This is a genomic window from Amycolatopsis sp. NPDC041971 (assembly GCF_055588925.1).
This window is the reverse complement of sequence record NZ_JBVJCE010000006.1, coordinates 221726-279210: the sequence shown is the minus strand read 5'-3', so window position 1 is coordinate 279210 and position 57485 is coordinate 221726. Positions and strand designations below refer to the sequence as shown.

General features: G+C 67.7%; 49 protein-coding genes and 1 pseudogene (1 of these 50 cut by a window edge). 33 read left to right on the top strand and 17 right to left on the bottom strand.

The window, feature by feature from the left end:
- Positions 1-1572, top strand: partial view of a Na+/H+ antiporter gene (locus ACZ6DT_RS15685; RefSeq protein ID WP_465594646.1) — the 3' portion only. Its footprint begins 57 nt before the window's first position; the window shows 1572 of its 1629 coding nt (coding positions 58-1629); its start codon lies beyond the left edge, outside the window; its stop codon occupies positions 1570-1572.
- 21 nt (positions 1573-1593) lie between these two features.
- Positions 1594-2277, top strand: a complete 684-nt coding sequence (locus ACZ6DT_RS15680) for a class I SAM-dependent methyltransferase (protein WP_465594643.1) — start codon at positions 1594-1596, stop codon at positions 2275-2277.
- A 13-nt stretch (positions 2278-2290) separates the two neighbouring features.
- On the opposite strand, the gene ACZ6DT_RS15675 is transcribed toward ACZ6DT_RS15680, so the two are convergent.
- Positions 2291-2752, bottom strand: a complete 462-nt coding sequence (locus ACZ6DT_RS15675) for a nuclear transport factor 2 family protein (RefSeq protein WP_465594640.1) — start codon at positions 2750-2752, stop codon at positions 2291-2293.
- An 88-nt stretch (positions 2753-2840) separates the two neighbouring features.
- Here ACZ6DT_RS15675 and ACZ6DT_RS15670 point away from each other — a divergent pair, with 88 nt between their 5' ends.
- Positions 2841-3407 carry a TetR/AcrR family transcriptional regulator gene (locus ACZ6DT_RS15670; protein WP_465594637.1) on the top strand — a complete coding sequence of 189 codons (567 nt, stop codon included), beginning with the start codon at positions 2841-2843 and terminating at the stop codon, positions 3405-3407.
- Between the two features lie 7 nt (positions 3408-3414).
- Here the strand turns inward: ACZ6DT_RS15670 and ACZ6DT_RS15665 are convergent, their stop codons facing one another.
- Together ACZ6DT_RS15665 and aztA are read right to left on the bottom strand one after the other, a co-directional pair.
- Positions 3415-4008 carry an SMI1/KNR4 family protein gene (locus tag ACZ6DT_RS15665; RefSeq protein ID WP_465594634.1) on the bottom strand — a complete coding sequence of 198 codons (594 nt, stop codon included), beginning with the start codon at positions 4006-4008 and terminating at the stop codon, positions 3415-3417.
- A 28-nt stretch (positions 4009-4036) separates the two neighbouring features.
- Entirely contained in the window at positions 4037-4786 is a 750-nt protein-coding gene (aztA, locus tag ACZ6DT_RS15660) for a zinc ABC transporter ATP-binding protein AztA (RefSeq protein ID WP_465594630.1), read from the bottom strand.
- 48 nt (positions 4787-4834) lie between these two features.
- On the opposite strand from aztA, the gene aztB reads away from it, so the two are divergent.
- Genes aztB through aztD form a run of 4 tightly spaced genes read left to right on the top strand, consistent with a single transcriptional unit; the run spans position 4835 to position 8974 of the window.
- Complete coding sequence (gene aztB, locus ACZ6DT_RS15655; protein WP_465594627.1) at positions 4835-5686, top strand: zinc ABC transporter permease AztB; 852 nt, start codon at positions 4835-4837, stop codon at positions 5684-5686.
- Entirely contained in the window at positions 5683-6879 is a 1197-nt protein-coding gene (locus tag ACZ6DT_RS15650) for a hypothetical protein (protein WP_465594624.1), read from the top strand. Before aztB ends, ACZ6DT_RS15650 begins: the two co-directional genes overlap by 4 nt.
- Positions 6876-7775, top strand: a complete 900-nt coding sequence (gene aztC, locus ACZ6DT_RS15645) for a zinc ABC transporter substrate-binding protein AztC (RefSeq protein ID WP_465594621.1) — start codon at positions 6876-6878, stop codon at positions 7773-7775. The genes ACZ6DT_RS15650 and aztC overlap by 4 nt, the downstream gene beginning before the upstream one ends.
- Positions 7776-7801: 26 nt before the next feature.
- The gene (gene aztD / locus ACZ6DT_RS15640; protein WP_465594618.1) at positions 7802-8974 is read left to right on the top strand and encodes a zinc metallochaperone AztD; all 1173 of its coding nucleotides are present in this window, start codon (positions 7802-7804) and stop codon (positions 8972-8974) included.
- Positions 8975-9321: 347 nt separating this feature from the next.
- Here aztD and ACZ6DT_RS15635 read toward each other — a convergent pair whose 3' ends face one another.
- Positions 9322-9957, bottom strand: a complete 636-nt coding sequence (locus ACZ6DT_RS15635) for a response regulator (protein ID WP_465594615.1) — start codon at positions 9955-9957, stop codon at positions 9322-9324.
- Positions 9954-10223, bottom strand: coding sequence for an ATP-binding protein (locus tag ACZ6DT_RS15630; protein WP_465594878.1), 270 nt, complete (start codon positions 10221-10223; stop codon positions 9954-9956). The genes ACZ6DT_RS15635 and ACZ6DT_RS15630 overlap by 4 nt, the downstream gene beginning before the upstream one ends.
- Positions 10224-10585: 362 nt before the next feature.
- Here ACZ6DT_RS15630 and ACZ6DT_RS15625 point away from each other — a divergent pair, with 362 nt between their 5' ends.
- From ACZ6DT_RS15625 to ACZ6DT_RS15595, 7 genes are all read left to right on the top strand, one after another.
- On the top strand, positions 10586-11851 hold the full coding sequence (locus ACZ6DT_RS15625; protein ID WP_465594612.1) for an aspartate kinase: 1266 nt from the start codon (positions 10586-10588) through the stop codon (positions 11849-11851).
- Positions 11848-15912 (top strand): Pls/PosA family non-ribosomal peptide synthetase, encoded by a 4065-nt coding sequence (locus ACZ6DT_RS15620; protein WP_465594609.1) that lies wholly within the window; start codon positions 11848-11850, stop codon positions 15910-15912. Before ACZ6DT_RS15625 ends, ACZ6DT_RS15620 begins: the two co-directional genes overlap by 4 nt.
- Entirely contained in the window at positions 15909-17294 is a 1386-nt protein-coding gene (locus ACZ6DT_RS15615; protein ID WP_465594606.1) for an aspartate aminotransferase family protein, read from the top strand. The genes ACZ6DT_RS15620 and ACZ6DT_RS15615 overlap by 4 nt, the downstream gene beginning before the upstream one ends.
- Before the next feature lie 253 nt (positions 17295-17547).
- Entirely contained in the window at positions 17548-18366 is an 819-nt protein-coding gene (gene map, locus ACZ6DT_RS15610; protein WP_465594603.1) for a type I methionyl aminopeptidase, read from the top strand.
- A 156-nt stretch (positions 18367-18522) separates the two neighbouring features.
- Entirely contained in the window at positions 18523-18873 is a 351-nt protein-coding gene (locus ACZ6DT_RS15605) for a beta/gamma crystallin domain-containing protein (RefSeq protein ID WP_465594600.1), read from the top strand.
- A gap of 56 nt (positions 18874-18929) precedes the next feature.
- On the top strand, positions 18930-23774 hold the full coding sequence (locus ACZ6DT_RS15600) for a DUF6531 domain-containing protein (RefSeq protein ID WP_465594597.1): 4845 nt from the start codon (positions 18930-18932) through the stop codon (positions 23772-23774).
- A 195-nt stretch (positions 23775-23969) separates the two neighbouring features.
- A complete protein-coding gene (locus ACZ6DT_RS15595; protein WP_465594593.1) occupies positions 23970-24119 on the top strand; it encodes a hypothetical protein in 150 nt (49 codons plus the stop codon).
- Positions 24120-24137: 18 nt separating this feature from the next.
- Here the strand turns inward: ACZ6DT_RS15595 and ACZ6DT_RS15590 are convergent, their stop codons facing one another.
- From ACZ6DT_RS15590 to ACZ6DT_RS15575, 4 genes are all read right to left on the bottom strand, one after another.
- On the bottom strand, positions 24138-24305 hold the full coding sequence (locus ACZ6DT_RS15590) for a hypothetical protein (RefSeq protein WP_465594590.1): 168 nt from the start codon (positions 24303-24305) through the stop codon (positions 24138-24140).
- The gene (locus ACZ6DT_RS15585) at positions 24287-24418 is read right to left on the bottom strand and encodes a hypothetical protein (protein ID WP_465594587.1); all 132 of its coding nucleotides are present in this window, start codon (positions 24416-24418) and stop codon (positions 24287-24289) included. The genes ACZ6DT_RS15590 and ACZ6DT_RS15585 overlap by 19 nt, the downstream gene beginning before the upstream one ends.
- A gap of 253 nt (positions 24419-24671) precedes the next feature.
- Positions 24672-24917, bottom strand: a complete 246-nt coding sequence (locus ACZ6DT_RS15580) for a hypothetical protein (protein ID WP_465594584.1) — start codon at positions 24915-24917, stop codon at positions 24672-24674.
- A 129-nt stretch (positions 24918-25046) separates the two neighbouring features.
- Positions 25047-26030, bottom strand: coding sequence for a helix-turn-helix domain-containing protein (locus ACZ6DT_RS15575; RefSeq protein ID WP_465594581.1), 984 nt, complete (start codon positions 26028-26030; stop codon positions 25047-25049).
- A gap of 120 nt (positions 26031-26150) precedes the next feature.
- Here ACZ6DT_RS15575 and ACZ6DT_RS15570 point away from each other — a divergent pair, with 120 nt between their 5' ends.
- The 11 genes from ACZ6DT_RS15570 (at position 26151) to ACZ6DT_RS15520 (ending at position 39736) form a co-directional block, all read left to right on the top strand.
- Positions 26151-26741: an isochorismatase family protein gene (locus tag ACZ6DT_RS15570; protein ID WP_465594578.1), complete on the top strand. Its 591-nt coding sequence runs from the start codon at positions 26151-26153 to the stop codon at positions 26739-26741.
- 71 nt (positions 26742-26812) lie between these two features.
- On the top strand, positions 26813-28552 hold the full coding sequence (locus ACZ6DT_RS15565) for a pyruvate dehydrogenase (RefSeq protein WP_465594575.1): 1740 nt from the start codon (positions 26813-26815) through the stop codon (positions 28550-28552).
- Positions 28553-29361: 809 nt separating this feature from the next.
- Positions 29362-29952, top strand: coding sequence for a cysteine hydrolase family protein (locus ACZ6DT_RS15560; RefSeq protein WP_465594572.1), 591 nt, complete (start codon positions 29362-29364; stop codon positions 29950-29952).
- A gap of 52 nt (positions 29953-30004) precedes the next feature.
- Positions 30005-31030: a hydrogenase expression/formation protein HypE gene (hypE, locus tag ACZ6DT_RS15555; protein WP_465594569.1), complete on the top strand. Its 1026-nt coding sequence runs from the start codon at positions 30005-30007 to the stop codon at positions 31028-31030.
- 16 nt (positions 31031-31046) lie between these two features.
- Positions 31047-33380 carry a carbamoyltransferase HypF gene (hypF, locus tag ACZ6DT_RS15550; RefSeq protein ID WP_465594566.1) on the top strand — a complete coding sequence of 778 codons (2334 nt, stop codon included), beginning with the start codon at positions 31047-31049 and terminating at the stop codon, positions 33378-33380.
- A complete protein-coding gene (locus ACZ6DT_RS15545) occupies positions 33377-34366 on the top strand; it encodes an NAD-dependent epimerase/dehydratase family protein (RefSeq protein WP_465594563.1) in 990 nt (329 codons plus the stop codon). The genes hypF and ACZ6DT_RS15545 overlap by 4 nt, the downstream gene beginning before the upstream one ends.
- A gap of 38 nt (positions 34367-34404) precedes the next feature.
- Positions 34405-35577 (top strand): DegT/DnrJ/EryC1/StrS family aminotransferase, encoded by a 1173-nt coding sequence (locus tag ACZ6DT_RS15540; RefSeq protein ID WP_465594560.1) that lies wholly within the window; start codon positions 34405-34407, stop codon positions 35575-35577.
- On the top strand, positions 35574-36032 hold the full coding sequence (locus ACZ6DT_RS15535; protein WP_465594557.1) for an NUDIX hydrolase: 459 nt from the start codon (positions 35574-35576) through the stop codon (positions 36030-36032). Before ACZ6DT_RS15540 ends, ACZ6DT_RS15535 begins: the two co-directional genes overlap by 4 nt.
- Positions 36029-36844 (top strand): inositol monophosphatase family protein, encoded by an 816-nt coding sequence (locus ACZ6DT_RS15530; protein WP_465594554.1) that lies wholly within the window; start codon positions 36029-36031, stop codon positions 36842-36844. Before ACZ6DT_RS15535 ends, ACZ6DT_RS15530 begins: the two co-directional genes overlap by 4 nt.
- Positions 36841-38145, top strand: coding sequence for an MFS transporter (locus ACZ6DT_RS15525; RefSeq protein ID WP_465594551.1), 1305 nt, complete (start codon positions 36841-36843; stop codon positions 38143-38145). Before ACZ6DT_RS15530 ends, ACZ6DT_RS15525 begins: the two co-directional genes overlap by 4 nt.
- A complete protein-coding gene (locus ACZ6DT_RS15520; RefSeq protein ID WP_465594548.1) occupies positions 38129-39736 on the top strand; it encodes a carbamoyl phosphate synthase preATP-grasp domain-containing protein in 1608 nt (535 codons plus the stop codon). The genes ACZ6DT_RS15525 and ACZ6DT_RS15520 overlap by 17 nt, the downstream gene beginning before the upstream one ends.
- A gap of 93 nt (positions 39737-39829) precedes the next feature.
- Here ACZ6DT_RS15520 and ACZ6DT_RS15515 read toward each other — a convergent pair whose 3' ends face one another.
- Positions 39830-40405 (bottom strand): TetR/AcrR family transcriptional regulator, encoded by a 576-nt coding sequence (locus tag ACZ6DT_RS15515; RefSeq protein WP_465594545.1) that lies wholly within the window; start codon positions 40403-40405, stop codon positions 39830-39832.
- A gap of 222 nt (positions 40406-40627) precedes the next feature.
- Here ACZ6DT_RS15515 and ACZ6DT_RS15510 point away from each other — a divergent pair, with 222 nt between their 5' ends.
- From ACZ6DT_RS15510 to ACZ6DT_RS15500, 3 genes are read left to right on the top strand one after another with little or no spacing between them, the layout of a single operon-like run.
- Positions 40628-41080, top strand: coding sequence for a (2Fe-2S)-binding protein (locus ACZ6DT_RS15510; protein WP_465594542.1), 453 nt, complete (start codon positions 40628-40630; stop codon positions 41078-41080).
- Positions 41067-42026 carry an FAD binding domain-containing protein gene (locus ACZ6DT_RS15505; protein WP_465594539.1) on the top strand — a complete coding sequence of 320 codons (960 nt, stop codon included), beginning with the start codon at positions 41067-41069 and terminating at the stop codon, positions 42024-42026. The genes ACZ6DT_RS15510 and ACZ6DT_RS15505 overlap by 14 nt, the downstream gene beginning before the upstream one ends.
- Positions 42026-44203 carry a xanthine dehydrogenase family protein molybdopterin-binding subunit gene (locus ACZ6DT_RS15500; RefSeq protein ID WP_465594536.1) on the top strand — a complete coding sequence of 726 codons (2178 nt, stop codon included), beginning with the start codon at positions 42026-42028 and terminating at the stop codon, positions 44201-44203. The genes ACZ6DT_RS15505 and ACZ6DT_RS15500 overlap by 1 nt, the downstream gene beginning before the upstream one ends.
- Positions 44204-44272: 69 nt before the next feature.
- On the opposite strand, the gene ACZ6DT_RS15495 is transcribed toward ACZ6DT_RS15500, so the two are convergent.
- The 6 genes and pseudogenes from ACZ6DT_RS15495 to ACZ6DT_RS15470 form a co-directional block, all read right to left on the bottom strand.
- A complete protein-coding gene (locus ACZ6DT_RS15495; protein ID WP_465594533.1) occupies positions 44273-45205 on the bottom strand; it encodes an ornithine cyclodeaminase family protein in 933 nt (310 codons plus the stop codon).
- A gap of 204 nt (positions 45206-45409) precedes the next feature.
- A pseudogene (locus ACZ6DT_RS15490) lies at positions 45410-46468 on the bottom strand (DUF222 domain-containing protein); the annotation flags it as partial.
- A 157-nt stretch (positions 46469-46625) separates the two neighbouring features.
- Positions 46626-47069, bottom strand: a complete 444-nt coding sequence (locus tag ACZ6DT_RS15485; protein WP_465594530.1) for a GreA/GreB family elongation factor — start codon at positions 47067-47069, stop codon at positions 46626-46628.
- Positions 47070-47142: 73 nt separating this feature from the next.
- Complete coding sequence (locus ACZ6DT_RS15480) at positions 47143-47319, bottom strand: transposase (RefSeq protein WP_465594527.1); 177 nt, start codon at positions 47317-47319, stop codon at positions 47143-47145.
- 6 nt (positions 47320-47325) lie between these two features.
- The gene (locus tag ACZ6DT_RS15475; protein WP_465594523.1) at positions 47326-48588 is read right to left on the bottom strand and encodes an NAD(P)/FAD-dependent oxidoreductase; all 1263 of its coding nucleotides are present in this window, start codon (positions 48586-48588) and stop codon (positions 47326-47328) included.
- A 109-nt stretch (positions 48589-48697) separates the two neighbouring features.
- The gene (locus ACZ6DT_RS15470; RefSeq protein WP_465594520.1) at positions 48698-50236 is read right to left on the bottom strand and encodes a PucR family transcriptional regulator; all 1539 of its coding nucleotides are present in this window, start codon (positions 50234-50236) and stop codon (positions 48698-48700) included.
- A gap of 181 nt (positions 50237-50417) precedes the next feature.
- Here ACZ6DT_RS15470 and ACZ6DT_RS15465 point away from each other — a divergent pair, with 181 nt between their 5' ends.
- The 4 genes from ACZ6DT_RS15465 (at position 50418) to ACZ6DT_RS15450 (ending at position 55807) form a co-directional block, all read left to right on the top strand.
- The gene (locus ACZ6DT_RS15465) at positions 50418-51986 is read left to right on the top strand and encodes a discoidin domain-containing protein (RefSeq protein WP_465594517.1); all 1569 of its coding nucleotides are present in this window, start codon (positions 50418-50420) and stop codon (positions 51984-51986) included.
- Between the two features lie 87 nt (positions 51987-52073).
- Entirely contained in the window at positions 52074-53633 is a 1560-nt protein-coding gene (locus ACZ6DT_RS15460; RefSeq protein WP_465594514.1) for a discoidin domain-containing protein, read from the top strand.
- A gap of 17 nt (positions 53634-53650) precedes the next feature.
- Complete coding sequence (locus ACZ6DT_RS15455) at positions 53651-54682, top strand: TolB-like translocation protein (protein WP_465594511.1); 1032 nt, start codon at positions 53651-53653, stop codon at positions 54680-54682.
- A 165-nt stretch (positions 54683-54847) separates the two neighbouring features.
- Entirely contained in the window at positions 54848-55807 is a 960-nt protein-coding gene (locus tag ACZ6DT_RS15450) for a universal stress protein (RefSeq protein WP_465594508.1), read from the top strand.
- Positions 55808-55834: 27 nt separating this feature from the next.
- Here the strand turns inward: ACZ6DT_RS15450 and ACZ6DT_RS15445 are convergent, their stop codons facing one another.
- A complete protein-coding gene (locus ACZ6DT_RS15445) occupies positions 55835-56224 on the bottom strand; it encodes a hypothetical protein (RefSeq protein ID WP_465594505.1) in 390 nt (129 codons plus the stop codon).
- Between the two features lie 191 nt (positions 56225-56415).
- Between ACZ6DT_RS15445 and ACZ6DT_RS15440 the strand changes: the two genes are divergently transcribed.
- A complete protein-coding gene (locus tag ACZ6DT_RS15440) occupies positions 56416-57357 on the top strand; it encodes a glycoside hydrolase family 43 protein (protein ID WP_465594501.1) in 942 nt (313 codons plus the stop codon).
- Positions 57358-57485 lie beyond the last annotated feature (128 nt).

Below are 57485 nucleotides of genomic sequence, written 5' to 3'. Positions count from 1 at the left end.
GCGATCAGCCACCGGATCGGCTTGCCGGATCCGGTGCTGCTGACCGTCGTCGGGCTCGTCTATGCCCTGCTCCCCGGGCCGAATCTGCATTTGGAGCCCGAGTTCGTCCTTGACGTCATCCTTCCGCCGTTGCTGTACAACGCCGCGCTCGGTTCGAGCCTGCTGGCGATCCGCAGCAGGTTGCGTTCGGTCGTCAGTCTCTCGGTCCTGCTGGTGCTGGCGACGGCCTTCGTGGTCGGCGGGTTGCTCACATGGCTCGTTCCGGTGATTCCGCTCGCGGCCGCGATCGCGCTCGGTGCGGCGGTCGCGCCGCCGGATCCGGTGGCGGCGCTGGCCGTCGGCCGCCGGGTCGGGCTGCCCGCGAAGCTGTCGACCCTGATCGAGGGCGAGGGGCTGCTCAACGACGCCACGGCGCTGACGATCTACAAGATGGCGCTCGCCGTCGCGGTCGGCGGCAGTTTCTCGTTCGGGCTCGCGACCGGTGAATTCGCCCTGGCCACGATCGGTGGCCTGCTGGTCGGTGTGGTCGTGGCGTTCCTGGTGCGGTTGTCCCGCCGTGTCCTGGCGGATCCCCTGTCGGCGAACGCGGTTTCGTTGGCGACGCCGTTCACCGCGTACGTGCTCGGCGAGACCATCCACGGTTCGGGTGTCCTGGCCGTCGTGGTGGCCGGGTTGATCGTCGGGCATCAGACGCCCCGGCTCCAGACGGGAGCGAGCAGGTTGCAGACGAGCGCGGTGTGGAGCCTCGTCAATTACCTGCTCGAAGGATTCGTCTTCCTGCTCATCGGCCAGCAACTGCCCGCCGTCATCGCCGGGCTCGGTGGCTACCCGGTCGGCTCGGTGGTCTTGACCGCGGTGGTCACCGTGGGGGCCGTCCTGCTGGTCCGGCCGCTGTGGCTGGTACTGACGCAGCTCTTCCCGCGACGGCTGCACGCCCGGCTCGGCAGCGCTGACGAAACGGGGGAGGCGGCGGAGCGGGCACTGACGGGTAAGGAGATCGCGGGGCTCAGCTGGGCGGGCACCCGAGGGGTGATCACGCTCGCGGCGGCGTTCGCGATCCCGGTCGTGACCGCGGACGGGAGTCCGTTCCCCGCGCGCGATCTGCTGCTGTTCTCGGCGTTCCTGGTGGTCTTGGTGACGCTCGTGGGCCAAGGGGTGACTTTCGGGCCGCTCCTGAAACGGCTCGGCCTGCGCGCCGACGTCCAGGACCAGGCCCGGCTGCGCAACCAGGCACGCAGCGCCGCCGTGGACGCGGCGCTCGCCCGACTGGACCAGCTCGTCGAAGAGGACGACGTGCCGAACGAAGCGGTGGCGGCGCTGCGCAAGAATCTCCAAGGCCGTCAGCGACGCTACCGGGCGCGGCTGGCTTACCTTGAGGACAACCCACTCACGCCCCGTGCTCCGGGATACGAGGCGGCCGTCCGCGCCCGGCACAGCATCATCGAGGCGCAGCGGGAAGAACTCCTTCGCTGGCGTGACGCCGGCCGTTTGCCCGACGCCAGCCTGAGGATCCTGCAAACCGAACTCGACCACGAGGAGAACGCGTTGTCGCCGTCTTCCGGCAACTCGTGAGAATCGATCTACCATGCGGGGGTGGACGAACGACCGATCACCACGGCGCAGCGCAACTTCCGGCGGGTCGCCGAAGAGCTCGAAAGCATGGGGACCCAGGATCGTTTCACCTACATCTTCCGATCCCGGTTGTGGAGTTCCTCATCGGTCTCCGGGCCCGGTTCCGAGTCGGTCCAGACGCGGGAACTGAGCGACCGGTTGCCCGGCCTCCTCGATCGCTTCGGGGTGCGCACCCTGCTCGACCTGCCGTGCGGGGACTACGGCTGGCTCAGTGAGGTCGACCTGGACCTCGACCGATACATCGGCGCCGACATCGTCCCCGACCTGATCGAGGTGAACACCGCACGGTTCCGCGACGATCCGGTCCACGAGTTCCGGGTGCTCGATCTGATCGGCGATCCACTGCCGTCGGCCGACCTCGTCCTGTGCCGGGATTGCTTGGTACACCTGAGCTTCGCCGACATCAAGCGGGCCCTGCGGAACCTCGAACGAAGCGGCTCCCGATACTTGTTGACGACGACCTTCACCGAACTCGGCACCAACACCGACATCGTGACGGGCGACTGGCGGCCGTTGAACCTGTGCCGGGAACCGTTCGGGTTCCCGGAGCCGCTGGCCGTGCTGGTCGAAGGGTGCACCGAAGAGGGCGGGGCCTACGCCGACAAGTCCTTGGGGTTGTGGGAGATCGTCGCGATCGTGGACTGATCGGCGAAGTGCCTCACCGCAGTGGGAAGTCGGTTCCGTGTTCCTTCTCCGGGCGCGGGCCGCGGATACGCCGCTCGTTCTCGGGGATGGGCACGTCGTTGATGCTCGCCTCACGACGGCTCATGAGGCCACGCTCGTCGAACTCCCACAGTTCGTTGCCGTAGCTGCGCCACCACTGACCGGCTCGGTCGTGCCATTCGTACTGGAACCGGACGGCGATCCGATCGTCGGTGAACGCCCAGAGGTTCTTGCGCAGCGCGTAGTCCAGTTCCCGCTCCCATTTCGCGGTCAGGAACGCGACGATCTCCTCGCGGCCATGGACGAACGTTTCCCGATTCCGCCAGACGGAGTCCGGCGTGTACGCCGACGCCACCCGGCGGGGATCGCGGGTGTTCCAGCCGTCCTCCGCCGCTTGTACCTTGCGTAGCGCCGTCTCTCGCGTGAACGGTGGACAGGGCGGGCGATCTTCCGACATCTTCGACCTCCTCAGGTTGAGAACGTACGTTCTCCGCGTCTGTCGCCTACGATAGAGAACGATCGTTCTCAACGTCAAGGGAGTCCCGATGCCGGCCGCCGTCACCGACGAGCAGAACCGCTTGGACCGCGAAGCCCTGCTCGACGCCGCCGAAAAACTCTTCTACGAGAACGGCATCCAGGCGGTCGGCATGGACCGGATCCGCGCTGCGTCCGGCCTCTCGCTGAAGCGGATCTACCGGTTCTTCGAAGCCAAGGACGACCTCGTGGTGGCGATGCTCAAACGTCGTGATCAGCGGTGGCGGGGCAGCTTGGCCACTCACGTGGAACAGGTCCAGGACCCCCGAGAGCGGGTGCTGTCGATCTTCGACTGGCTTGCCGGCTGGTTCGCCGAACCCGGTTTCCGCGGTTGCGCGTGGATCAACGCCCACGGCGAAATCGGACCCAGCTCCGAAGCGGTTCTGGCCGAGGTGCGAGCACACAAACAGGCCTTTCACGAGCAGATCGAGACCTGGGTGCGGGCCGCGGGATCGGCGGCGACCGAGGCGGTGTACCTGCTCGCCGAAGGGGCGATCGTGACGGCGGGCATCGGCGGTGACCCGGCTCCGGCCCGGCAGGCGCGGAAGGCCGTCGCGGCATTGCTCGGGAACCTCTGACTGTCCGTCAAGGCCAGCTGAGCTCGCCTTCGCTGATGACGGGATGCCGTTCCCGATAAGGCAGGTCACGGTCGTGGACGTAGTTGTCGAGCCGCTCGGCGATCTCGTCGAGGATCTCGGTCACGCTCGCCCAGTTGGACCGGTGAATTCCGTCACTGGCGTACCACTCCATGACGCAACCGTGGCGCTCGCCCGGCCGGAGATCGGCGCACAGCAGGCCTCCGTCGATGGCCCGGCCGATGGGGAGAATCGCTGTGCAGAACGGGAATCCGTCCTGTCCGGCCTGTTTGTGGTGCGCTCCTTCGGCGGTGCAGCAGTCCGGGTCGGGGTACTGCGACTGCCTGGCGTACTCGTCCTCGGCTCGCGCCACCGATAAAGGCAGGTAGCCTTTCGGGATCAGATATCCAGCTCCGCGGACGCGCTGGTCGTCGACGCCGTCCATGACGGCCCACCAGGCGAGCAGCTCGGGTGGGAGTTCGAGACCGACGCGGTCGCGCAGGCGTTCGACCTGCGCGGCCGGCGCCGGGGGCCGGATCTCCCGCGCGGTGACCGGTGCGTGTTCGGACAACAGGGCCATGATGCGCCGCCAGGTCTCTTCCACCGGTGCCCCCTTCGCTCGGCGGACCACCCTAGCGAGGATCGGCGACCTTCGGCGCGAAAGCGGGCGACTGGATGCGGGCAGGCAGGCCCCACGCTTCCGCCACGCGCTCCGGGGTCAGCACCGACGCCGGAGCGCCTTCGCCGACGAGGCGGCCGTCCTGCAGCAACAGGCAGTGATCGGCTCGGCCCGCCACTTCGAGATCGTGCGTGACCCGCAGGACTGTCGTGCCCTCGGCGAGTGTGGCGCGCAGGGCTTCGTCGATCAAGCCGCGGGCGTGCAGATCGAGACCGGCCGATGGCTCGTCGAGCAGCAGCAGTCCGGCTTGCTGGGCCAGCCCTTGCGCCACCAGTGCCCGTTGGCGCTGCCCGCCGGAGAGGGTGCCGATCAAGCGGTCCGCGATCGACGTGATCTCCAACCGCTCCAGGCATTCTCCCACGATCTGCCGGTCCACCTTGGACAGTCGTCGCCAATGACCGCGGTGCGCCCAGCGGCCCATCGTGACGGTGGCGCGCACGGTGATCGGCAGCGATCGTGACACCTCGCTTTGCTGGGTCACGTAGGCGACGCGCCCCGGATCCCGGCGGGTCACCGAACCGGTGGTCGGCGGCAGGACGCCCGCGACGAGGTTGAGCAGCGACGACTTGCCCGCGCCGTTCGCGCCGGCGACCGCGGTGAGCCGTGCCGACGGCACCTGGGCGGTGATCCCGCGCAGTACCTCCCGGGGCCCGTAGTGCGCGTGCGCGCGGTCGATCGTGAGTGCCGTTGTGTCCGGGGTCATCCCACCCTCTTTCAGATAATGACAATCATTACCACTATAGTGTGACGCGTGGAGTGGTTGTTGATCCCCTTCGAGGTGTCGTTCGTGCAGCGTGCGCTGGTGGCGGGAGTGCTCGTTTCAGCGGTGTGCGCCGTCGTGGGCACCTGGGTGGTGTTGCGCGGCATGGCCTTCATCGGCGACGCGATGTCGCACGGCATGTTGCCCGGCGTGGCGATCGCCTCGCTGACCGGCGTGAACCTGCTGATCGGTGCCGCGATCAGCGCCGGGGTGATGGCACTCGGCGTCACGGCGCTCGGGCGTTCGCGGCGGCTGTCCGAGGACACCACCATCGGGCTGCTCTTCGTCGGCATGCTCGCGAGCGGGGTGATCATCGTGTCGCACTCGCGGTCGTTCGCGGTGGATCTCACCGGATTCCTGTTCGGCGACGTGCTCGCCGTCGGATCCGGCGACCTGGTGGGCCTCGCGATCACCCTGCTCGTCGTGGGGGTGGTGGCATTGGCGGGGCACCGCTCGTTCACGGCGCTCACCTTCGATGTCCGCAAAGCGCACACGCTGGGGCTTCGGCCGCGGCTGGCCAACGCGGTGCTGCTCGGGCTGGTCACGTTGACGATCGTCGCGTCGTTCCGCGTCGTGGGGACGCTGCTGGTGTTCGGTTTGCTCATCGCACCGGCCGCGGCGGCGCTCTTCTGGTCGCGGCGGATCACGACGATCATGCTCATCGCGGCGTTGCTCGGCGTCGCCGCCACGGTCGGCGGCCTGCTCGTGTCCTGGCATTGGGGCACCGCGGCGGGCGCGACCATCGCCGCCAGCGCGGTCTGCCTGTTCTTTCTTTCCGCGTTCCTGTCCTTCGTACGACAGCGATTCCGTTCCCTGACACCGGAGATCGAGTGCTCACGATGAAACTGAAAGCAGTGACGACGGTCGTCGCGGCGCTGACCCTGGCGGCGTGCGGCACGGAGCAGCCGAAAGAGGTGACCGCGGAAGTCCCGCACGGCTACGTCGAAGGCGCCGAAGAAGCAGCCGAGGCGCAGTCACGGCTGATCGTCGCCGACGCGGACACCGGAGCCGTCCGCGTTGTGGACCTCATCACCGAGGAGGTGCACGAAGTCGGACGAGTCGACGGTGTGCGGGCCGTGACCGGTGATGGTCGCTTCGGTTACCTGACCGCTCGCGACGGCACGATCCGGGTGATCGACAGCGGTTCCTGGATGGTCGACCACGGTGACCACGTCCACTACTACCGGACGAAGGCCCGGGACGTCGGCGTGGCACCGGGCAAACAGCTTTTGGCGGCCTACAGCGATCCCGTCGTTTCCGCGCTGTCCTATTCGGACGGTACGACGACGTTGCTCGACCGGGCCGCGCTCGACAAGGGGTCCGTGACCGAGCTGGGAAAGATCACGCGCGAACCACACGCCGGGGTCGCGATCCCTCATGGCGAGCACGTCATCGCCACGGTGGCCGACGCCGGAAAGCCGCTCGCTCGCGGAGTGCGCGTCCATGACCGTCAGGGCAAGGCCGTGGCGGAGATCGATCAGCCGTGCCCTGACCTGCAAGGGCAGGCGGTGACCCGGCGCGGTGTCGTCTTCGGTTGCGCGGACGGCGCTTTGCTCGTGACCGAAAAGGACGGTGCGTTCGCCGGGGTGAAGATTCCGTACCCGCGCAATGTCACGGCGCAGGAACGCGCCACCGCCTTCTTCCACCGGCCCGGGGGATCCACGCTCGCGGCGCGGGCGGGGGAGTCCGCCGTGTGGTCGCTGGACGTCGGCCGTCGCAGCTGGCAGCACGTCGAGACCGGACCGGTCGTCGCGGTGAACGCCGTCGGTGAGGGCGGCCCGCTGCTGGTGCTGTCCCGTGACGGAAAGCTGCGTTCCTTCGACGGCACCGGAAAGGAACAGGCGGCGATCCCGCTGCTGACCCCGGAAGCGACCGCCGCCGACGTTCCCGCGATCCAGGTCGATTCGACCCGCGCCTATCTCAACAACCCGCTTTCGGCCGAGGTGTACGAGATCGACTACAACGACAACCTCCGTCGCGCCAGGACCCTGAAGGTCGGCGGCAAGGCGGGTCATATCGTGGAGACCGGCCGATGAGGCGCCGGACGCTCGCCCTGTTCGTGGTGGCGTTTCTGGCGACGGCCGGATGCTCCGGCAGCGGCGGAGGCGGCAAGTCGGTCGTCGTCACGACGAACATCCTCGGTGACATCACGCGCGCCATCGTCGGTGATCAGGCCGAAGTGACCGTGTTGATGAAGCCGAACGCCGATCCGCATTCCTTCGGTATCTCCGCGCAGCAGGCGGCCCAGGTCGAGCGCGCCGGCCTGATCGTCTACAACGGACTCGGACTCGAAGAGGGCATGCTGCGCACCGTGCGCACGGCCGAGGAAAACGGTGTGCCGTCGCTGCCCGCCGGGGAGCGGGCGAATCCGATCAGCTACGCCGACAACAAGCCGGACCCCCATTTCTGGACGGATCCCGCACGGGTGCGCGACACGGTGAAGACGATCGCCGACGAGGTCGTCGCCCATGTCGACGGGGTCGACGAAGCGGTGATCCGCGCCAACGCCGAGCGCTATGGCGGGGAAATCGAGGCGCTCGACACCATGATGGCCGAAAAGTTCGGCGGGATCCCGCGCGAACGCCGGAAGCTGGTCACGAATCACCACGTGTTCGGGTACCTGGCTCAGCGGTTCGGGTTCGACGTCGTGGGCGCGGTGATCCCCGGCGGGACCACGCTCGCTTCCCCCAGTTCCTCGGATTTGAAGGCACTCGCCGACACCGTTCGCGCGGCCGGGGTCCCGGTGATCTTCGCCGATTCCTCGCAACCGGACCGGCTCGCGCGCGTGCTGGCCGAGCAGGCCGGGCTGCACGTCCAGGTGTCCCCGTTGTTCTCGGAGTCGCTCAGTGAACCAGGCCAGGGCGCGGCCACCTATCTGGAAATGATGCGCGCCAACACCCAATCGATCACCACCGGTTTGACCCGTTCCTGATCGGAACAGACGAAAGGCACAGTGAAATGGCACGGAAAACCCGATATCTCGCGCTGATGGCGACGACGGCGAGCACGCTCGCGCTCGCCGCCTGCGGAACCGAACAGCCGGCGGCGGAGGCCGGAAAGGACGCGGCTCCGGCACCGGTCGTCGCCGATCCGGTGGCTGTCACCTATAACGGTGGCATCGTCCTGCTCGACGGAAAGACCTTGAAGGAGGCCAAAAACCTCCCGCTGGAGGGCTTCAACCGGCTCAACCCCGCCGGGAACGACCGGCACCTCCTGGTCTCGACGGCCACCGGCTTCCGGGTCCTGGACGCCGTCGGTGCCGTGCTGACGGACAACGAAGTGAAGGCGGCCAAGCCGGGACACGTCGTCCGGCACGCGGGCAAGACGGTGCTGTTCGCCGACGGGACCGGTGAGGTGACGGTCTTCGACCCGAAGACGATCGGCACCGCGGCGTTGCCCGCGCCGAAGCACAAGACGCCGGAAGCGCATCACGGCGTGGCCGTCGAACTCGCGAACGGCGAACTGGTCACCACCGTCGGGAACGAGGACAAGCGGTCCGGAATCGTGGTGCTGGACAAGGACAAGAAGGAGATCGCGCGCAACGAGCAGTGCCCCGGTGTGCACGGTGAAGCCGCCGCGCGCGGCGAAGCGGTCGTGGTCGGCTGCCAGACCGGTGTGCTGATCTACCGCGACGGCGTCATCACCAAGGTGACCAGCCCGGATCCCTACGGCCGCATCGGGAACCAGGCGGGCTCGGAGGTCTCCCCGATCACCTTGGGCGACTACAAGGTCGACGAAGCGGCCGAGCTCGAACGCCCGACCCGGATTTCCCTGATCGACACCGAGAAGGCCACGCTCAAGCACGTCGACATCGGGACCAGCTACACCTTCCGGTCGCTGGCCCGAGGCCCGCAGGGTGAGGCCCTGGTGCTGGGAACTGACGGTCAGATCCACGTGATCGACCCGGTGAGCGGTGCGGTGACACGGAAGATCGCCGTCCTCGGTACCTGGCAGGAACCGATCGAGTGGCAGCAGCCGCGTCCGGCGATCTTCGTCCGTGGTGGAACGGCGTACGTCACCGACCCCGGCAAGAAGGAGATCCACTCGATCGACCTCGCCTCGGGAGCGAAGACCGCGACCGGCACGATTCCGGGAACGCCGAACGAGGTGAGCGGCGTCCTCGGGCACTGACCTCCTGACGTTTGTCAGGCAATCGAGGCTGGGTCGGTACAGCGGGTCGTGAGTGGCGATTCGTGCTCTAGCGAGTACCTACTGCGTGACCCGCGGCCTGATGTCGGGTGAGGTACATGATGGCCCCCTTCCTGTACCTAGGCGCAAGGAAGGGGGCCTTCATGTACTGGGAAAGGGACCTACCGGGCGCTGCCATGGCTGGTGGTGCCACTGAGGCTCAAGGCGGCGTTCCGGACCCACCCGCAGCAGGTACTTGAAACCCTCTTGGCTCTAGCCCGAATCGCCACTCACGACCAGCGCGACCAGCCCGGTACTTCCACCCTCAGCTCAAACCGCTCGCGAGACGTTCAGCGGCGGATGAGACCGAGGTCGGTCGCGGTGGCGACGGCGGCGGTGCGCGAGTCCACGCCGAGTTTGGCGTAGCTGCGGGCCAGGTGGGATTTCACGGTGCCTTCGGTCAGGTGGAGGCGCTCGGCGATGGCCCGGTTGGACAGACCGTCGGCGACCAGGACCAGTACTTCGATCTCGCGCAGCGTCAGCGCGGTCGAGCGCGTCCGCATCCGGTTGATCAACCGATCGGCCACGGTCGGGGAGAGCGTGGTGCGTCCGGCGGCGGCGGTGCGCACGGCGGTCGCCAGATCTTCGGGCGGGGCGTCCTTGAGGAGATAGCCGGTGGCGCCCGCTTCGATGGCGGGCAGCGTGTCGGCGTCGGTGTCGTAGGTGGTGACGATCAGGACGCGGGGCGCGCCCGGCCGCGCGGTGATCACCGCGGTGGCTTCGGCCCCGGTCATACCAGGGCCGAAGCGCAGGTCCATCAGCACGACGTCGATGTCGCCTTCGGCGGCGCGGGTCACCGCTTCCTCCGCGGTCGCGGCTTCGGTCGTGACGACGAGACCGGGTTCGGTTTCCAGCAAGGCACGCAGTCCCGCCCGGACGATGGGGTGGTCGTCGGCGAGGAGGAGCCGGATCGGGGGTTCGGTCACGCGTGTTCCTCGAGTTCGACGGGCAGCCGCACGGACAAGGTCGTGCCGTGGCCGGGGGAGGACTCGATGGTGAGCGTTCCGTCCAGTGCTTCGGTCCGCGTGCGCATCGCGGTGAGTCCGAAGCCGCTGTGCTGAGGGTGGAAACCGATGCCGTCGTCGACGACCTCGAGGGTGGCGTGTTCCCCGACGTAGCTCAAGGCGACCTCGGCGGTGGACGCTTCGGCGTGCCGGACGGTGTTCGCGAGGGCCGCCTGGCCGATGCGCAGTAGCGCGACCTCGTGCGCGGTCGGCAGCGGAACGGGAGCCCCGGCGAACAGGAAAATCCGTTCCTTCCCACGGTCACTTTTTCGAATTTCGAAGGAAATGGAAATGCGTCATTCTTCCGGACCTACTCTGTCGAACTCGGCTGTTCGCAGCTATAACACTACGCGATGTCGCCGGGTTATGACGTGGGAAAAATGGACGACGGGTTTTTCGTACTTACGGAGGTACCAGTTCAAAGTTTCTCGCACTACTTTCCAATCCTGTCAGCCCGTCCGCGCAGGACTGAGCCTTGGAAGACCATTCGCCGCGGGCTGATTGTCCGAATTCGAACCCCGGCCGTCGCGGTGATCCATTAAGGAAACTGGTGAATTCTTCTCCGGACCTCGAGCTCAGCTTGGACCTGCCATTACGAAAGACGCGAAACGAAGCACCGGTCATACGAAAATACGGCGGTTCCTCGCTGGCAACGCCGGGAATGGTGAGCGATGTGGCCGCCGAAGTGGCCGCGATCGCCGAAGCGGGGAACCGGGTGGTCCTGGTCGTATCGGCGATGGGAGACACCACCGACAACCTGATCGCCTTGGCCGGGCAGTTCGCCGAGGCGCCGGATCCCCGGGAGCTCGACCAAGTGATGGCGACAGGCGAACAGGTCTCCGCGTCGGTGCTCGCCATGGCGCTGGCCGAACGCGGGGTCCGGGCCGTGTCTGTGTCCGGTGACCAGGCGGGGATCGAGGTGACCGGCGAACCCGGGGCGGGGGTCATCGTGCGGGTCGACCCCGGCAAGATCCTCGCGCGGCTGCGTGACGCGCAGGTCGTCGTGGTCGCCGGTTTCCAGGGGCGGAACGCCGACGGCGACCTGCTGACCCTGGGCAGGGGCGGTTCCGACACCACCGCGGTGGCGCTCGCGGCCGCTCTCGGTGGTTCCGAATGCGAGATCCGCACCGACGTCCACGGCGTTCGCACGGCCGACCCCCGGATCGTCCCGGACACGCGTCCCGTCCGGACGATCTCCTACGACACCATGGTCGAACTCGCCGGGCTCGGGGCCCGCGTGCTGCATCCCAGATCCGTCGAGCTCGCACGCCGTCACGAGGTGGCCGTGCGGGTGACGCATTCCTCGGATCCCGGTCCCTCCACCGTCGTCACGGCGGGGGAATCGTCGTTGGAAGGCGCCCCCAGGGTCATCGGCATCGCGCACGAACGCGACGTGCGACTGGTCAGGGTCGAGGTTTCCGCCGACGGCCCGGATCAGTACGCCCGCGTGCTCACGATGCTCGCGAGGTGCGGAGTGAGACCGGACAACCTGAGCTGGCCCGATCCCGGCGAACTCCGGTTCACCGTCCGGGGTCCGGAGCCACCCCTCCTGCCGATCGCCGAACTCGCGACGGAGCTGGACGCCCGCTCCACGGTTTTCGACGAGCTCGGCTCGGTCTCCGTGGTCGGTACCGCGCTGCTCGACCCGCCCGGATTCCTACCCGAGTTGCTGCGGGTCCTCGCCGACCACCGGGTCACGGTGCCGGCGTTGACGACTTCCCAGTCACGTCTCACCGCGGTGATCCCGGCCGACGTCGTCGACACGACCGTCCGTGCCTTGCACGACGCGTTCGGCTTGGCGGAGGACAGGACATGAGCCCGTACGGACAGCCGTCGGGCCTGTTCACCACCGACGGCCTGGTCCTGACCTGCGACGGCCACGAACAGCGGATTCGATGGCAGGTCGGCGATCGGCTCGAGCAGTTGTACGAGCGGCTTTGCGACCGGCTGCGCGCCGAGGGCCTCGGCGACCGCCTCGCAGTGGACGCCGAGGACACGAAGCTCACCTTCTCCGGACTGGACGGGCGGGCCAATCGTCTCGCCCGGTACTTGCGGGCGCGCGGGGTGCGGCCCGGCGATCGGATCGGGCTGCTGTTCGACGAACCGGTTCATCCCTACGTCGCGATGCTGGCCGTGCTCAAGGTCAACGCGGCGTATGTACCGTTGGACGCGGGTTTCCCGGACGACCGCCTGGCGTACATCGTCCGCGACGCCGGTGTCCGGTTGGTGGTGTCGCTTTCCGGTCTGCGCGACCGGTTCGAGCCGGGCAGCGTCGAACTGGTCTGCCTCGACGAAGACGCGGACCGGATCGCCGTGCTGCCGGGTGAGCGGCTCAGCGCGGCCGAGAAGGGCGCTCCGGCGGACGAACTCTGTTACGTCGTCTACACCTCCGGCTCGACCGGGCGGCCGAAAGGCGTGACGATCGACCACGCCTCGATCTGCAACTTCGTGAGCGTCGCCGCCGATGTCTACGGCATCCAGGGCACCGACCGGATGTACCAGGGCATGACGATCGCGTTCGACTTCTCGGTCGAGGAGATCTGGGTGCCGTTGCTGTGCGGCGCGACGCTCGTGCCGAAACCCGGCGGCGCGGCCCTCGTCGGCCACGACCTCCTCGAATTCCTGCGGGAGAATCGGATCACCGCGTTGGCCTGCGTTCCGACCCTGTTGGCCAGCCTCGACGAGGACCTGCCGCGGCTACGGTTTCTTCTGGTGTCCGGTGAAGCGTGCCCCGAAGACCTCGTGCGCCGCTGGTACCGAGCGGACAGGCGATTCCTCAACGTCTACGGCCCGACAGAGGCCACGGTCACCGCGACATGGTCGGTGCTGAGACCGGATCGGCCGGTGACCATCGGGGTGCCGCTGCCCACGTATTCGGTCGTCATCCTCGATCCGGACGAGCCGAGGGCGCTGGCCGCGGGCGAACTGGGGGAGATCGGCATCGCCGGGATCGGCCTCGCCGGGGGATACCTGAACCGTCCCGACCTGACCGAGCGGGCGTTCATCCCGGACTTCCTCGGCATCGGGCACAACCCGTCCCGCCGCATCTACCGCACCGGCGACCTCGGCCGGATCACCCCGGACGGGGAGATCGAATACCACGGGCGTGCCGATACCCAGGTGAAGATCCGCGGCTACCGCGTCGAGCTCACCGAGATCGAATCGGTCCTGCTCCAGATCCCCGGGATCGCCCAGGCGGTGGTCGAGACCCACCATCCGGACGCCGGTACGACCGAACTGGTCGCCTACTACAGCCTGCGACACGACAGAGCGGACATCGATCCCGGGGAACTACGCCGTCGCTTGGCGGAACTACTACCGGGCTACATGGTGCCCGCCTATCTCGAACAGCTCGACCACATCCCGCTGACACCGGCGGGCAAAGCCGACCGCAAAAATCTTCCTGCACCCGGCAGCCCGCGAAGAGCGGCGAACGACGTCGGGTACGTGGCACCGGCCACCGAGACCGAGCTCCACCTGGCGGAGGCCTTGGGCCGGGTCCTCGGGATCGAGCGGATCTCGGCGACGGGGCATTTCTTCGACGACTACGGCGCCGACTCCCTGCTGCTGGCCAAGTTCTGCGCCCTGGTCCGGGAACGCGGCGACGTCGCGCCGTTGTCGGCGAAGGACGTGTACCTCAACCCCACCGTTCGCGGTCTCGCGGAGTCGGTTCCGCCGTCGGCCCAGGTCACGGTCGCCCGTGCCGAGGAGCCGCGTCGGGCGTCCACGACGTCGTATGTCCTCTGTGGAGTGTTCCAGCTACTGGCCTTCCTCGCCTACGCCGCCGGTTCAGGCTGGATCCTGGACACGGGATTCGCCTGGCTCTCCGGCGCGACCGGATTCGTCGACGGCTACGCACGGGCCGTCGGGCTCGGACTCGTCGTGTTCGTCGTCCTCTCCGCGGTGCCGATCCTGGCGAAGTGGGCGCTCGTCGGACGGTGGCAGCCGGGGGAGATCCCGCTGTGGAGTCCCGGCCATCTGCGCTTCTGGACGGTCAAGACCCTCATCAGGTTCAGCCCGCTGATGCTGTTCACCGGCACGCCGTTGTACTCCTGGTACCTGCGGGCGCTCGGCGCGGACATCGGCAAGAGCGTCGTGATCCTGTCCCGGAACCCGCCGGTCTGCACCGATCTGCTCAGCATCGGTGACCGGGCCGTCATCCGGAAGGACGCCTACTTCTCGTGCTACCGCGCGAGGGCGGGCAGGATCCAGACCGGCCGGGTCACCCTCGGCGACAACGCCTTCGTCGGTGAGATGACCGTGCTCGACATCGGCACGGCACTGGGCGACGACGCGCAGCTGGGCCACTCGTCGTCCTTGAACGCCGGACAGACCGTCCCCGGCGGCGAGAGTTGGCACGGATCGCCCGCCCGCCCCTCCACCGTGGACTACCGGGCGCTGCCGACCGTCACCCGTGGCAGACTCAGACCGTTCGTCTACTGCGCGTCCAGTCTGCTGCTCCTGCTTCTGGTGACGCTTCCCGTGACACTCGGCGGCGCGGACGTGCTCGCTGACCGGTTGTTCACGACGACCGTGGACCTCACGAGCTGGGACTTCTACCGCGGCCAGGTCGCCGGCTCGGCGCTGGTGTACTTCGGGGCGCTGTTCGCCGGGCTGGCCGCCGTCCTCACGATCCCGCGTCTGCTCGGCCTGTTCCTCCGGCCGGATCGGGTCTACCCGCTCTACGGCGGGCATTTCGCGATCCAGCGGGTGATCGCGCGGCTGACCAACCTGCGCGCGTTCACCTACCTGTTCGGCGACAGCAGCTACATCGTGCACTACCTGCGCGCGCTGGGGTACGACCTGTCGAAGGTCCAGCAGACCGGATCCAACTTCGGAGTCGAGGTCAAACACGAGACGCCGTTCCTCAGCACGGTCGGCACCGGGACGATGGTCTCGGACGGCCTTTCGCTGCTCAACGCGGACTTCTCCGCCTCGTCGTTCCGGCTGCGGAGAACTTCCATCGCGCCACAGGCGTTCCTGGGCAACGAGATCGCCTACCCGCCGGACGCGCGGATCGGCCGGAACTGCCTGCTGGCCACCAAGGTCCTCGTCCCACTGGACGGGCCGATCAGGGAGAACGTCGGCCTGCTGGGGTCACCCGCGTTCGAGATCCCCCGGACCGTCCGCCGCGACACCGGGTTCGATCACCTCAGCACCGGGGACGGCCTGCATCGGGGCCTGAGAGCGAAGAACCGGCACAACACCGTCACCATCTTCGTTTACCTGATGGTGCATTGGCTTCACCTACTCGGAGTCCTGCTGATCGGCGCGGCGGCAGGTGTCCTGCACGAGCGGCTCGGTCCGCTCTCCATCGGCGCCGGCATCGTGGCGACACTGGTGTTCTCGGTGTCGTTCCTCATGCTGGCGGAACTCGGCGTGCAGGGCTTCCGGACGATGCGGCCGCGATTCTGCTCGATCTACGATCCGGCCTTCTGGCGGCACGAACGGTTTTGGAAGCTCAGCCCCGCCCGCTACCTCGCGTTGTTCGACGGGACACCGTTCAAACCCTTCCTTCTGCGCTGCCTCGGCGTCCGGATCGGCCACCGTGTCTTCGACGACGGATGCGCGATCCCGGAACGCTCCTTGGTGAGCATCGGCGACGACTGCGTGCTCAACCTGCACACCGTCGTCCAAGGGCATTCGCTCGAAGACGGCCTGTTCAAATCCGACTACATCACCATCGGCGCGGGCTGCACGATCAGCACCGGTGCGTTCGTCCACTATGGAGTGACGATGGCGGAGGGGGCGATCGCCGAAACGGACGCGTTCCTGATGAAGGGCACCGCGGTCCCGGCACGAACCCGCTGGCACGCCAATCCGGCGGTCGAACTCGACACGGCGGAAGAGCTCACCGCGGCAAGGAGGCTGCCATGACGCACACCCCCACGGCGAGGCAGGCGCCTCGTGTCGAAGGCACCCTGCCCGGCCCGCGCTCGGCCGAGTTCCTCGAACACCAGCGACAGTGGGAATCCAGCGCACGGGCGTATCCACGCCATCTGCCGATCGCGATCGCGGGCGGAGAGGGCAGTTACCTGTGGGACGTGGACGGCAATGTCTTCCTCGACTTCCTGGCGGGCGCGGGTGTGCTCTCCCTCGGCCACAACCATCCCGAGCTGGTGCACGCGGCCACCGAACAACTGCGCGTACTCACCCATGCCCTGGACTTCCCGACGCCGGCCAAACGGGACTTCATCGACGCCCAGCTGTCCATGCTGCCCGCCGGATTGCGCTCACGGATGCGAATGCACTTTTGCGGTCCCGGTGGGGCCAATGCCGTGGACGCCGCGATCAAGCTCTGCAAGACCGCGACCGGACGGGGTGAGCTGGTCTCCTTCCAGGGCGGTTTCCACGGCTCGAGCCACGCGGCGATGGCGTTGACCGGTCTCATCGCCCAGAAACGGCCGATCGCCAACGGTGTTCCCGGTGTGCACTTCTTTCCGTACTCCTATTGCGCCCGGTGCCCGGTGGGCCTTTCGCCGGACACCTGCGAAACCAACTGCGTCGGCTTGCTGGAGCGGTCCCTGCGCGATCCCAACGGCGGGATTCCCCTTCCCGCCGCGGTGATCCTGGAAATGGTGCAGGGCGAGGGCGGGATCATCCCGGCGGACCGCGACTTCGTGCGGCGTGTCCGCGCGCTGACCACGGAGCTGGACATCCCGCTCGTCGTCGACGAGGTGCAGACCGGCTGCGGCCGCACCGGAACGTGGTTCGCGTTCGAGCACTACGACATCGAGCCCGACGTGATCATCGCCTCGAAAGCCCTGAGCGGAATGGGACTGCCGGTGGCGGTGATCTTCTACGACCAACGCCTCGACGGCTGGGCGCCGGGCGCCCACACGGGCACCTTCCGGGGTAACCAGGCCGCGTTCGCCGCCGGTGCCGCCGCCGTCGAGATCGTCCGGCGCGACGACGTGCTGGGCAATGTCCGGGACCGAGGGCAGCAGCTGGAGCTACGCCTTGGCCCCCTGCGCGGTCACCTCTGGGTCCGTGAGGTTCGCGGCCTCGGCCTTATGCGGGGGATCGAGCTGGCCGATCCGCGCGACGGCCGCCCCGCAGGCGGCTACGCCCGCGCCGTGCAGGCGTACGCGCTGCGTCAAGGACTGATCGTCGAACTCGGCGGCCGTGACGACAGCGTGATCCGGCTGATGCCTCCGCTCACCGTGACCGCCGAGGAGGTCGACCTCGCCTGCGCCATCCTCATCGAGGCGATCGAGCGCTGCGGTCCGACGTCCCCGATGTCCCATCAGGGACACTGAGTGTTTCCAGTGCGACATCGGGGACGTGACCAGGCGCAAATCCCGTGCCACGACATCGCCGCCGGTACCGGAAAGCTCCGCTGGGTGGCCGACACGCGACGGAATCCGGTCGCGGGCGTCGTGATGTCCGTCCAATCACGCGTGTTGTCCGCTCCGACACAGGGATCGGCCACAGCTCGACCTGGTTGGTATTATTATACCGGCAAATGCTAGGGTGCCGGTATAATAATACCATCGGCTACGCGAGGACCCCATGATCGAACTGAAGACGCCCGCCGAGATCGACCGCATGCACGTGACCGGACGTTTCGTCGCCGAGGTGCTCACCGAGGTCGGCAGGCTCGCCGACGTCGGCGTCAACCTGATGGACCTGGAACACCACGTGCGCGGCATGATCGAGCGGCGCGGGGCGGAGTCGTGCTACTGGGACTACGCGCCGTCCTTCGGCAAGGGTCCCTTCCGCAACGTCATCTGCCTGGCGGTCAACGATGCCGTCCTGCACGGCCTGCCCCACGACTACATCCTGCGCGACGGAGACGTGCTCACCGCGGATCTGGCGGTGAAGATCAACGGCTGGGCGGCCGACTCGGCGCGCACGATCATCGTCGGGACGCCCGCCGAGGAGGACCTCCGGATCATCCGCGCCACCGAGGAGGCGTTGGAGGCGGCGATCGAGGTGGCGCGTCCCGGCAACCGGCTGGGTGACATCTCCGCGGCCATCTGGGCGGTCGCTCGCGACCACGGCTATCCGGTGAACACCGAGTTCGGCGGCCACGGCATCGGCCGCACCATGCACGAGGACCTTCACATCCCCAACAAGGGCAAAGCGGGTCGCGGCCTGAAGCTCCAGCCGGGATTGACCGTCGCGCTCGAACCCTGGTTCGCCCGCACCACCGACAAGATCATCTTCGACGACGACGGCTGGACCATTCGTTCCGCCGACGGCTCACGCGCGGCCCACTCCGAGCACACGGTGGCCATCACCGAAGACGCGCCCTTGGTACTCACCCGGCGCGAGCACGAGACGTCCACCGCCTTCGTGTCTACAAAGGACTCCGAGCACGCCGAGTGATCTTCGGCACGCGCTTGCCTTTTCGGACAGCGTCGATGTGGCGCGACAGGCAGCGTCGCGATCTTTCCTTCCTCGCCACCCCAGCGTGGATACGCTCGCCCGTGCCCAGCGCGGAAACCGGGCGACCATTCCTGCGAGGAAGGAAATCCTGCCACCATGCGAAAGAGTCTCAAGAGGCTTTCGGTCGTCGGCACGGCCGCCCTCGGCCTGCTCGTCGCGATTCCGGCCAGCCCCGCCTTCGCCATCGGCGAGGTCGCCTGTGGCAACAGGGACGACTTCCTGAAACTGGACATCTCGTTCGGAAACGGGATGGGTACCGACCGGTGTTCCGCCAACGGCGGCGTCACGGGCACGAACATCGGTGGCGTCTACAACATCTACTCGGGCAACAACAAGGCGACCGTCAACTGCGAGCGTAACGGCCGCTACGAGTCGACCACTCTCGGATATTGGCAGGGTGTCGGCTTCCCCGGCATCGTGCGGGTGTACGAGGTGCGCATCTGGTGACGATCACCTGAACCGGGGTCGGCCGCGGCCGTTTCGGCCCATGCTTGAATCAAGGCATGAGCAATCCGTTGGTCGCGCCGGTCAAGGACTCGACGACGGCGGTGTCGGGCGTGCCGTTGCTGGAAGGCGCGCTCGACCTCAAGTCGGCGATCGAGAGTGGCGACTGGGCTTCGGTCGCGATGGGCGCGGTGGGCACCGCGCTGGACGCGCTGACGGCCGCGATGGACCCGTTCGGCGCGGTTTTCGCCGCCGGCGTGGGCTGGTTGATCGAGCATGTGGGCCCGCTGAAGGAGGCCCTCAACGCTCTCACCGGCAACGCGGACGAGATCGCGGCGCAGGCGGAGACCTGGACGAACATCGCCAAGGAACTCGGGACCGTTTCGGTCGAGCTGGTGGATCTGGTCGACAAGGATCTCGGCGGCTGGACAGGGCAAGCGGCCGACGCCTACCGTGAACAGGCCAAAAACACCTCCACGCTCATCGAAAGCGCCCAGAAGGGGAGCGAGGGCGCGGGCAGCGGAGTGAAGACGGCGGGAGAGGTCGTCGCCGCGGTCCGGACACTGGTCCGGGACATCATCGCCGAGCTCATCGGACACCTGATCTCGTGGGCGCTGCAGGTGGTGTTCACGCTCGGCATCGGGTTGGCGTGGGTGGTGCCGCAGGTGGTGGTGGCGGTGGCGAAGACGGCGTCGAAGATCGCAAACCTCACCACGAAGCTGGTGAAGGCGCTCAAGGGTCTGGTCCCGCTGTTGAAGAAGGCGGGCGATCTGTTCGACGACGCCGGGAAGGCGTTGAAGAACCTCAAGGGCGGGACGGTCAAGCCCGTCGGCAAGCCCAAGGACATCAACGGCAAATCCCCCAAACCCAAACCCAAACCCGACGACGACGGCACCAGTCCCTCTGGCGACCACACCGGCCCGTCCGGCGACAAGGGCGGCTCCGGCGGGGACAAGGGTGGTTCGGGCGGCGGGGACAAGAACGGCGGCACCGGCCCGGCCGGGGACAACGTCACCCCGTCGGGGGCCGGCGGCAGCCGTGGCGGCGGAAGCGACGGAAGCCCGCCCCCGGCCCGAACCGACCCTCCGCCCAAGCAGTCCGCACCCGACGAGATGAACCTCTGTGGCGACCCGATCGACATCGCCACCGGCGAGGTCGTGATGGTGCAGGACGACCTGTCCCTGGCCGGGCCACTGCCGATCCGGATCCGCCGCACCCACATGTCGAGCTACCGGGCGGGCACCGGCTTCGGCCGCTCTTGGGCGTCGACGGCCGATCTGCGACTGGAACTCACCGCAGAACACGCCCGTTTCTTTTCCGACGACGGCACGGCCCCGACGTTCCCGTTGCCGGAGCCAGGCCGGCCCACGGAATCGCCGTCCGGGCCTTCGCGAGCCCTGCTCGTGGACGAGACGGGCACCTATCGGCTGGAGACCTGGGATTCCGGGATCACCCTGTACTTCGCGCCGGTCCCGGGTGCGCCGTCACGTGTGCTGCCACTGACCGCGTTCGAGCTCGGCGAGGACGGGCCGCGGATCGAGGTGGATCACAACGTCGACGGCGCGGGCGTGCGCTGGCGGCATTCCGACGGCCGGATGCTGGAGATCGACCGCGACCGCGGCCGGATCCAGGCCCTGCGGATGACCGATCCGGTGCGGGGCCAGAACGTCGTCGTCATGCGCTACGGCTACGACGACGCGGGCAACCTCACCGAGGTGACCAACTCCTCCGGCCGGGCCCTGCGGTTCGACTACGACCCCGACGGCCGGCTGGCGGAATGGCAGGACCGCAACGGGATCTGGTACCGCTACGTCTACGACGCGGCCGGTCGCTGCGTGCGCACGGTCGGGGATCGCGGGTTTCTCGACTGCGCCTTCGAATACGAGCCGAACCGGACGCGCTACACGGATTCCCTCGGCCATGTCACGGTCTTCGAGCTCGACGCCGCGCATCACGTGGTGCGCGAGACGGATCCGCTGGGCGCGACCACCGTCTTCACCTGGGACGAACGGGACCGGATGCGGTCGAAGACCGATCCGCTCGGCCGGACCACCCGGTTCACCTACAACGCCGAGGGCGAGATCTCGAAGGTCATCCGGCCCGACGGCAGCGTCGTGCTGGTGAACCGGTCCGAGGACGGCGCGGTCGACGGGCTGGTGGCCGACGAAGGCGACCACACCCGCTATCGGGCCTACCCGGACGGTCTGGGGCCGGATCCGCGACAGGATCCGGTCGGTGTGTCCGGCTCGATCAACCTCGACACCGGCCCGGAATCCGGCGACACCAGGACCGAGGACCACGACCTGTTCGGCAGGCCGCGTTCGGTCCCGCACGGCAGGGGACGGGCCCGGATCGGCTGGACCGTGGAGGGGCTGCGGGCCTGGCGGGTCGGTTCGCTGAGCGAGCGGCAGAGCTGGCGCTACGACAGCGAAGGCAACGAGATCGAACACGTCGACCCGGCGGGGCGCACGACCCGCCGCGAGTACGGCCCGTTCGACATGTTGACCGCGGAGATCGATCCGGCGGGTGGGCGGACCCAGTACACCTACGACACCGAGCTGCGGCCGGTCGTGGTGACCAACCCCAACGGACTGACCTGGACCTACGAATACGATCCGGCGGGCCGTCTCGTTCGGCAAACCGATTTCGACGGCCGGGCGCACACCTACGCCTACGACGCGGCAGGGCAGCTGATCCGGTCCGTCGACCCCGCCGGGCGGGTCACGGAATACGGCTACGACCTGATCGGGAACCTGGTCCGGATCCGCACCGACGACACGGCGACCACCTACGCCTACGACGTGGTCGGCGAGCTGGTCCGTGCCGACGACGGCGAGTCCGTGGTGGAGTTCGAACGGGACGACAACGGCCGGATGGTGCGCACGGTCACCGACGGGCTGGAAGTCGTCTTCGCGTACGACTCCGCGGAGGGGACCATCAGCCGCCGAACTCCCTCCGGCGCTACCAGTGTGTGGTCTTTCGACAAGGAGGAACGGCCCAGCACGCTGTCGACCGCCGAGCACGTCGTCGACTACGCCTACGACGCCGAGGGCCGTCCGATCGAGCGACACGTCGACCAGGGCGCCCGGTTGCGGCAGCAGTTCGACGCCGACGACCGGATCATCGGCCAGACCTTCACCGACGCGGCGGGCACCGTGCTGCGGCACCGCGAGTTCGCCAGGTCCGCCGACGGCGACCTCACCGCGATCCGCGACGCCGCGGGAGGCGAGTCCTTCGGACGCGACGCGGCCGGGCGGATCACCACCCACCTGGTCGGTAACGTGCGCGAGGACATCGCCTACGACCGCGCGGGCAAAGTCGTGCAGTGGGCCACCACGAACGCCGCGTATCCCGAAGCCGGGCCTCGCGCGTACGACCGCAACACGATCGCCAGCGCCGGAGTGGTGCGCTACGAGCACGACGTGAGCGGACGGCGTACCGCCCGGCGCGAAGGCGACCGGATGTGGCGGTACGAGTGGGACGCGCGCAACCGGCTGACCGGTCTCACCACGCCGGACGGCCGCCGCTGGCGGTACCGCTACGACCCGCTCGGCCGTCGCACGGCGAAGGAACTGCTCGCCCCGGACGGCCGGGTCGCCGAGCAGACACGCTTCGTCTGGGACGGCAACTCGCTGATCGAGCAGGCGCACACCGGCCCCGCAGGTGTCACCGTCATCACCTGGGAGCGGCGGCCGGACACTGAGGAACCCGTCACCCAAACCGAGCACGGCAACGCGTCGGCGCGGTTCCGCGCTTTCGTGAACGACTCCATCGGTACGCCGACCGACCTGCTCGACCCGCTCGGCACGCCGAGCTGGAGCGGTCGCTGGACACTGTGGGGCCTGCCGTTGACCGGGTTCCCGGGAACGCCGCTGCGGTTCCCCGGCCAGTACCTGGACGCGGAAAGCGGGCTGCACTACAACCTGCATCGCTATTTCGATCCGGCCACCGCGCGATATCTCAGCCAGGATCCGCTCGGCCTCTCCGCCGGACCCGATCCGGCCGGCTACCCGCACGACCCGACCTCGGGCTCGGATCCGCTCGGTCTGGTGTGGTGCCCCAAGAAACGCAAGCACGTCGACGGCCCGGACACCAGCGGGACCGGCCACAACGCGGGCAACACCGGTGGCAGCGCGAAACGTCCGCGTACCGAGAACGACAACGCCAATCGCGGCGGCCGCACCAAGAACCAGGCGGGCACGGCCGATGAGGTCCGGGCCACCTACGACAAGAACTCCACCCGCGGGAAGGACTTCGTCAACACGCCGGACCCCAAGCAGGTCACCGACGTGGACGCGCTGAACAAGAACGCGATCATCCGCAACAAGACGGACCAGAACGGGGAGGTGTACGGGGAGAACAACCTGAGCGACAAGCTGGTGGAGACCCTGGAGAACACCCCGAAGAGGAACCCGAAGCCGGGCGAGAGCCCGTTCCTGAGCGCCGACGAGAAGTGGATCCGGGGACACCTCGAGAACGGCGACATGGGCGGACCGGGCACCTCGGACAACATGATCCCGCTGACGCACACCGCGAACATGAACTACAAGAAGCTCGAATCGAGCCTTCAGACCTACGTCGACCTCAAGAACCCCCTGGCGAACCGGGACGCTTCCGACATCGGCATCGACTTCCGGGTCAAGCCCAGCGACGAGGTGAAGTTCCCCAAATCGGACAACGACTTCGAACGCGGCATCCGCGACCACGTCGAGATCAACACTCAGTACACCGGCATCACCCCGGACATCGCCAAACGGCTGATGGACAGCAAGATGGACGTCCCGCTGCCGGATCTGCCCCCGCTGGGGACCAAGTTCGACACCATCAGCGGCAAGTTCACCAAACCCGACGGCACCGAGTGGATCAAGAACCCGAAGGGCCACGACCTCAGTCAATACCTGTGAGCGCTGGGGTGGCGGCGCCCCAGCGGGTTTGACATGCGCTGAACGGAGCCTGCCGGCGGAGTTGTCACCTGTCGGCGGATTTCCGTCGCGCACTGGGTGAGTTTCGGCTGAAACCTCCGGATACGGCCCGTCACCGCGGCGCGGCCGTTAGAGTGAACGGTCGCTGTAGTCATCACCCTTGAGGAGCAGTCGTTCATGATCGCCGAGAGCGGGAACCAGCAGAGCGTGACCTTCCCGCAGGAAGCCACGCCGATTTTCGACCTGGTCGCGAAGATGGTGTCGCACCTGCAGACGGAGGACGAGCACGACTTCGACCGCGAAGCCGGTCTCGCGACAACCGCGTAGCTTCTGCGAAGAGGTCATTCAGACGGCTTGTCCGAGGTATGGACGCGAAGTTTCGCGATCTCCAGCCGGGGCGTCCGCGGCCGTCAGTTCGGGCCCTGTCCTGGTGTGGCCCTGGTCGGGCGGGATCGTGACCACGGCGGCCCCGACGATCTGCTGCGCCATCCCGATCAGACCGGAGTGATCCACGACGAGTCCGCTCGGGCGGCGTTCACGGCCAGGTCGGCGAGTTCCGCCGCGTGTGCGGCGACTACCAGATGAGCCCGGCTGGCCGCGGCGGAGACCAAGTGCCTTGTGGTCACCTTCCACTCCTGGCGGCCTGCCGAGGGGTGGTGCTGCGCCGGGCCGATCTGGTGGTGCCGCACAAGGAGGGCGCCACCGTGTCCTACTCCCTCGCCAGTCCATCGATCGCCGAACTGCTCGCCATCGCGCGGGATTCCGACCGGAGTCGTCACCGGCCGGCTGGAATTTCTCGACGATCCGCGGAGTTCGACTTATTCTTTCGGCGACTTGCATTCGTCGGAAACCGATTGAAAGGGAACATGCGCGCCGTCGTCATCGATTTTCCTTGTCGACATCGGCGCCCCGCTCGTTCAATTCGGAATTGTCCTCGTCGTCTCGGGGGAGTCCGCCGTCACCGGCGGCCGCCCTTCTCGTTTCCTCGACCAGGGAGTCGAAAATGGGAGTCCCGCCCAGATCCACATGGTCCTCCGTCGTGAAGGTCTTCGTGCCCGGGTCATCTTGCCCTGGATCGGGTTCTTCGATCCAGTTTCGCCAGGTAATGCACTCGATAGAGATCACCCTCCGGGGTGAGCTATTCACCGATGCGAAAAGCAAGTGTAGAGCACGACTCTTTCCAGGCTCGCACAGCTTCGCCGGTTCGCGGAAACAATGATTCCGCTTTTCCGGTCGCGTGCGGAAAAGGATTCCTCACCGGACGGAGGCGGCGAGTGAGGTGGGCATACCGCCGGAGAACTCGACCCGGTAGCGGGTCGGTGTGGTCCCCAGCGCGGCGGCGAAGTGCTCGCGGAGACGGGCGGGCGTGCCGAAACCGGACTGCGCGGCGATGGCGTCGATACCGAGGGCGGTCGTTTCGAGAAGGTGCCGGGCCCGCGCGAGGCGTTGTGCGACGAGCCAGTTGTGAACGGTGGTCCCGGTGCGGGCACGGAACGAGCGAGTGAAGGTGCTCCGGCTCATATGTGTCCGGGCGGCGAGTCCGTCGATGGTGTGCGGTACGTCCAAATGGGACTGAGCCCAGTTCATCACCTGGGTCAGCGGATCCTCGTCCTGCGCGGGCACGGGAAGCTCGATGAACTGGGCCTGACCGCCAGGGCGATGCGGCGCGGCGACGATCCGGCGGGCGACGCCGTTCGCGACGACCTGACCGGCCGTACGGGCGAGCAGATGAAGACAGGTGTCGATTCCGGCGGTCGCACCTGCGCCGGTCACGACGTCGCCTTCGTCGACGTACAACTCTTCGGGACGCAGTTCCACCGCGGGGAAGCGCCTCCGGAACGTTTCGACCCACTTCCAGTGGGTGGTCGCGGCGCGCCCGTCGAGGATGCCGGAGTCCGCGAGCGCGAAGACCCCCAGGCAGAGTCCGACGACGAGTGCGCCGCGTTCGTGCGCGGCGCGCAAAGCGGCGGAGACGGGCGAAGGTGTCGGGGTTTCCGGGTCGGACCACCACGGCACGACGACGATGTCGGCCTTCGTGAGCGCGTCGAGCCCCGCGGGGACGTCTATCGCGTAACCGCCGCTGGTCTCGAGACGGCCCGGCTCGACGGCGACGACCGTGATCGGCCACGGCTCCATGTCACCCGCCGGAGACTCGGGTCCCCACACCAGCGACGGCACGGCGAGGTGGAACGGGCTGACCCGCTCGAACGCCAGGACGGCCACATGCGGAGCACTCATAGATCTCTCCTCTCGCGGATGTCGGCCGATCTCGACCAGAGCCGACCCGAATCCGTATCTCGGTATCGAATCGGGTCAGCCACGATGGTAGCCGTACCGACGGAAAGCGAAGGAAACAAAATGACCAGCACCACTCTCCGCGAGATCAGCACCCTGCCGACGACTCCCGCGGCCCTCGCGGACGCGACGGTGATCCTCGTCGACTACCAGAACACCTACACGCGTGGCGTGATGGAACTCGACGGCTGGGAAGCGGCGCTCGACGAGGCGGCGGCCTTGCTGGCGCGTGCCCGTGCCGAGGGCGCGACGATCATTCACGTCCTGCACGACGGCGGCGAGGGCAGCCCGTACGACCTTCAGCAGGACATCGGCCGGATCCACGAACGGGTCGCCCCCGCCCCGGGTGAGGAGGTCGTGGTGAAGACCGCGCCGAACTCGTTCGTCGGCACCCGGTTGGGGGAATTGGTCGACGCGGCCGGGCATCCGAACGTCGTCGTGGCCGGGTTCATGACCCATATGTGTGTCACGTTCACCGCGGAGGGCGCGTTCCTGCGCGGAAACGCCCCGACCGTGGTGGCGGCCGCTTGTGCGACGCGTGCGCTCCCGTCCGTCGCCGGCCCGGTGACCGCGGCGGAACAGCATCGTTCCGCCCTGGCCACGATCGGTGATCTCTACGCGGTCGTGGTCGGTTCCACAGCCGAGCTCGGCTAGGTCCTGCGAGGCGGGGCCCTCACGTGGATCATGAAGGGCAGTCCCACCGCCGGAGTATCGAAGGGGTCGTGATGGCCAAGCTCAACGTCGCCGAGCAGTTCGTCCAAGTCCTGGTGCAGGCCGGGGTGGAACGGATCTACGGCGTGGTCGGAGACAGCCTCAACCCCGTCGTCGACGCCATCCGCCGTACCCCGGGCATCGACTGGGTGCACGTACGGAACGAGGAGGCGGGCGCGTTCGCCGCGGCCGCCGAGGCCCAGCTGACCGGAAAGCTCGCGGTGTGCGCCGGCAGCTGCGGTCCCGGCAACACGCATCTGGTGCAGGGTCTTTACGACGCGCATCGCACCGGTGCTCCGGTGCTCGCGCTCGCCTCCCACATCCCGTCCGGCCAGATCGGGACGGGGTTCTTCCAGGAGACCCATCCCGAACGGCTGTTCGTCGATTGCAGCGGCTACTGCGAGCAGATCAGCCGGCCTGCTCAGATGCCCAGGGTGCTGCGGATCGCCATGCAGCACGCGTTGTCCCGCGGCGAGGTGTCGGTGCTGGTGCTGCCCGGCGACGTCGCGCAGCTCGAGGCCACGGAGCCCACCGGTAGCGGGGTGCCGGTCACCGAACACGGGACGGTCATGCCGCCCGACCCCCAGGTGGCACGGCTCGCCGAGTTGATCAACGAGGCCGAAACCGTCACGGTGTTCGCCGGAGCCGGCGTGCGAGGCGCGCACGCCGAGGTGATGGAACTGGCCGAGACCGTCCAAGCACCGGTCGGCCACAGCCTGCGCGGCAAGGAATGGATCCAGTACGACAACCCCTATGACGTCGGAATGAGCGGGCTGCTCGGCTACGGCGCCTGCTACCGGGCCATGCACGATGCCGATCTGCTACTCCTTCTGGGCTCCGATTTCCCTTACGACTCCTTCCTTCCCCAGGCCCGGACCGTGCAGGTCGACCACGACGCGACCCGGCTCGGCCGTCGCACCCCGCTGGAACTGGCGGTGCACGGCGACGTACGGGAGACACTGCGAGCCGTGCGGCCGCTCCTGCGACGCAAGACCGATCGGACGTTCCTGGACCGCATGCTGCGTGAGCACTGCAAGACCCTGGAGCAGGTCGTCGACGCCTACACCCGAAACGTCGAACGACACGTTCCCATCCACCCGGAGTTCGCTGCGGACCTGCTGGACGAACTCGCCGCCGACGACGCGATCTTCACGGTGGACACCGGCATGTGCAATGTGTGGGCGGCCCGGTACCTCACACCCAATGGGCGCCGCCGGGTCATCGGGTCGTTCCTGCACGGCACCATGGCCAACGCGTTGCCGCACGCCATCGGCGCGCAGTTCGCCTACCCGGGACGTCAGGTCGTGTCGATGTCCGGCGACGGTGGACTCGGCATGCTGCTCGGCGAACTGCTCACCGTGGCCTTGCACGACCTTCCGGTCAAGATCGTGACGTTCAACAACTCCTCGCTGGGCATGGTGAAACTGGAGATGCTGGTCGACGGCCTGCCCGACTATCAGACCGACCACCGACCGGTCGACTTCGCCGCCATCGCCAGTGGTGCCGGTCTGCGAGCCGAGCGGGTGACCGACCCGACCCGGCTGCGCGCGGCTCTCAAGGAAGCGCTGAGCCACGACGGTCCCGCGCTGGTGGACGTCGTGACCGATCCGAACGCGCTGTCCGTCCCGCCGCACATCACCGCCGGGCAGCTCGGCGGATTCGCGTTGGCCGCGAGCAAGGTCGTCCTCGAAGGTGGTGTCGGCCGGATGATCGACCTCGCCCGTGCCAACCTTCGCAACATCCCCCGGCCATGAGCGAATTGCGCTGACCTCAGCCGAGGAAACTCGATCTTCGCATCGTTTCCAGTACATGAAGGCCCCCTTCCTTGCGCCTAGGTGCAAGAAGGGGGCCTTCATGTACGACCCCTTCGCCTGTGAAGCCGCCGTGTCCTGGCACCCTGACCTGAATAACGCATTGGACATAACACGAAGCCGTCCGGGTTCGCCGTTATTTTCGAAACCGCGACAGAAATACACTCCAGCCAGGGTGCGCATGTCGTAGCGCTCCTTCTTCGGCGTTCGATGGCGAAAGTCGAGTGATCTCGTCGCGACGAGCATGGCAACGAAATGCTCAATGAGCCATTCGCGGTAACGAATCGCCGCATATGTCGCAGCGGACGCCCGGTTTCGCAGTCGGCGAGACGGTTCAACACACACGATCCCAGGGGATGGCAGGCCAGTCTCCTCGGCCTTGATCCTTTGTGCTGCTGCGGAATTCGGAGCTCTCGGCGTCCTGGATCGACCGTCGCCGGAGCACGTATCCGTACCTCGTGAAGCTGAATTCCATGGAATTCACAGCCGTCGGCGCAAATGATCTTTTCGAGTGAAACCGAGGGCTTGACAGGGCGAGTTCCACTGAGTAAACAAAGGTGTCGTCGGATTCTGAGTGCCGGCGATCTGGGTGGGTATTCGAATAAGAGGGGGCACTGGGGGAGCGGGTCTTCTGACGGGACTCGTTTTTGCGCCATTCTCGGGAAGGCCTTTTGGGTCGGCCCGCTCGATCGCCTCCGCATGATTCCGTGCGTAATTTCTCCATCGGTCATTCCTCTAGGCAAGGAGCTGTCATGGGAAAAATCGCCGTTCTCACCAACGATCTCCAGGGTGACGTGGTCTACCTGACCCCCGAGCGCACGGCGGTGATGGCCGACGCGCAGCCCCACTACATCGCCTTCCTGGACGAGATGCGGCGCCGGGGGCACACGGTCTACCACCTGCAGCTGATCAACCTGCCCGACGACCCGAACGCGAACCGCAGGGCGGACGGCACCCTCCCGCTGCAACGCGACACGGAGGGCGCGGCGATCCTGCCCGCCTTCCTCGGTGAGGGTGACGTCATCGTGGAGAAGAACAAGGACAGCGGTTTTTACGAGACGAAGATGCACGAACTGCTTCAGGAAGCAGGCATCGAGACCATCGTGGTCACCGGGCTTCAGACCCAGATCTGCGTCCAGACCACCGCCGCGGACGCGTTCTTCCGCGGTTACAACGTCTGGGTTCCCTCCGAATGCGTCGTCTCGGACAAACCCGAGGACCGCGACCGGTCGCTGAGCTGGCTCGCCGGGTACTGCGCCACGGTCGCGAGCTCGAAGGAGATCTTGGAAACCCTCGACACCAAGGGTGAACTGCCCCGGATGGTCGTGAAGACCCTTCCTTGAGCCCAGTCCGACGGGCTTCCGGCCCCTCGCGCGAAGAAAGGAAGGACGCCCGATGGCAAGCTCGGTGACCGGCCTCGGCGAGGTCGTTCTCGATCATGGAAGTGGAGCCAAGCTCAGCGGTGAGTTGATCTCCTTCGTCGTCGAGGCCCTCGGCGAGGTGTACATCGGCGAGATGGAGGACAGCGCGGTGCTGTCCGTTCCCGCCGGCCGGATCGCGATGACCACGGACTCGTTCGTGGCCGATCCACCGTTCTTCGGCAACGGCGACATCGGCAAGATCTCGGTCTGCGGCACGGTGAACGACCTCGCCGTGGTCGGCGCCCGGCCGCTTTACCTGACCCTCGGGATGATCCTCGAGACCGGGCTGCCGATGGCCCGAGTCCACCAGGTGTGCACCTCGATCCGGGAAACGGCGCTCGAGGCGGGCGTGCAGATCGTCTGCGGGGACACCAAGGTGGTCCGCAAGGGCGAGGTCGACCAGATCTACCTCAACACGGCCGGTATCGGCGTGTTCGAGCGTGCGCCGCTGCGGATGCGCGATGTTCGGCCCGGCGACCGGGTGATCCTCAGTGGACCGATCGGCAATCACACGGTGCACCTGCTCTCAATCCGCGAAGGCCTCGGCTTCGAGCAGCGTGTGCTCAGCGATTGCGCACCGCTGAACGGCCTCATGGACGTCCTGCTGAAGACCGTCGGAGAGGGCGCGGTGCACTCGGTCCGGGACGTCACCCGCGGTGGGCTGGCCGCCGTCCTGCACGAGTACGCGAGGGCGTCCGGGCACGCCGTCAGGTTCGAGAAGGACAGGCTCCCCATTCAGTTCGAGACCGTGATGGCCACGGACATGCTGGGAATCAACGCGATTCACGCCGCCAATGAGGGTTGTCTGTGCTTGTTCGTCGATCCGGCGGCGGAGCAGGACGTGCTGACCGTGCTCCGCTCGCACAAGTACGGCGCCGAGGCGACGACGATCGGCGAGGTGACGGCGGACGCGGATCCGCTCGTCCTGATGCGCGACGCGGACGGACGGGACTCCGTGGTCGAGGAACTCCAAGGCGCCGAACTGCCGCGCCTGTGCTGAGCCGGGAGGTGACGAGATGCCGAGTAGCGATCCGAGTGTCCGGCGAAGCATCCGTGTGACCGGCGTGGTCCAGGGCGTGGGGTACCGGCCCTTCGTCTACAAGCTCGCGGTGAAATGCGACTTGACCGGTTGGGTGCTCAACGACCCGGAGGGGGTGCTGATCGAGGTCACCGGCCGCCCGGAAGAGGTACGCCGCTTCACCGAAGGCCTCGACACGGAGGCGCCGCCCCAGGCCCGGGTCACGGTGGTCCGGGTGACCGACCTGCCCGAAGCCGAGGCGAAGCCGGATGGGTTCACCATCCGGGAAAGCAGGCACGGCGGCCTCCGCACCACGGTCGTTCCCGCGGACTCCTACGTCTGCGCCGACTGCCGCGGCGAGTTGCGGGATCCGGCCGACCGCCGGTACCGCTATCCCTTCGTCAACTGCACCAACTGCGGCCCGCGGTATTCGATCATCCGCGAGCTGCCCTACGACCGTGCGGTCACCACGATGGCGGGCTTCACGATGTGCCGCCCGTGTGCCCGCGAGTACGAGGACCCGCTGGACCGCCGGTATCACGCCCAGCCCAACGCCTGCCCGGATTGCGGTCCGCGGCTGTTGTCGGCCGGCTCCGGCGGCGAAACGGCGGAGGGAGAGGAAGCGCTCGCCGCGGCCGCGGACACGCTCGCCGAGGGCGGGATCGTCGCGGTCAAGAGCGTCGGCGGGTTCCACCTCGCGGTCAACGCCCGTGACGGCGAGGCGGTCGCCCGGCTCCGGACCCGCAAACGGCGGGATTCCAAGCCGTTCGCCGTCATGGCGCGGGATCTGGACACGGTCGAAGGTTTCGCCGAGGTCCGGCCTGCCGAGGCCGAGCTGCTGCTCTCCCCGGCCCGGCCGATCGTGTTGCTGCGTAAACGATCCCTGGGCCTGCCGGAGCAGATCGCGCCACGCAATCCCAATCTCGGCATCATGCTCCCGTCCGCGCCGGTACACCATCTTCTCGTCGACCACGCCGGCTTGGACACCTTGGTGATGACGAGCGGCAACATCTCCGGCTACCCGATCGTGTTCCGCAACGAGGACGCGCTGGCGCAGTTGTTCGCGGTCGCCGACCTGATCCTCTACAACGACCGTGACATCGAAGTCCGCGTCGACGACTCGATCGTCCGTTACTCCGAGCATCCGGAACTCGGCGGGGGGCTGGTCGGGTTCATCCGCCGGTCCCGCGGCTATGCGCCGTATCCGGTGGAGATCGGCACCGAACTGGCGCCGCTCGTGGCGTACGGCGCCGAACTGAAGACGACGGTGGCGTTGAGCAGCGGCTCACGTGTCTACGTCAGCCAGCACATCGGCGACATCAAGAACGACGAGACCTTCGGGGCGCATCGAGCCGCCGTCGGTCATCTCGCCCGCCTCCACGACCTGCACCCCCGGCATGCCGCCGTCGACCTGCATCCGCAGTTCCGCGCGACCCGCTTCGCCTTGCAGGAACAGGGCGAAGCCTTCGAACAGGTTGTCACGGTCCAGCACCATCACGCGCACATGGCCTCCTGCATGGCGGAGAACCGGCTCGGCGGCGAGTCCATCGGCGTCATCTTCGACGGCACCGGATATGGCGACGACGGCACCATCTGGGGCGGCGAGTTCCTTCTCGGCGGCTATCGCGATGCCCGCCGCGTCGCGCATCTGCGGACCGTGCCGCTTTTGGGTGGTGACAAGGCGGTCTCCGAACCGATCCGGACGGGTTTCGCGCTCGCGCTGGACGCTTTCGGCGAGACTTCCGCCGCGCTCGACGCGTTTCCGGTGCTGGCGACCCTCGACGAACAGCAGCGGCACGTTTTCGCCACCATGGCGCAGCGAGGGATCAACGCACCACCCGCCTCCAGCATGGGCCGGTTGTTCGACGGTGTCGCCGCGTTGCTGGCCATCACCACGCACGCCGAATACGAAGCACAGGGGCCGATCGAGTTGGAAGGGCTACTCGAACGCGACTTCACCATGGCCGAGCCGGGAGTTCGGTACCGATTCGGCCTGAACGGACAGGAGATCGACCCCCGGCCGGTGATCCGGGCGCTCGCCGCGGATCGCGCGGCCGGGCTGGACTCCGCCACGGTGAGCCGTCGGTTCCACTCGGCCGTGGTCGACATGGTCGTCGACCGCTGTCAGGCCCTGCGAGAATCCGGAACCCGCCAGGTGGTGCTCTCCGGTGGTGTTTTCCTGAACGAATTCCTGCTGGTCAACTGCATGGTCGAGCTGCGCGCGGCGGGATTCGACCCGTACTGCCATCAGCAGGTGCCGACCAACGACGGCGGCATTTCGCTCGGCCAGATCGTGGTGGCCGACGCCAGGCTGGGAGACAACGCGCGATGAAGAAGTACCTGATCACCGGCGGGCGTGGGTACATCGGATCGGTGCTGACCCGGCGGCTCTGTCAGTCCGGCGCCGACGTCGTGGTCGTCGACAACGGTCTGGTCGCCGGCCCGGAACTCGAACTGCCCGGGGTCACCTACGTCGATGGCGATGTCCTCGAGCCCGGGTCCTGGGACAAGGCACTCGACGGCGTGGACGCCGTGGTCCACCTGGCGGCGATCGTGGGCGATCCCGCCTGCGGGGTCGACACGGACGCCGCATGGGAGGTCAATTACCTCGGCACCATCCGCGTCGCCGAGGCCTGCCGCCGGGCCGGGGTGCGGTCGCTGGTCTTCGCCTCCACCTGCAGCAACTACGGTTTCACCGCGGACGCGGAAGTGGACGTCTGGTCGCCCATGGCACCCCAGTCGGTCTATGCCGAGTCCAAAGTGCTATCCGAGCACTACCTGCTTTCGTTGCCGCGCGACGAACTCTGCACCCGCCTGCTGCGGTTCGCCACCATCCACGGCCTCTCCCCGCGGATGCGGTTCGATCTCGCCGTCAACGTCATGACCGCCAACGCCGTGGAGCGCGGCAGCGTCACCGTGCACGGCGGCACTCAGTGGCGGCCCTTCCTGCACGTCGAGGACGCGGCCACGGCGGTGCGCCTGATCCTCCAGGACGGCGGACGTGCCGCCCCCACCATCTACAACTGTGGCTTCGGCGAGGAGAACTACCGCATGGACTCCGTCGGCAAGCTGATCGCCGAGGAGATCGCCGGCGTCCGGATGGAAATCCTCGAGGAGCACACCGACCCACGGAACTACCGGGTGAATTTCGACCCCATCCGCCGGGATATGGGCTTCACACCGAGCCGCCGGGTCATCGACACGGTGCGAGAGATCCGGGACGCCATGCGCGAAGGGAAGTACCTGGACTTCGCCTCGCCCCGGTACAGCAACTACTTGACCGCGGTGGCCCAGCGCGTGGACCCGGTCTCGGCGTAGGCACGCGTTTCCGTCCTTCACTCCTCAGGAGCCTGACCATGACCGAGATCAACACCGACACCCGGCCCGGACGTTTCCCCGAACTCGTGCCCATGGTCCGCCCGACCGTGGAGGCCGATGCCGAGATGGAGTCGGCCGTCAAGGAGATCCTCCAGTCGGGCATGCTCACCAACGGGCGGTACGTAAGGGAATTCGAGAAAGCCGCGTGCGCGTACCTTGGTGTCGGTCACGCGGTCGCGGTCAGCAACTGCACGACCGGCCTGCTGCTCGTGCTCCGCTGCCTGGAGGTGACCGGCGACGTCGTCGTCCCGAGCTTCACGTTCATGGCTTCCGGGCACGCCATCGGCTGGGCCGGAAGCCGGGTCCGGTTCGCCGACTCGGATCCCCGCACCTGGACCCTCGACCCGCGTGCGGTGGCCCCGCTCGTACCGGACGCGGCCGGTGTACTGGCGGTGCACACCTTCGGCGTCCCCTGTGACACCACGTCGCTGCAGGAGCTGTGCGACTCCCGGCGTATTCCGCTGATCATCGACGCCGCACACGGCTTCGGCAGCCGCTATCCCGACGGGACGATGGTCGGCGGCAAGGGAGTGGCCGAGGTGTTCAGCCTCAGCCCGACCAAGACCCTCAGCACCGGCGAGGGCGGGCTGATCACGACGAACGACGCCGCGCTGGCCGCCAAGTTGAGGACGGCGCGCGACTACGGCAATCCCGGTGATTACGACAGCCTGTTCTTCGGGCTCAACGGCCGGATGACCGAGGTCTCCGGCTTCATGGGCGTCCACGCGCTCAAACGATTCTCCCGCTGGCTCGAGATCAGGCGTTCGCTCGCGCAGCGGTATCGCTCCCGATTGGACGGACTGCCCGGTCTGGACTTCCAGGCGGTTCCGGAGGGGGCCGCGAGTTCGTACAAGGACCTGGGGATCCGTGTCGACCCCGCAAGCTTCGGGATGACCCGCGACGTGCTGGCCGAGCGGTTGAGGCAGGAGAACGTCAGTACTCGCAAGTACTTCAGCCCGGCACTGCACCAGCAGACCGCCTACCGGAACGTGCCCGCGGGCGCGGATCTGTCCGTCACCGAGGAACTGGCCGCGAGCATGATCACGCTGCCGCTCTACTCTCACATGCCGGCGCGGGTCGTCGACGAGATCTGCGACATCATCCGCGAAATACACGCGACAGCACAGAAAGCAGGCGGTAAAGCATCGTGAACGACTACGTGGCGGACCTGCGGAAACTGGTCGGCACCCGGCCGCTGATCCTTCCCGGCACCTCGGTCGTCGTCACCGATCCGGCCGACCGCGTCCTGCTTCTGGCGCGGGTCGACACCGGCGGCTGGGGACTGCCCGGCGGTCTGATGGAGCCTGGGGAGTCGTTCGAGGAGACCGGGCGGCGCGAGGTCCGGGAGGAGACCGGGCTCGAGATCGGCGACCTGAACCTGCTGGGGCTCTTTTCCGGCGCCGAGTACTACTACCGCTATCCGAACGGCGACGAGATCTACAACATCACCGCCGCCTACGTGGCGAGGCTGCCGGAGGACGCCACCATCGTCCTGGACACCGCGGAGAACAGCACGTGGCGGTTCTTCGGGCTGGACGAGATCCCGGAAACCGTGATCACCCCGGAACAGCCCATCATCGCGGAATACGCCAAGGTCGCTTCATGACCCCGCCGGATACCGGCTTCACGGAGTTCATCGAGACCTGCCTTCGCGAAGCGTCCAAAGTGGCCATCGCGATGCGGGGCACCGGCGAGGTGACGGTCAAGCCGGCGGACGTGAACCAGCTCGTGACCGACACCGATCTGGCCATCGGCGCGCTGCTGACCGGCCGGATCAGGGAACGGTATCCGCGGCACGCGATCCTGGAAGAGGAAAGCGGCGGGACATCGGGTGACGAGGTCACCTGGATCGTGGATCCGTTGGACGGCACCAGTAACCATGCCGCGGGCAGCCCGCTCTACGGGGTGATGATCGCGGCGGTCGGCGCCGAGGGTGTCCTCGCCGGCGGGCTCGCGCTGCCGGCGTTCGACACCGTCTACGTCGCCGAGTCGGGCCGTGGCGCCACGCGGAACGGGCGTCCCCTCGCGCAACTCCCGGCCACATCCCCCGATCGGTCGCTCGTGGCCTTCGGCATGGACAAGGGAACACCGGAGGTAATGGCCGGTGAAGGCAGGCTCGCCGCGGCTCTCGGGATGGCGTGCCTCGGCGTCCGCATGAGCAACAGCGTTTTCGACATCTGCATGGTGGCCGACGGCGCCTACGGGGCATTCGTGCATCGAAGCTGCCGGATCTGGGACGTGGCGGCGGCGCTGTGCGTTCTGGAGGAATGCGGCGCGGTCTGCACTGATCTCGACGGGCGGCCCCTGGACCTCACCGACCCGCTGACGAAGGCGGACCAGGTCTTCGAAGTCTGTCTGGCCACGGTCACTGTGCATCCCGCCGTGATGACCGCGCTGAAAGCGGCGGCCCCCGCATGAGCGTCCGGCAGGGGCAGGACACCAAGGTGAGTCTCTTCGCCTTGATCCTGGGGCTGACCTGTGGCTACGACGCCACCGCGATGGCGGGCGCGCTGCTGTTGGTCACCGACCATTTCGAGCTCACGACCACCCAGCAAGGCTCGCTGTACGCCGCCACCGCGGCGGGCTGGATCCTCGGCGCCGTCCTGGGCAGCAGGCTCGTCAATTCACTCGGCCGTCGCAAAACCCTGCTCGGCTTGACGTTCCTGTACCTGGTGGCCACCGGCCTGACCGTCACGGCCGGGGATCCGCTGTGGCTGGGCGCGGGCCGTCTCGGGCAGGGCACCGCGATCGGCATCGCCATCGTGACGACGCCGATCTTCATCGCCGAATCGGCCACGACACGCGCTCGTGGGCGCATCGCGGTCCTCTACCAGGTGGCGACCTCCGTCGGGATCGCGATGGGTTACTTCGGCGGCTATTTCCTCGCGAACAGCGGGCAGTGGCGGACGATGCTCGCCATCCCCGGCGTCCTCGCCCTCGTCGCCGCGCTGTGGTTGCTGAGGCTTCCCGAGACCGACCGCTGGCGACAGCTACGGCGCGAACGGGAGACCGGTTCGGCGACCTCGCGCCCTACCGGTGCCATCCGCGGCATATTCGCCCGCCGCCATCGCAAACTCACACTCTTCGTCGTCACACTGGGGTTTTTCGTTCAGGCGACGGGTATCAACGCGATGGTGTTCTTCAGCCCGCGAATCTTCCAGCATATCGGCTACACCGATGATTTCGGCCTGCTCGTCCTGCCAGGGTTCGTCCAGCTCGCCGGAGCCGCCGCGGCGCTAGGCTGCGCCTTGACGATCGAGCGGTTCGGACGGCGACCGGTGCTGCTCACCGGTACCACCCTGATGGGGTTGGGACACGCGCTCCTGGTGATCGGCTTCGCCACTGATTCACCCGGCGTGCTGGGCTTTCTCGGACTCATCACCTTCATCGTCGGCTTCAACTCCGGTTTCGGATCGCTGGTGTGGGTCTTCGCGGCCGAGGGGTTCCCGGATCACCTACGAGGCATGGGAGCGTCGGTGATGCTGCTGACGAACCTCACGACGAACCTGTTCGTGGCGCAGTTCTTCCTCGATGTGCTCAACACGATCGGTGGCCTGTCGACCTTCCTCGTTCTCTTCGCGATCACCGTGCTGGCCTGGATTTTCGTCTTCTTCGCCGCTCCGGAGACGAAGGGCCGGTCGCTGGACGAGGTCCAGTCCTATTGGGAAGCGGGCAGGCGCTGGCCCGTCACCGACGACACCCATGTCGCGGCGTCCTGAGCCGCGGTCGGTTCTGGTGATCGGGCACGCCGCCCCGGCATGCCGGGTGTTCAAGACGGCGGGCCTGCGGGTCACGGTGGTCGACAGCGACCTGACGACGGCGACGACCGATCCGGCGTTCGCCGATTCCACTTACCTGGAGCCGGTCGACCCTGTGACGGTCGAGAAGATCATCGCCAAGGAACTGCCGGACGCCTTGTTCCTCACCTTTGGCGGGCAGACCGCGCTCGACACCACTGTCGCTCTGTACGAGTCCGGTGTCCTGACCCGCTACGGCGTCGAGCTGATCGGCACCGGCATCGACGCGATCCTGGCACGCGAAGAGTTCGCGGTCTCGGCGTCCGTGCTCGGTTGGGAGAAGTTCGAGCTCGAACTCGTGCGCGACCACGAGGGGAAGGCGGCCGTCACCTGTCTGCGGGAGGAATCCGGGACACTGACCGGCCGGGCGTATCAGCGGATACGTGACAAGGCCGTCGAGATGACGAGGACCGCCGGCCCCGGTGGCTGCACCGTCGGATTCGCCGTCGACCCGTGCGACGGCCGCACGGCCGTGACCGGATTCGATCCCCGGGTGACCCGGTCCAGCGCGCTCGTCGCCGAACTGGCTCTCGGCCGCACCCTGGGCGACCTCGAGGTGAGCCTTGACCGTGTCGTCGTCACGGAGACACGTCCGGATGCCGCCGGCTTTCCTTCACCGGATCGATTTCGAGGCGACACGATCGAGATCGACGTCGATGCGCTGTACGACGGTTCCGAGTTGTATCTGGGCGGGATCATGGAGCGCTTCGAGACCGTATACGCGCTGCCGCCGATCACTCTCGGCCAAGCCGATGTCAACCGGATCCGTGAGTCCACTCGTGCCTTGGCCGACAGCACCGGGCCGCTGAACGTCCGATACGCGCTCGAATCCGGTGTCCTTTGTGTACTGGAGGCAGCTCCGCGAGCCGGGGGCACCGTCCCGTTCGTATCGAGGGCCACGGGTGTTCCCCTGGCCGAAGCCACCGCACGGGTGATGCTCGGGGCCGCCATCGCCGACCTGCGTGCCGAGGGCGTGCTGCCTGCCGTCGGAGACGGCGGCAGCTTCCCGCCGGGCTCCGCCGTCGCGGTCAGGCAGGGGGAGGTGATGGGCATCGACTCGGCTTTCGGCGCCGCTTACGCCAAAACGCGGGCCGCCGCTTCCGGTCCCTTGCCCACCAAGGGCCGGGTGTTCGTCTCGTTCGCCGGCCGCGACAACCGGGCGATGATCTTCCCGGTGAAGGCACTGGCGGACACCGGTTTCGAAATCCTCGCCGCCGAAAGGACCGGCGACGTCCTCCGCCGCGTCGGTGTACCGGCCACGACCGTCCGCGAATCATCCATTGTGGACCTGGTGACGGCGGGCGAGGTGGTGCTGGTCGTCGATACCTTGTCCGAGGCACCTGACGTCCGCGCCGCCGCGGCGGCCCGCGGGATCCCCTGTTTCGCGACCGTCCGGGGTTTCGCCGCCGCGGTGCAAGGGATCGATGCCGTCGATCGCGGCCGGACGAGCGTGGTTTCACTTCAGGAGCACATCACCGGCCTGCGTTCGGCCCGCCACGACGTAGTCATCTAGGGTCCGTGAAGGCCTCCTTAAGGGACCCAGAGTCCCTCAAGGAGGCCTTCACGGACTTTCCTCGCTGCCGGGATGACCTCCGACTGAGCAGCGTCAGGACCGGCCAGTGCCCATTCCTCGCCACAGCAGGTCGAGGAGGCTCGCGACGTCGCGCCGCCACTCACCGTTCGGGTCGAGGTACAGCAGGCCGCCCAGTCCACGCAGGACGGTCTCGGGCTTGAGGTCCGGGCGGACGGTGCCGGCGTCGATATTCGCTTGCAACAGCTTGAAAACCGCGCCGACCATGGCCTCGTAGGCTCCCGCGGGCAGCTCGCCGCGGGAAGCCGTCGCGGCGCGAAGGGCGTGGGCGAGGCCGCGTTTGGTCATCATGTAATGCGCGAGGTGGTCGGTGGTCCACGTCCGGAAAGCCTGCTCTGGTGGGTATTTTTCGAGCAGGCTCGGCACGATGTCGACGAGCTGGCGTACTTCGCGCTGGTAGACCGCCAGGATGAGGGCTTCAGGGGTCGGGAAATGCCGGTACACCGTGCCGACACCGACCTCGGCCTTCTTCGCGATGGCGTTGAACGAGACCTCGCCCGAGCAGGCCAGTGACTTCGCCGCGGCGGCGAGGATGCGCTCGTGGTTGCGCCGGGTGTCCGCACGCCGGGGGTTGACCGATCCCGTCGTCATCTTCCCTCCCGTCCGCCGATCCCGTTCTCCGGTGAATGTAGCCGAGAAACCCGGGCGACCTGGAGCGACTCCAGGGGGACCATCGACATTGCCAAGCGGATTGTAATCCGCTAACTTGAAAATCGAAGCGGATGAATATCCGTTTCGGTTCGCGAACAGTCTCCCACCACCTCAACCTACGCCGTCGGGCCCGTGCCCGGACGATCTGCGGAAAGAGATCCAGTGGACATCTCACTCGAAGTCAATGGCAGGACGGAACACCTGAGTCTCGATCCCGGGGTGACCCTGCTGGACGCGCTGCGGGAGCGGCTCGCCGTCACAGGTCCGAAGAAAGGCTGCGACAGAGGGCAGTGCGGCGCCTGCACAGTGCACGTCGGCGGACGGCCGGTGCTGTCCTGTCTCACCTTGGCCGCCACCGTGAAGCAGCCGGTGACCACGGTCGAAGGACTGTCCACAGAGGACCGGATGCATCCGGTCCAGCAGGCGTTCGTCGACCGTGACGCCCTCCAGTGCGGATTCTGCACGTCCGGGCAGATCATGTCGGCGGTCGCCGCCGTCGAGCAGGACGTCGAGGACGTCCGTGAGTTCATGTCCGGCAACCTCTGCCGGTGCGCGGCGTACCCGAACATCATCGCGGCGGTCGAGCAGGCGAGGAGGGCCGATGCGTCCCTTTGAGCTGCTCGCAGCCGAAACCGTCGAGGCCGCGGTCTCCTCGCCCGGCACGTTCCTGGCGGGCGGGACCACGCTCGTCGACCTGATGAAACTCAATGTCCTGACGCCACCGCAGGTTCTGGACATCAACTCGGTGCCGCTGCGGGGCATCGACACCAGCGACGGGCTCCGGTTCGGCGCGCTGGAGCGGATGGGCGACATCGCCGCGCACCCCGGGATATATCCGGTGATCTCCCGGTCCCTGCTGCTCAGCGCCTCCCAGCAGATCCGGAACATGGCCAGCATCGGCGGAAACCTCATGCAGCGCACCCGCTGCTCGTATTTCCGGGACGTCGCCATGCCGTGCAACCGGCGGGTGCCCGGCAGCGGTTGCCCGGCGATCTCGGGCGCCAACCGGATGCACGCGGTGCTGGGCACGAGCGATTCGTGCGTGGCGACCCACGCCAGCGACGTGGCCGTCGCCCTGGTCGCCCTCGACGCACGACTCCGGCTGGTCAGCGCGACCGGGACCCGCACCGTCGAATTGGCTTCCTTCTACCGCCGGCCCGGTGACACCCCCGAGGTGGAGACCGAGCTGCGACCCGGCGAACTGATCGCCGAGGTCGTGGTCCCACGGCTGGACTGGGCGTCGAACTCCACCTACGTCAAGGTGCGGGACAGGCAGTCCTACGAGTTCGCGCTGTGCTCGGCCGCGGTCGCGCTGCGGGTCGAGGACTCGCGCATCGTCGACGCCCGGGTCACGGCCGGTGGCGTGGCGACAGTGCCTTGGCGGTTGCCCGCGGTCGAGGCGGCCTTGCGTGGCGCGCCCGCGACGGTCTCGGCTTTCGAAGACGCCGCGGCGCTGGCCGCCGACGGCGCGCGCCCGTTGGCCGCGAACGGATTCAAGACGTCGTTGCTGCCGCGGACCATCGTCCGCGCACTGCTCGAACTGACCAAGGGGAGCCGCTGATGACCAGCCGGGTGGACGGGCCGCTGAAGGTCACCGGCCGGGCCGCGTACGGGGCGGATCACACCTTCCCCGGGCTGGTCCACGGGTACGTCGTGCTCAGCACGATCGCGCACGGCGAGATCGAGGCGATAGACGTCACGGCGGCGAAGGGTGCTCCGGGCGTGGTCGGTGTATACACGCCGTTCGATCCGCTGGAGCTGCGCACCCCGGCCACACCGTTCATGGGTGAGACATGGGTTCCTTTGCAGGACAAGGAAGTCGCCTACTACGGCCAGCCGATCGGCTTCGTGGTGGCCGAGACCTATGAGCAGGCTCGCGACGCGGCGATGCTGGTCGAGGTCTCCTATCTGGCGAGGCCCGCGCTGACTTCGTTGCAGGACGGCCTGGCTTCGGCAGAAGACGCACCGTCCGTGAGAGGCGGTGGACCATCCACTCTCGCCGTCCTCGCTCCCGGCGTCGAGTCCATCGAGGACGCACTCGCCGCGAGCCCGGTCGTCGTCGAAGCCACGTACACCACCGCGCCCCAGAACCACGCCGCTCTCGAACCGCATTCCGCGGTCGCGGCGTGGGGACCGGAGGGCCTGACGATCCACAGCGGCAACCAGGGATCCAACCTCCAAGCGGCGGAGCTGGCGATCGCGCTGGGCACGGAGCCGTCCGAGGTGCACGCGGTCAACCCCTTCGTGGGCGGGGCCTTCGGCGGCAAGGGCCGCACCTCCACCCCGGCGTTCCTGGCCGCGGCGGCGGCCAGAGTGCTGGGCAGGCCGGTGAAAGCCGTGCTCAGCCGGGAACAGGTCTTCACCGCGACCGCGGGCCGTGCCGCGACAGTGCAGAAGATCGCCCTCGGCGCGGAACACGACGGCACGCTCAACGCCCTGCGCCACGATTCGTGGTGCAGCACGCCGCTGGATCGGTCGTTCGTCGAGCCGACGTCGCACGGCACCTCACGCGAGTGGTACGCCACCCGGAACCTGGCCATCAGCCAGAAGATCGTGCCGCTGAACCTCCCGCCGACCACCTTCATGCGGGCGCCGGGCGAGGCACCCGGGTCTTTCGCGCTGGAGAGCGCGATCGACGAACTCGCGGTCGCGCTGGGCATGGACCCGATCGAGCTGCGGCAGCGGAACAACTCGACCGCTCCGCCCGGCAAGGATCTGCAGTGGTCGAGCAAACACCTCGACGAATGCTTCCGCGTCGGCGCGGCACGGTTCGGCTGGGGGGATCGCGCACCTCGAGGGCGGGCCGACGGAGACTGGCTCGTGGGCATGGGAACGGCCACCGCCATGTTCCCCGCGTTGCGATTCCCGGCGACGGTCGAGATCACCCTGCTGCCGGACGACACGGCCGTCGTCGCGACCAGCGGAGCGGACCCGGGAACGGGCCTGCTGACCGTGCTCTCCTTGGTGGGCGGGGAATCGCTGGACATTTCGTCGGATCGGGTGACACCGCGGCTCGGTGATTCGAAGCTGCCGCCCGGGGGCATGTCCGGTGGCTCGACGGCCACCGCGAGTACGGGGACGGCCATCATGATCGCCGCCGCCAAGGCGATCGACGAACTGCTGGCACTGGCCTCGGCCCCCGGCGCACCGTTCGACGGCATGGACGTCTCCTATGCGGACGGTCAGGTGCTGGCCGGAGGCCGGACGATGACCTTCGGCGAGCTGTTGCGGACACTGAAGCGCCCCTCGTTGTCGGTGGAAGGCTCGTCGGCACCCGGCGAAGAGCTGACGAAACATTCGTTCAGCTCGTTCGGCGCCCAGTTCTGCGAAGTCCGTGTGCACAAGTGGACGCGCGAGATCCGGGTGTCCCGCATGCTCGGCGTATTCGACTCCGGCCGGATCATCAACCCGGCGGCGGCGCGAAGCCAGATCATCGGGGGCATGATCTGGGGTGTTTCGGCCGCTCTGCACGAGGGGCTCGAGATCGAGGACAACGGACGCTTCGCCAACGGTGACCTCGCGAGCTACCTGATCCCGGTGAACGCGGACATCCCCGAAATCGACGTCCACTTCGTCGAGTACCCGGACACGTTGCACAACTCGGTCGGCGCGAAAGGGCTCGGCGAAATCGGTATCGTCGGGATGGCGGCGGCGGTCGCGAACGCCGTGCACAACGCCACCGGCATCCGGGTCCGGCACATCCCCATCCTGATCGAGGACCTCCTCGACGAGGCATAGGCGGGTGTGGAGATTCGGGACCACACGCGTCCTGAATCTCCACACCCGGCATCCTGCGCCTGATCGGGTTCACGTTGCCCGGCCGAGACATGCTCGAGCGAGCAGGTCGGCGATGGCCCAATCCTGCATGGCCACCCCGACGCTCTTGAAGACCGTCCGGCCGGATCGCTTCGGGATTCCGTCGGTCAGCGCGGTGCCTAGCTCGATGAGGTCGTCCTCGGTGATGGAACCCGCCTCGAGTGCGTGGATGATCTCCCCGGACTCCTCAAGGACGGCGTCTCGCTCGTCGATGACGACGGTCGCGTCGGCGAGCAGCTCGTCCGGGAGTTCTCGCATGGTGGGGCGGAAGGCGCCGATGGCGTTGACGTGGGCGTGTTCGGCCAGCGACAAGTGCGAGAACAACGGCGTGGTGGACGTCGTTGCACAGCAGACGATGTCGGCATCGCGAACCGCCTCGTCGACGTCGGTCTCGACATGGACGGTGTCGAGGTGCAGTTCCTCACCGAGGACCTTCGCGAGCGCGCGGGCGCGTTCGGGGCCGCGCGCGACGATCTTGAGCTCGGTCAGCGGCCGGACGGCGTGCACGGCGCGGATCTGATCGGCCGCCTGCCCGCCGGCGCCGATGAGGGTGCACGTCTTCGCTTCCGGCGGAGCCAGCAGGTCGGTCGCGACGCCGACGATGGCGCCGGTGCGGATGCGGGTCACTTCGGTGGCGTCCGCGACGAGATGACGGCCGTGGCCGAGTTCGCTCCAGACGACGGTCCCGACGATGGCGGGCACGCGCCCGTCGAGATCGAGGCTCAGCGTCTTGACCATCGCCGAGGCGGTCGGCCGGTGGTGCGTGGACATCACGAGGAATCCGCCGTCGCGCAACACGGTCCGCGTCGGCATCTCGAATTCGCCACGGCGCAGTGCGAGAAATCCGTTCCGTACCGCGTCGATCGCGGCGGGCATGGACACGGCCGAACGGATCTCCTCGGGGCCGAGGGTGACGACGTCCATGAATCCCCCTGATTTCCCTCAGCGCAGTACGAAGCCCGGAACCAGATCGTCGTCGGGGTCCACGACGAACCGGTGGTGGCCGGTGCGGAACGCGCGGCCCGTCACCACGGGCATCACCGCGTTCCGCACCGGTGACTTCGGTCGTGTCCGCGATCCGGGCGGACCAGGTCGAACCGACGATCGACGAATGGACGAGTGAGCGATCCGCCGCCAGCCGCCCGGACGCGTGCAGCGCCGCGACGCGGGAGGCGGTCCCCGAACCACAATGTTCAGCGCTCGTCGCTGGCCGGGGGTGACGAACCGCCGCAGCCTCCCGACATCGAGGGGTTCACCGGCGGCGTTCATGACGACCGGCAGCATCAGGCAGTCGCAGGCGGCGAGGCGTGCCTCGCGGGCGGTCATCGTTCCGACGAAGTCGAGGCACGCGTTGCCCAGGCCGGACTTCAACTCGTCAAGTCCGATGGTGACGTGCACGAGAGTGCGGTAGCCACTGGTGCCGGGTTGGTCAGGGCAGGCGATCGCGAGATCCAGGATGTCGACCCACGCGTCACCCATGCGCTCGCACTTCATCCGCAGATCGGCTTGACCGAACTCGTCCACCGGCCGTGGTTGCGCATAGGCCTCGAGCGCGGCCGCGGTGCGGGCACCCGTCTCATCGTCGAGGAGACCGGTGAGGTTCCAGAAGCCGTCTTTGCGGCGTTCCAGGGTGATTTCCCGGCGCTGCTCAGCAGGTTCAGGGTCTTTGGGCTCGTTGCCGTCCGGGTCCAGTAACGCCAGGAGGTTCGCTTCAGCGTCCGCGAGCTGGCGAGGACCGGCGTCCCGGGCGAGGGTGGCGAGGATCTTCTCGGCACTGGCCCGATCCTCAACAGAGGTATCGGCCGGGAGCTTCTTCAAGATCTCCAGGATCTGGTCGATCCGTTCATCCCCGACCTGTCCCTCGGCGGAGACGGCGGCCGTGGCGGGCGCGACAGGCGGAACTTCGGTGCCGTCCAACGCCCGTGTGGGGTTCAGGGCGATGGCCCGGTTCACCACCGCACCCGCCTCACCGACCGACAACCCCGCTATATCAGCGAACCAATTCGCCGTACGGCCATAGCCATACAAGTCTTTGACGCCACGAGACTCGATCTCCGTCAAGAACCGCCCCAACCCGGCGGTGGCCATCCTGATCACCTGCATCGACTGCTGCACGCCATGGGCAAGCTCCAGCTTGCCAGCGCGCCACAGTTCCTGCGGCAACTCGGGAAGGAAAGTCTCGGACACCCCACAAGAATACCGCAAAACAATCGAACAAGCGTTCGTAATTGTAAGCAACAATGAAATCGAACGAACAACACCGAAGGGTGATTAGGTTGCGAAACGGCGATTACTGCAAAAGCAGTGGGAACCGCGAGCCCCTGCTGGCCTCGGCGCCGAACCGTCAGTGAGAGCCCTCCCGATGGCGGCTGTAAGGCTTGGCGTCGAGAAGCGTGACGCCCACGGCCCCACCGCTGGGCACGCGATATTCCCGCCGGTCGCCCGGCTTCGCGCCGTGCAGTGCGCGGCCGAGCGGGGAATCGGGGGAGTAGACCTCGAGGTCGCCGTGCCCCGCCTCGTCGCGGGTGCCGAGCAGGAAGGTTTCGGTGTCGCCGTCGTCGTACTCGACGGTGAGCACCATGCCGGGCTCGGCGATGCCGTCGTCGGGAGGGTCCTGTCCGACGACGGCGCCGCGCAACATGTCCTCGATCTGCCGGATCCGCGCCTGCCGGTGGAGGAGGTGCTCGATCTCGTCGTCGGTGCCGGGGCGCCGCAACGTCGCGAGCTCGCGCACCAGGCGCGCGTGCGCTTCCGGGGTGAGCCAAGGGCCTGACGAGACGATGGTCATCGTGATGATCGCCTTTCGATCGTTACGTCTGTGAGGGCAGGGCCCCACAGACCTTCGGTGATTCCCGCGTCGGTCAGCGGGTCTCTGGCTCGCGCTGCCGCCGCTGGAAAGCGCCCGCGTCGGTGGCGAACCCGATAGCGGCCTTCAGGAGAAGGTCCTTCTCGGTGCGCAGCAGGGCGTTTTCGGCGCGGAGCCGGTCCACTTCGGACTGTTCGGCCGGCGGGGTTTCGTTGTCTGGGGGCATCGTCATCCGAAATCAGCGAAGGGGATCGAAGGGACGCAGGGCTTCTGGTTGCTTGCCGGTGGTGATGTGCTCGGCAAGGAGGCGGCCGGTGATCGGGCCGTGGGTCAGTCCCCACATCCCGTGCCCGCCCGCGACGTAGAGCCCGGGTGTGCTCGTCGCGCCGATCACGTGCCGCCCGTCGGTGGTGACCGGGCGGGAGCCGACCCATTCGTCGGTGCGCCGGTCCCAGTCCAGGCCGGTGAGGAACGGCCGCGCCGAGGCGATGATCGCGTCGATCCGGGCGGGATCCAGCGGTGCGTCCGGTTTCCGGAACTCCATCGTGCCGGCCACGCGGAGGCCGCCCCGGTACGGCGTGCACGCCACGCGGATGTCCGGCAGGTACAGCGGCCCTGGCACGGGACGGTCGGTCGGCACGGTGAAGGAGTAGCCGCGTCCGGCGCGCACGGGCACCTTGACTCCCCACTTCCGCCCCAAGTCGCCCAGCCAGGCCCCGGTCGCCAGCACGACCGCGTTGGCGTTCACCGTCTGGCCCGTCTTCGAGCGCACGCTCAGCGCGTGGCGGTGTGCGCGCAGGGACGCGACTTCGAACCGGTGACGGATCGTGCCGCCCCGGCCGACCACCGCTCGTGCCAGCGACTCGACGAACCGGCCCGGGTCCACGTAGCGCTGCCCGTCGATCCGGACACCGGCCCCAAGCCTCGCCGTGGCCTGGGGGAACCGCTCGGCCAGATCGGCCGCGGTGAGCCGGGTACAGGAGATGTCCTGTCCGGTCTCGCCGATGTGCCGCAGCTCGGTGATCAGCCCCGCGGCCTGGTCCGCGGTCTCGAACGCCGCCGTGATCGGCGCTTCGATGGTCGGCGCGTCCACCCCGTTCGCCGTGAGGACGTCGAAGGCCTCCAGGCATTCCTCGTTCAGCGGTGAGTTCGCCTCGACAGCGCGAGCCCACGAGCGGCCGGTGCAGTTCGCGGCGAAGCGGGTGAGGAACGACCACAACCGAGGATCGGGAGACGGCGGAACGTGCAGCGGGGCCCGCCGGTCGAGTAGCGTCCGCAACCCGTAGCGCAGGACGCCGGGTTCGTTGAGCGGGATCGCGAGTCCGGGGGAGAGCCAGCCGGCATTGCCCCACGACGCGCCCGCCGCGATTCCTTCGCGGTCCAGCACCGTGACACCGACCCCGCGCTCCTGCAGGAACCACGCGGTCGACAGGCCGACCACGCCGGCTCCGATCACGATCGCCGAACGCGGGCCGCCGTCGATCCGGTCGAGATCGCCCATGAGTTCCTCCGCTGCACGAGTGGTGCTGTCGCGGTCAGGATGACTCGGATCCGAACGGCGGAGATTGTCCGGATTCGACAAACTGGGCGAGTGGTTTTGGCCGGAACGGTCAAGGGGCGGGTTCGGACACGGCGAGTTCGATGATCATCGCCAGCCGTTTGGCGGGCTGGTCGAGCCGGAGTTCGGTCACCTCGGCCATCTTCCGTAGCCGGTAGCGGATCGTGTTGGGGTGCACGTCGAGCCGCCCGGCGGCTTCGGCGAGGTCGCCTTGCGCCTCGAGCCAGGCGCGCAGCGTCGCGACGTAATCGGTGGCGTTCGCGCTGTCGTGCCGTCGCAACTCGGTGATCGGGCCGCGGGTCGGTGCCCGGCCGGACGCGGCGGCGGCACGCAACCGTTGCACCAGGATGTCGTCCCAGGCCTCGTCGTAGGCGATCGCGGACTTCGTGCCGGGCCGGACGTCGTGCAGCGCGAGACATTCGTCGGCTTCCCGCCTGCTGGCTGGCAGCTCCACGGACGTCGCACCCGCCCCGATGCCGGCCAGCATCGTCACCTGGCGGGGCAGCGCCTCACGGATCGAACCGACCCACGCCCTGGACGCCTCGACGTCATCCCCGGGCAGGACCGTGTAGACGGTGTTGCTGAACAACGTGCTGCGGCCCGGACGTGACCAGCCGAAACCGGTGGTCGCGCGCTCGAACGCGAGCAGGAGCGCGGCGTGGCGCTCGTCGCCGATGTGGGCCTGTAGCGCGATCACGCGGAATCGGCCGGGAGGCAGGCCGAGCCTGCTCAGCACCGCCGCCGCGTCCGGTGTGCCCTCCACCAGCCGGATCACCAGATCGGACTCGACCTGACGCTCCAGATCCGCGCTCGCCCGGGAGCGCAGCAGGTGCAGGCCGACCGTGCGCGAGCTGTCCCGCAGGACCGCGCGCCGGGTGTCGATCAGTGGCCGGTCGCATTCCACCCAGATCGAGCCCAGTGCCTCCCGGCCCGCGCGGACCGCGACGACCATGCGCCCGGTCAGCCCGTGCTCGGGATCGGCTTCGACGAACAGTGGCTCGTCGGACTCGGCGAGATGCCGGAACACGCCGCGCCGTTCGAACAGCTCACGAACCGGCTCCGGGACCTTCCTGCCCAGGATCGTCTCCAGCCGCGCCCGGTCGGCCTGGTGCTGGCGGCTGGAGTAGGCCAGGACTCGGGATAGCCGGTCTTCGATGGTCACCGCGCTCCCGAGCGCGTCGGCGAGGCTGTCGGCCAGCGCGAACAGGTCGGTCGGCCCGCGGCCGGACTCGGTCTCACGGCCTTCCAGCACCAGTCCGTAGACCACGCCGGCGAGCTGGCCCCAGGACACGTCCGGCTCCACCAGCAGCACCGCGACACCGCCACGCTCCGCCCGCTCGGCCGCCTCCGGATCCGGCGGGGCCGATCCGCGGACCAGGACGACCGACGCCTGTGCCGCGGCCGCCAGGCCCACGGCCATCGTGACGGAGTCCGTGCCGACGGCGAGGTAAACGTCCCCGCGCAGGTCACGCGGGTCGGCGGCATCACGCATCACCACGTCGCGCAAGGCCACCTCGCGCGATACCGGGCAGCACCACAACCGCGCCCCGTATCCACCGAGGACGTTCACGAGCCGATCCAGCGTCACCATGGCGGCGACCTTGCCATCAAATGATGCCGGACACCGGGCGTTCACCCGTTGACTGTGAGTTTGAGAACCTTTTACACTGCGATCGTTAGGAAACTTACTTAACGAATGTCAGGACGACTCCGGCCGACACGACGCCGCGCACCGCCGGTACTCGCCGACTCCGCAACGTCGAGGAGTTCGCATGAAACGGAGAACACCCCTGGCCGGTGTCGCGGTGGCGACCCTGGTCCTGCTGGGGCAGACGCTGATCTCTTCCGGTACCGCCGCGCAAGCGGAATCCCTGCTCTCCGCGGGTAAACCGACCACGACCTCGTCGGTCGAGGGCCCTGACTTCGCCGGTGGCGGCGCCGTCGACGGCAGCACCACGACCAGGTGGGCGAGCGAGGAGGGGATCGATCCGCAATGGATCGCCGTCGACCTCGGCGGTACCGCGACCGTCACCAAGGTCAAACTGAACTGGGAAGCCGCCTACGCCAAGACCTACAAGATCCAGGGCTCGGTCGACGGCAAGACCTGGACGGACATCAAGTCGATCGTCGGCGGTGACGGCGCCATCGACGAACACCTCGGCCTCAACGCCTCCGCGCGCCACCTCCGCGTCCACGGAACAGCGCGCGGAACGACCTACGGCTATTCGTTGTGGGAACTAGAAATCTACGGTGACCGCGTCGGCGGCGGCGACACGCAGGCGCCGACGGTGCCGACGGGTCTCGCCGCGACGGCCACCACTGCCGACAGCGTGACCCTCGGCTGGACGGCGTCCAGCGACAATGTCGGGGTCACCGAATACGAGGTGCTCCGCGACGGGAACGTCGTCGGGACCACGGCGACGACCACCTACACCGACAGCGGGCTGGCGTCCGGAGCGGAATTCGGCTACTCCGTGCGGGCACGAGACGCGGCGGGCAACGTCTCCGCGGCGAGTCCGGTGATCAGGGCCGCGACCAAACCCGGCGGCACCGGACCCATCACCATCGCGCTCGCGGGAGACATCGCCAACCCGGAACTCTTCTCCACGCATCAGGCGACTGCCAACCAGGTCGCCAAGATGAACCCGCGGTACGTGCTCACCGTCGGCGACAACCAGTACCACAAGGGCACCATTTCCGAGTACCGCGCGCACTACGACAAGACGTGGGGCAAGTTCAAGAGCATCACCAAGCCCACGGCGGGCAACCACGAGTGGGACGACCAGCTCAGGGGGTACAAGGAGTACTTCGGCGCGATCGCGTACCCGAAGGGCCTGCCGTACTACAGCTACGACATCGGTGACTTCCACTTCGTCGCGATGGACTCGAATCCGATCTACACCGGCGGCGGTTCCGAACAGGTGACTTGGCTGCGCGACGACTTGGCGAAGAACACGAAGTCGTGCGTCATCGGATACTGGCATCACCCGCGCTTCAACTCGGGGAACTCCGGCGACAAGAAGCAGATGGCGCCCCTGTGGAACGAGCTGGCCAGGGCGAAGGCGGACGTGGTGATCGCCGGGCACGACCACCATTACGAGCGGACCAAGCCGCTGGACGTCAACGGACACATCGACGAGGCCAACGGTGTGCGGTCGGTCATCGCCGGCATCGGCGGCGACTACCTCTACACCGACTACAAGGCGCGTGAAGGGGTCGAGAAGATCCTGGGCAAGCACGGCGTGATGAAGCTGGTGCTGAACGGGAAGTCCTACTCCTGGGAGATCTACGACACCGCCGGGAAGGTGCTCGACAAGGCGGGTCCATACACCTGCCGCTGACGGCCGTGGTCCGGTGCCGTGCGCGGCACCGGACCCGGTGTGTTGTCCACGACGACGTAGGCCCATCCAGGAGTACAGGTGAATCGAATGGTGAAGCCGGGCATCGCCGCGATCGCGGCGGTCGTCCTGCTCGCTCAGCCCGTGACCGCGTCCGGCGCCACGGCCGGACCGGTGGAATCCCTGCTGTCGGTCAACAAACGGACCACGACCTCGACCGTCGAGAACGAGAGTTTCAGTGGTGCTCTCGCCGTCGACGGTGACTCGACGACCCGCTGGGCGAGTCTGGAGGGGGATCCACAGTGGATCGCGGTCGACCTCGGCGGCCCCGCCGACATCAGCCGGGTCAAGGTCTTCTGGGAATCTGCCCACGCGAAGGACTACCAAGTCCAAGCTTCCGACGACGGCCAGAACTGGCGGGACGTGAAAACCGTCGTGGGCAGCGACGGCGGCCTCGACGAGTTCACCGGCTTGAACACCTCGGCCAGGTACGTCCGCATCTTCGGCACGGCACGGGCGACCGTTTACGGGTACTCGTTATGGGAGCTGGAGGTTTACGGCGTCCGGACGGGCGACGGCGACATCCAGCCGCCGTCGGTGCCGACGGGGCTCCGGCAGGCGTCGTCCACCGCCGAGACCATCACGCTCGGCTGGACCGCGTCCACGGACAACGTGAAGGTCACGGAGTACGAAGTCCTGCGCAACGGCAACGCCATCGGCCGGACCGCGACGACTTCCTACACCGACACGTCGCTGGCGTCGGGCTTCGACTTCCAGTACACGGTCCGGGCGCGGGACGCGGCCGGGAACCTGTCCGGATCGACCGCGCCGGTGAAGGCGGCCACCCGGCCGTCGGCGTCCGACGGCATCGTCATCGCGCTCGCCGGCGACATCGCCAAGGCGGAGCTGCCGTCCGAGCACCAGCGGACGGCGGAGCTGGTGAGCAGGATCAAGCCCCAGTACGTGCTGACGGTCGGTGACAATCAATACGTCGACGGCACCATCGAAGAGTTCCGGTCCTATTACGACAAGACGTGGGGCAAATTCAAACGCATCACCAAACCCACGCCGGGCAACCACGAGTGGAACAACGATCTGACGGGGTACAAACAGTACTTCGGGAAGATCGCGACCCCCAAGGGAAAGGCGTACTACAGTTTCGACGTCGGCGCCTTCCATTTCGTCGCGCTCGATTCGGACCCGGTGTACAACGGTGGTGGCGCCGAGCAGGTGGCGTGGCTGCGCAAGGACCTCGCGAAGACCAAGAAGTCCTGCGTCGTCGGGTATTGGCACCATCCGCGTTTCAATTCGGGGAACTCCGGAGACGCGAAGAGCATCGCGCCACTGTGGAACGAGCTGGCCAGGGCGAAGGCGGACGTCGTGTTCGCCGGGCACGACCATCACTACGAGCGGACGAAGCCGCTGGATGTGAACGGGCACGTCGACGAGGCCAATGGTGTGCGGTCGGTCATCGCCGGTATCGGCGGCGACAGTCTTTATCTCGATTACAAGGCCCGTGAAGGCGTCGAGAAGATCCTGGGCAAGCACGGCGTGATGAAGCTGGTGCTCACGGGGAAGACCTATTCCTGGGAGATCATCGGCACCAACGGAGAACTGCTCGACAAGGCGGGCCCGTTCCGCTGCCGGTGACGGGGAAAGGAGACGGGGTGAAGGTTCCGGTGAAGTTCGTCGTGGCGTTGGCGGGTGTCGCCGCACTCGCCGCGGCCTCGGTGGTGTACGTCGTGCAGGCGAAGGCGAACAGCCCTGAACGGCGGACGGCCGACGCGACGGTCGCGGTGGATTCCGCACAGCCGGTCGTACTGGGGGAGCCGGGGCGGCTGCTGTTCCGCAACGGTGCGGCAGGGCCCGGTTACGGCAACGTCGCCTCGGTCCCCGTTTCCGATCCCGGCGGTCCGCGCCGGGTCAGTTCGCTGACCTGCGAGCGGTTCTACACCGCGGCGGACGGCGGCCTGTGCCTGGCGAAGGAACCCACGCCCATGCCCGGCGCGGTCGCCCGGTTCGTCGATACCGCGCTCGGCGAGGTCAAACGGGTCGACGTCCCCGGCATCCCCAACCGCGCGAAGCTTTCACCCGGTGGCCGGATGGGAAGCTGGACCACCTTCGTCACCGGTGACTCCTACTCGCAGCCCGGCAGCTTCTCGACGCGTACGGCCATCATGGATCGCGAACGGAACGAGCTCTCGAGCAACATCGAGGGCATCCCCCTGCGGATCGGTGACGTGTCCCATCGTGGCGAGGACGTCAACTACTGGGGCGTCACGTTCGCCGCCGACCAGCGGACGTTCTACGCCACGGTCGCCACCGGTGGGCGGACCTATCTGGTGCAGGGCGACAACGAGGCATGGAACGCCCGCACGCTGCGGGAGAACGCGGAATGCCCGTCGTTGTCGCCGGACGGCACGAAGCTCGCGTTCAAGAAACGGGTGGCGGACGGCGAGGTCCGGCCTTGGCGGGAACACGTGCTGGACCTCGCCACGATGCGGGAGATCCCGCTCGCGGAGACGCGCAGTGTGGACGACCAGGTGGTCTGGCTCGACAACGACACGATCGCCTACGGCCTGCCGCGCGAGAGCGGGAAGGAGAGCGACATCTGGTCCGTGTCCGCCGACGGCAGTGGCGCGGCTCGTCTGCTGGTCCCCTTCGCCGCATCGCCGTCGGTCGCCACGGCCGCTCGGTGAGCCGAGCTCAGGTGCTGTCCGGGGCGATTCCGCCGTCCTCCCGGTAGAGCCTCTTCGGCAACTGCCGGCCGGACCGGGAACGAAGACTGCGCGCCCCGGGTGTGAGTCGTGGGCAGAGCGGGTATCCATCTGGTTTCGCGCGGAGGCACCAGTACGGGAGCAGCGATGCCAACACCGGAATCCACAGTGGACAAGGGAGCCGTCGTCGTCGGCTATGACGGCTCCGAGGAAGCACGGAAGGCCGTGCGCTGGGCCGCGGAAGAGGCCGCCGCCCGCGGACGCGGACTGGTCGTCGTCCATGTCGTCGGGTTCCCGCCCATGACCGAGCCGGTTCCGGGTGGTGGGGCGTGGCCGCGGCCGGGATTCCTCGAAGCCGGTCAGGAAACGGCGCAGCGGCACGCGGAAAGCCTCCTCGGCGATATCGCGCGGGAATGCCGCCGGGAACGGCCGGCTCTGGTCGTCTCGACCCGGCTGTTGTCCGGCCGCGCAGCCGATGCGCTGGCCGACGCCGCGGAGAACGCGGACCTGCTGGTCATCGGGTCATCCGGGCTCACCGCGCTGCCCAGGCTTCTGGTCGGGTCGACGGCCAACGAACTCCTCCATGGCTACCACCGGCCGATCGTGGTCGTGCGCGACAGCGACGAACCGTCGGCGGACGAAGAAAGAAAGGTCGTGGTCGGCGTCGATGGATCCGAGACCAGTGTCGAAGCCATCGGTTTCGCCTACGACTTCGCCGACCGGCACGACTGCGAGCTTGTGGCTCTGCACGTTTGGTCCGACCTGCCCCTCGAAGCGATGGCGGTCAATCCCACCGAGCACGACAGGGAGATCATCCAGGAACGAGGAAAGCCCCTGCTCGACGCATCGCTGGCAGGTTACCGGGACCGGTATCCGGACGTTCCCGTCCGTCGGGTGATCGCGATCGACCGGCCCGCCCATGCGCTTTCAGAGCAGGCCGAGGGGGCGACACTGCTCGTCGTCGGCAGCCACGGACGCGGCCCGCTACGGCGTGCTCTCCTGGGATCGGTCAGCCGCGCCGTGGTCCACCACGCACCGTGCCCCGTCGCCGTGGTCCGTCACCACAAAGACTCTGGGAGCCAGTCGATGGCTCGGAGGAGGGTTTGACCTGGTACTGGAACTTCCCGTAACCGATCAGTCAATCGTTGTCCTCAGCCACCGGTCCGCGCTACCCCAAATGACTCGCGAGTCGACGTCGCCGGTGGTCCAGGTGGTCGCGCGGGTGGTACCTAGTTCGCGGTACTTACGCATGATCGCCACGTGAGCGGGCAACCCGACGAAACCGCGCATGGCGTCGCGGTCGCGCCACACCGAGACCGATCCCAGCCGCCGGCGCAGCGGTTCGGCCCACAGCCATTGGCCGACCGCGCCGGGCAGCCGGGGCCATTCGCGGCTGAGCACGTATCCCGCCCGGTAGGCACCCGGCGTGCTCCGGAAGTCTTGGAGAGTCAACGCGGTGACGCTGACCAGCACGTCTCCGGAGAAGTCCGCGGCCTGACCGGGGATCCACTTGCCTCTGATCATGCTCGCTCCTCGCAGTACCGCAGCCCGATATGGCTGACTACTGCTTATGATACGCATATGCATATCATTGCCGGTACCCATCGACGCGCGGATGAATCCGGTGGAACCGGGTGAACGATCAAATGCATGCTTCCCGGTGACAGCGACCAGGTGGGGCTGCCGGACGCGCCGTCGCGCCGAGAAAATCGGTCATGAAGTTCAGTCACCGCTTCGTGACGCTCGCCGTGGTCGTGGCCATGACGCTCACCACCCCGCCTCCGGCCTTCGCCATCGGCACGCCGCAACTGCTCATCGGCCAGGATTTTCCGGACCCCGATATCGTCAAGACCGACTCCGGCTACTTCGCCTTCTCCACGAGCACCGGCGCGGTGAAAGTGCCCTACGCCCACGCTCCGGCGCCGGAAGGTCCTTGGCGGGTGGCCGGCGACGCGCTCGCGGCCGTACCGAAATGGGCCAAACCGGACGGCGGGTTCTGGGCTCCCGACGTGACCAGGCTTTCCGACGGCACGTTCCTGCTCTACTTTTCGGCGGCGGTGGCTCCTGACGGGGAGATGTGCATCGGCGTCGGGACAGCGTCGAAGCTCGAAGGCCCGTACACGCCCGTCGGTGACGGTCCGCTGATCTGCGTACCCGGCGACGGTGGTGACATCGACCCGCAGACCTTTGTGGACTCCGATGGTTCGCGATATCTGCTCTACAAAAGCGACGGCGCCGCGGTCGGGCCTCCGGCGGCCATCTGGTCGCAGAAACTGCTGGCCGACGGACGGACCCTGACCGGCCCGCGTATCGAGCTCCTCCGCGCCGATCTCACCTCGGAAAAGGGGATAGTCGAGGCGCCGGCGGTGGTGAAGACACCGAGCCGGTATCTGCTGTTCTACTCCGCCGATACGTTCCAGAGCTCCGGCTATCACACCGGATACGCTTCGGCGCCCTCGTTGAGCGGCCCGTTCGTGAAAGCCGACGCCCAGTTCCTGTCCACCGACCTGCTCGGCGGCAAGGTCGACGCACCGGGCGGGGCCGACGTCGTCGACGGCCATATCCACTTCCACGGCTGGCTCGGCGGCGGCCGCACCGCCCGCGGGATGTACCAGCTGCCCATCGGCTTCCCGAACGATGTTCCCCAGCTCGGCTGAGCGGGGGGGGGGGGGGGGGGGGGGGGTGGGGGGTGTGGGGGGGGGGGGGGGGGGGGGGGCGGGCGGCGGTCTACTCGGTCGTTCGTGCTTGGAACCCATATTGCGGTGTTCGCGGAGGTGGGCGGCGA

Excerpts from the sequence above, each read along its gene's own strand:
- ACZ6DT_RS15620 (WP_465594609.1), top strand. The coding sequence starts at position 11,848 with ATGAGCCCGTACGGACAGCCGTCGGGCCTGTTCACCACCGACGGCCTG.
- ACZ6DT_RS15600 (WP_465594597.1), top strand. The coding sequence starts at position 18,930 with ATGAGCAATCCGTTGGTCGCGCCGGTCAAGGACTCGACGACGGCGGTG.
- ACZ6DT_RS15465 (WP_465594517.1), top strand. The coding sequence starts at position 50,418 with ATGAAACGGAGAACACCCCTGGCCGGTGTCGCGGTGGCGACCCTGGTC.
- ACZ6DT_RS15595 (WP_465594593.1), top strand. The coding sequence starts at position 23,970 with ATGATCGCCGAGAGCGGGAACCAGCAGAGCGTGACCTTCCCGCAGGAA.
- ACZ6DT_RS15670 (WP_465594637.1), top strand. The coding sequence starts at position 2,841 with ATGCCGGCCGCCGTCACCGACGAGCAGAACCGCTTGGACCGCGAAGCC.
- hypF (WP_465594566.1), top strand. The coding sequence starts at position 31,047 with ATGCCGAGTAGCGATCCGAGTGTCCGGCGAAGCATCCGTGTGACCGGC.
- ACZ6DT_RS15560 (WP_465594572.1), top strand. The coding sequence starts at position 29,362 with ATGGGAAAAATCGCCGTTCTCACCAACGATCTCCAGGGTGACGTGGTC.
- hypE (WP_465594569.1), top strand. The coding sequence starts at position 30,005 with ATGGCAAGCTCGGTGACCGGCCTCGGCGAGGTCGTTCTCGATCATGGA.
- ACZ6DT_RS15575 (WP_465594581.1), bottom strand. The coding sequence starts at position 26,030 with ATGAGTGCTCCGCATGTGGCCGTCCTGGCGTTCGAGCGGGTCAGCCCG.
- ACZ6DT_RS15505 (WP_465594539.1), top strand. The coding sequence starts at position 41,067 with ATGCGTCCCTTTGAGCTGCTCGCAGCCGAAACCGTCGAGGCCGCGGTC.
- ACZ6DT_RS15540 (WP_465594560.1), top strand. The coding sequence starts at position 34,405 with ATGACCGAGATCAACACCGACACCCGGCCCGGACGTTTCCCCGAACTC.
- ACZ6DT_RS15675 (WP_465594640.1), bottom strand. The coding sequence starts at position 2,752 with ATGTCGGAAGATCGCCCGCCCTGTCCACCGTTCACGCGAGAGACGGCG.
- ACZ6DT_RS15545 (WP_465594563.1), top strand. The coding sequence starts at position 33,377 with ATGAAGAAGTACCTGATCACCGGCGGGCGTGGGTACATCGGATCGGTG.
- ACZ6DT_RS15480 (WP_465594527.1), bottom strand. The coding sequence starts at position 47,319 with ATGACGATGCCCCCAGACAACGAAACCCCGCCGGCCGAACAGTCCGAA.
- ACZ6DT_RS15495 (WP_465594533.1), bottom strand. The coding sequence starts at position 45,205 with ATGGACGTCGTCACCCTCGGCCCCGAGGAGATCCGTTCGGCCGTGTCC.
- ACZ6DT_RS15515 (WP_465594545.1), bottom strand. The coding sequence starts at position 40,405 with ATGACGACGGGATCGGTCAACCCCCGGCGTGCGGACACCCGGCGCAAC.
- ACZ6DT_RS15570 (WP_465594578.1), top strand. The coding sequence starts at position 26,151 with ATGACCAGCACCACTCTCCGCGAGATCAGCACCCTGCCGACGACTCCC.
- aztD (WP_465594618.1), top strand. The coding sequence starts at position 7,802 with ATGGCACGGAAAACCCGATATCTCGCGCTGATGGCGACGACGGCGAGC.
- ACZ6DT_RS15520 (WP_465594548.1), top strand. The coding sequence starts at position 38,129 with ATGTCGCGGCGTCCTGAGCCGCGGTCGGTTCTGGTGATCGGGCACGCC.
- ACZ6DT_RS15565 (WP_465594575.1), top strand. The coding sequence starts at position 26,813 with ATGGCCAAGCTCAACGTCGCCGAGCAGTTCGTCCAAGTCCTGGTGCAG.
- aztA (WP_465594630.1), bottom strand. The coding sequence starts at position 4,786 with ATGACCCCGGACACAACGGCACTCACGATCGACCGCGCGCACGCGCAC.
- ACZ6DT_RS15650 (WP_465594624.1), top strand. The coding sequence starts at position 5,683 with ATGAAACTGAAAGCAGTGACGACGGTCGTCGCGGCGCTGACCCTGGCG.
- ACZ6DT_RS15530 (WP_465594554.1), top strand. The coding sequence starts at position 36,029 with ATGACCCCGCCGGATACCGGCTTCACGGAGTTCATCGAGACCTGCCTT.
- ACZ6DT_RS15485 (WP_465594530.1), bottom strand. The coding sequence starts at position 47,069 with ATGACCATCGTCTCGTCAGGCCCTTGGCTCACCCCGGAAGCGCACGCG.
- map (WP_465594603.1), top strand. The coding sequence starts at position 17,548 with ATGATCGAACTGAAGACGCCCGCCGAGATCGACCGCATGCACGTGACC.
- ACZ6DT_RS15475 (WP_465594523.1), bottom strand. The coding sequence starts at position 48,588 with ATGGGCGATCTCGACCGGATCGACGGCGGCCCGCGTTCGGCGATCGTG.
- ACZ6DT_RS15450 (WP_465594508.1), top strand. The coding sequence starts at position 54,848 with ATGCCAACACCGGAATCCACAGTGGACAAGGGAGCCGTCGTCGTCGGC.
- ACZ6DT_RS15500 (WP_465594536.1), top strand. The coding sequence starts at position 42,026 with ATGACCAGCCGGGTGGACGGGCCGCTGAAGGTCACCGGCCGGGCCGCG.
- ACZ6DT_RS15605 (WP_465594600.1), top strand. The coding sequence starts at position 18,523 with ATGCGAAAGAGTCTCAAGAGGCTTTCGGTCGTCGGCACGGCCGCCCTC.
- ACZ6DT_RS15525 (WP_465594551.1), top strand. The coding sequence starts at position 36,841 with ATGAGCGTCCGGCAGGGGCAGGACACCAAGGTGAGTCTCTTCGCCTTG.
- ACZ6DT_RS15470 (WP_465594520.1), bottom strand. The coding sequence starts at position 50,236 with ATGGTGACGCTGGATCGGCTCGTGAACGTCCTCGGTGGATACGGGGCG.
- ACZ6DT_RS15440 (WP_465594501.1), top strand. The coding sequence starts at position 56,416 with ATGAAGTTCAGTCACCGCTTCGTGACGCTCGCCGTGGTCGTGGCCATG.
- ACZ6DT_RS15615 (WP_465594606.1), top strand. The coding sequence starts at position 15,909 with ATGACGCACACCCCCACGGCGAGGCAGGCGCCTCGTGTCGAAGGCACC.
- ACZ6DT_RS15460 (WP_465594514.1), top strand. The coding sequence starts at position 52,074 with ATGGTGAAGCCGGGCATCGCCGCGATCGCGGCGGTCGTCCTGCTCGCT.
- aztC (WP_465594621.1), top strand. The coding sequence starts at position 6,876 with ATGAGGCGCCGGACGCTCGCCCTGTTCGTGGTGGCGTTTCTGGCGACG.
- ACZ6DT_RS15445 (WP_465594505.1), bottom strand. The coding sequence starts at position 56,224 with ATGATCAGAGGCAAGTGGATCCCCGGTCAGGCCGCGGACTTCTCCGGA.